The following is a 55030-nucleotide window of genomic DNA, read 5'->3' as shown; positions in this document are numbered from 1 at the left end:
TTCGGTCAGACGCTCGGCGAAGTACAGCGGGCTTGGGCGTCCGACGTAATCGCGCTGGAAGTAGGCCAGTTCTTCCTTGAACGCAGGATCTTCCTTGGCCAGCTCATATTCGCGGGCCAGGTCGAGGATCAACGGCATCAGGGTTTCGGCAACGTAACGGCCACCGAACGCGCCAAACAGGCCGTTGGCATCAGGGCCGTTGCGCAGATTAGTCTGGGTCATTTGGCGCTCCAGTTGAATGCGTGAAGTGATGCATAAAGAGATAGTGGGGTTCACTCTACCCCTGACGCCCCGAGCTGAAAACCGATAAGATCGCCGCAACCTGTCAGGAAAACTCACAGATCACATGAGCCATGACCTTCCTCCGCTTAACGCGCTTCGCGCCTTTGAAGCCACTGCCCGCTTGAACAGCGTCAGTCAGGCTGCCGAGCAGTTGCACGTCACCCACGGCGCGGTCAGCCGGCAATTGAAAGTGCTGGAGGAGCACTTGGGGGTTAGCCTGTTCATCAAGGACGGGCGCGGCCTGAAACTCACAGATGCCGGGTTGCGACTGCGTGACGCCAGCAGCGAAGCCTTCGAGCGCCTGCGCAGCGTTTGCGCAGAACTCACACAAAGCACGGCCGATGCTCCATTCGTGCTCGGTTGCTCGGGAAGCCTGTTGGCGCGATGGTTTATCCCGCGATTGGGGAGACTCAACGCCGACCTGCCGGACCTGCGCCTGCACCTGTCGGCCGGAGAAGGCGACCTCGATCCGCGCAGACCGGGGCTGGATGCCTTGCTAGTCTTCGCCGAGCCACCCTGGCCGGCGGACATGCAGGTTTTCGAGTTGGCCAGCGAGCGCATCGGTCCGGTCATGAGCCCGCGGTTCGCCGGCTATGAATGGCTCAAGGACGCGCCGGACGCTGCACTGCTGAGCGAGCCCTTGCTGCACACCACCTCACGCCCGCAAGCCTGGCCGAGCTGGGCGCAACCTCGCGGCCTCGACCCCAGGGCATTGAAGTACGGTCAGGGGTTCGAACATTTGTATTACTTGCTCGAAGCCGCCGTCGCGGGGTTGGGCGTGGCAATTGCGCCCGAACCCCTGGTGACGGAAGACTTGAAGGCCGGCCGCCTGGTTGCGCCTTGGGGCTTCAATGAAACCCCGGCACAACTGGCGTTGTGGCTACCCAAGCGCGCCGCGGACGGGCGCGCCCGGCAACTGGCGCAGTGGCTCAAGAACGAGCTGCGTCGAGCGGATTAATCACGCTTGCACAACAGATAAGCGGCCAGCAGGCCCAATGCGCCCACAGCGACACCGGCTGTTGTCCAGGGGTGTTCCTGGGCGTAGTCCCGGGTGGCAATCCCGGTTTCGCGGGTTTTGACCTTGACCTCTTCATAGGCATCGGCAAGCAGATGGCGCGAGTGCTTCAAGGCATTCTCGGCGTTGCTTTTCAGGGTCTTGAGGGTTTTACGCGACTCGTCCGAGGCGTCGTCCTTCAGGCTTTCCAAAGACTTGAGAAGACTCTCGATCTCCGCTTCCATGCTTTGCAATGAGGCTTTACGTAACGAGGTGTTGGCCATGGTGGCTCTCCTGCATTGGTGATGAGTAGCGTGTGTTGGTTGGGACTTCATGGGCTCGAGAAAGTGCAGAAAATCTGAACTTCACACTCAGACCGGCCAACAGAAGAAATCGGAAAAATCACTGCTAGGCTGTAATTCACACGCCGAGGAGAACGCCATGTCTGACCATCACACCTATAAGAAAGTCGAGCTGGTCGGCTCGTCCACCAGCAGTATCGAAGATGCGATTAACAACGCGCTGGCCGAAGCCAGCAAAAGCATCAAGTACATGGAATGGTTTGAAGTGACCGAGACCCGTGGGCACATCAGGGACGGCAAGGCTGCGCACTTTCAGGTCACCTTGAAAGTCGGATTCCGGATTGCCAGCAGCTGACTTTAGGCTAGTCTTCTGAACTTGCACGCCGGCCGAATGCCATAGGGATTGGCAAAGCACTACGATGAATACGTCCGGCTGACGGCTGGTTACCCCTATGATCCGACCAGGGAATGCAACCGATGAAGAAGTTTATGTTGGCGGTAGGTTTGTTGAGCATTGCGGGGACCGCATTGGCGGGTGGCAAGCCATGCGAAGAGCTGAAAGCCGAAATCGCAGCGAAACTTGATGCCAAGGGCGTTTCCGGTTATTCGCTGGAGATTGTCAACAAAGGTTCCGCTGCCGGCGGGAAAGTTGTTGGTAAATGCGAAGCGGGCGCCAAAGTGATCGTCTATAAAAAGTAGGCCGATACTCACCCGAATGAAAAAGCCGACGTCCTGGCGCCGGCTTTTTTTGGGGTCTTTCACTGGTTTGGAGGACCCCTCGTTGTCGACTCGGACGCGGTCCCTTGTAGGAGCTGGCTTGCCAGCGATGGTCGTTAACGATAACGCGCGTGAACTGGATAAACGCGGCGCACTTGAGTCCATCGCCGGCAAGCCGGCTCCTACAGTTTTCCGTGAAGTATCAGCCTCGCATGACCTGCGCCAGCAGCTCGTAGGAATGCACGCGATCCGAATGTTCATACAGGTCACAAGTGAAAATCAGCTCGTCAGCCTGGGTCTGTTCGATCAGGACCTCTAGCTTGGCGCGGATTTTCTGCGGGCTGCCAATCATGGCCAGGCCAAGGAAATCATGCACGGCCTCTTTCTCGTGGGGCAGCCACAGGCCGTCCATGGTCTTCACCGGCGGACGTTGCACCAGGCTTTGGCCACGCATCAGGGCGAGAATCCGCTGGAACACCGAGGTCGCCAGATAATCGGACTGCTCGTCGGTATCGGCTGCCACCAATGGCACACCGAGCATCACGTAGGGCTTTTCCAAAACGGCTGACGGCTTGAAGTGATTGCGGTAGACCCGAATCGCTTCATGCATGTAGCGCGGCGCGAAATGCGAAGCGAAAGCGTAGGGCAAACCGCGTTCACCCGCCAGCTGTGCGCTGAACAGGCTCGACCCCAACAACCAGACCGGTACATTGGTCCCGGTTCCCGGCATGGCGATGATGCGTTGATCCGGGGTACGTGGCCCGAGGTAGCGCACCAGTTCCGCCACATCTTCCGGGAAGTCGTCGGCGCTGCCGGAGCGTTCACGGCGCAACGCACGTGCGGTCATCTGGTCGGAACCGGGGGCGCGCCCCAGGCCCAGGTCGATCCGGCCCGGATAGAGGCTTTCCAGTGTGCCGAACTGTTCGGCGATCACCAGCGGTGCGTGGTTGGGCAACATCACCCCGCCCGAACCGACTCGAATGGTCGACGTACCACCGGCCAGGTAACCGAGCAGCACCGAAGTCGCAGAACTGGCGATGCCGTCCATGTTGTGGTGCTCAGCCACCCAGAAGCGGTTGTAACCGAACTTCTCGACGTGCTGCGCCAGGTCCAGCGAGTTGCGCAGCGACTGGGCCGCGCTGCCATTCTCGCGCACCGGCACCAGATCGAGGGTCGAGAACTTGATATCGGACAGTCGTTTCATAAACCTGCTTCTCCAATTGAGGGCGCAGGTTTGTTCTTGCGAACGCAAACCTGCCGAATCCAAAAGCGTGTTCATGCAATGTGGGCATATACCCGAGTTTCAATAGCCAGGTAAAAAATCCCGCGAAAAAAGCAGATTGATCGGACGAAGTGAACTTTGCCCTGCCGTCTATCCTCACAACCCTGGCAACCGCAAACCACGAAGGTGCGACGTTTCGCGCCGTTCTTTAGGAGACAGGCATGGCTATCGTCAAGAAAGCATCGGCCCATTGGGAAGGTGATCTGAAAACTGGCATCGGCTCGATTTCCACAGAAACCGGCGTACTCCGGGAAGCACCCTACGGTTTCAAGGCACGCTTCGAAGGCGGCCGGGGCACCAACCCCGAAGAGTTGATCGGCGCGGCCCACGCCGGCTGTTTCTCAATGGCGTTTTCGATGATTCTCGGTGATGCCGGCCTGAAGGCCGATAGCATCGATACCCAGGCAGAAGTCACGCTGGATCAAGTGGACGGCGGTTTTGCGATCACCGCCGTGAAATTGATTCTGAAAGCGAAAATCCCCGGGGCATCCCAGGCGCAGTTCGAAGAACTCAGCAACAAGGCCAAAGAGGGCTGTCCAGTATCCAAGGTGCTGAATGCGAAAATCAGCCTGGAGGCAACACTGGTCAGCTAGATTTTCGTAGAAATGAAAAGATCGCAGCCTTGCGCAACCTGCCGGAATCATTCGGTAGAAATCGCTCAAGACTGCGATCTTTTTTGCGTCGCGACAGACTTGCCCGCTAAAACTGTGGTCGAATAAATGACAGCAGCGAAAACCCATGACGGTGCGTGCTGCGTCAAAGGAGCTTCAACCATGAAACGTTTTGCCCTGGCGGTTATCTGTTGCGCACTGGCCACTTCGGCCTTGGCGGCACCAAAACCCTGCGAAGAACTCAAGGCCGAGATCGAAGCCAAGATCCAGGCCAGTGGCGTCGCCGCCTACACACTTGAAATCGTCAGCAATGACGAAGTCCACGACCAGAACATGGTCGTTGGCTCGTGCGAAAACGGCACCAAAAAAATCATCTACCAGAAGAACGATCGCTGATACCTCACATCAGGCAGTAGGATTCCCGATCTTCCGCGACGATCTCCCGCTTGGCGTTGTACAGCCGGGCGCCGGGGGTGAAGGCAATTGAGCGGCCTTCGAGCACATAACGCTGCCCGGCTTCGAAATGATCGTAATTGATGGTCAGGTAGCACAGCCGCTCCGAAGGGCCGCTCATCGTGCTCAAGCCACCGCCGCCGGGCACTTCAAAGTCGAAGCGGACAATCAGCTCGTGGCTACCGGGCATGACTTCGAAAAAACGCCCGTCACGCAGGCGTTGTTTATCCAGTCGTTCGGCCATCAACAATTTGTCGTTAGGGAAGGGCGTAGAGAATTCGACCCAGGCCATTTGTGGATTAGGTGTCGGCATCGGGCTCTGGCAGCCCGCGACAACAGCGGCGGCGAGTAACAGCATCAACCTGCGCATGATGGATGTCCCAAGGGATGTGCATCCAGCATAACGCCGATCAGGTGTGTTGACAGCCCGCTGGCGTGCCCAGGCCAATCACCTTTCGCTGTTGATCATAGAGTTTCGCCCAAGGCCGAAAACCGATATTTCCCGCTTGCAGTTGATAACGTTCACCCGCGTTGAAATCGTTGAATTTCACGTTCAACTGACAATCGCGCCACAACGGCTCGGCGTCGGGGCCGATGTTGGTGGGCTGGACCGAGAATTGGTAGCGGACCGTCAACTCATGGCTACCGGGCTGGATCTGGAAATAGCGATTATCTTCGGTGGCCTTGTCATCGACCTCAAGTGCCTGCAACGCCGTATCTTCTTGCTTCGAGTCCAGGTCGATCCAGGCTTGCGCAGGATCATGGCGGGGTAATCCGAAACCGGCACAGCCGGCCAGTAACAGCAGGCTTGCTGTCAGTATCAACGTGCGCATAGCGGAGCTCCAGTCTGGCGGGATAGTCTTGTGAAAAGACTCTCCAAGGAAGAATTATTGTGATCAGGCCGCTTCCTAGCCTTGGGTTACTTGATCGCGTTTTTCGCGTTTTGTTTCCGGGTGTGTTGTTTTTGTTGCTCAACGGTTGCGCCAGCGTCAGCTACTACAACCAGCTGGCCAGCGGCCAACTGCAATTGCTACGGGCGAGGGAGCCGGTTTCCAGCGTGGTTGCCGACCCGGCGCGCGACCAAAAACTGCGCACACACCTTGAGCAATCGCAAAAGGCCCGAACGTTCGCCAGCCAGCAATTGCACCTGCCGGATAACCAGAGTTACCGCTTGTACGCGGACATTGGCCGTCCCTTCGTGGTCTGGAATGTCTTCGTCACGCCGGAGTTTTCCCTCAAGCCCGTCAACCACTGCTTCCCCATTGCCGGTTGCGTGGCCTACCGCGGTTACTACAGCCAGAGCGCAGCCCGCGGCGAAGCGGCTTTGCAGCGCTTGCAGGGCATGGACGTGTCGATTGGCGGGGTCGAGGCCTATTCGACACTCGGCTGGTTCAACGACCCCATCATCAGTTCGATGATGGGCTGGGGGGATGAGCGACTGGCCACGCTGATCTTTCATGAGCTGGCCCATCAGCGTTTCTATGCGAAGGACGACACGGAGTTCAACGAATCCTTCGCCACCTTCGTCGAGCAGGAAGGCACTCGCCAATGGCGCGCCTACCGCCACCTGCCTCCGGATAACAATGCGCATGCGCGTCAGCGCGATCAGTTCACCGAGTTGGTGCTGGAAACCCGCGCCCGACTGGAAAAACTCTATGCCTTGCCATTGCCAACCGAGCAAATGCGTCAGCGCAAAGCAGCCGAATTCGAGCGCTTGCGCAGCGAGTATCGGCAGATGCGCGACCGTCAGTGGGCGGGAGACAAACGCTACGACGCCTGGATCCATGCTCCCATGAACAATGCCCGGCTATTGCCGTTTGGTTTGTACGATCAATGGGTGCCGGCATTTTCCGTGCTGTTCCATCAGATGCATGGCAACTGGCCGCAGTTTTATGCGGCCGTGGAGCAACTTGGCGCTTTGCCCATGGACGAGCGAAAAGCCGCGCTGAAAGCGTTGGCTGATGGCGCCGATCAACCAAAGAACCAGTAGCAAACCCCGATTGCACCCAGCACCCCGGCAAGCTCCGCCAGCAACGCACACCCGACTGCATGGCGTGCGCGCTGGATGCCCACGGCGCCGAAGTACACGGCCAGGACATAGAACGTCGTTTCGGTACTGCCCTGGACCGTTGCCGCCACCAGCGCCGGGAAGCTGTCCACGCCCGAAGTCTTCATGGTTTCAATCAACATCGCCCGGGCGGCGCTACCCGAGAAAGGTTTGACCATTGCCGTCGGCAGCGCATCGACGAAGCGCGTGTCCCAACCGGCCCACGCCACCAGATGACGAATCCCGTCCAGACCGAAATCCAGCGCCCCGGAGGCTCGCAGAACGCCCACGGCGCAGAGCATCGCCACCAGATAGGGCAGCAAGTTTTTGGCGACGTCGAAACCCTCTTTGGCTCCTTCGACGAAGGCCTCGTAGACCTTCACTTTGCGCAGTGCGCCGATCAGTAAAAACAACATGATCAGGCCAAACAGCGTCAGGTTGCCGAGGATCGATGACAGACCGGCCAGCGCGGTCGCCGAAAGGGTCGCCAGCAATGCCATGAAACCACCGAGGACGAGGGCGCCGGGGATCAGGTAGGCCAGCACCACGGGGTCCCAGATGCGCAGGCGCTGCATGAACGCCACCGACAGGAAGCCGACAATGGTCGAGCAACTGGTCGCCAGCAGGATCGGCAGGAACACCAGCGTCGGGTCCGGCGCGCCTTGCTGGGCGCGATACATGAAGATGGTCACCGGCAGCAGGGTCAGCGAGGAGGCGTTGAGCACCAGGAACAGGATCTGTGCGTTGCTGGCGACGGTAGCGCTGGGATTGAGTTCTTGCAGCGCTTTCATGGCCTTGAGGCCGATCGGCGTGGCGGCGTTGTCCAGACCGAGGCCGTTGGCGGCAAAGTTCAGGGTGATCAGGCCGATGGCTGGATGACCCGGCGGGACTTCAGGCATCAGGCGCAGAAACAGTGGCCCCAAGGCCTTGGCCAACCATTCGACGATCCCGGCTTTCTCGGCAATACGCAGAAACCCCAGCCACAGGGTGAGGGTGCCGAACAGCAACACCATGACTTCGACCGACAGCTTGGCCATGGCGAAAATGCTCTCCACCATCGCCGCGAATATCCCGGCGTTGCCACCGATCAGCCACTGCGCCAGCGCCGAAATGGCTGCCACGACGAAAAAGCCAAGCCACAGGCCATTGAGCATCAGTCAAATCCCCCAAAAGATCCGCGAATGATAGCGGGGTGGCCAGAAACGACAAACCCCGGATTTCTCCGGGGTTCATGTCAATGCCACACATCTGTAGGAGCCGGCTTGCTGGCGATTGCCACATCGCGGTGTAACAGGTGCACCGCGTTATCGTTCATCGCCGGCAAGCCGGCTCCTACAGAGGGTTTATCAGCTCTTGGAAACTTCACCCGCTGGCAGTTTTTCCTTGCTGCGCCAGTGCGGCAGGGAGTTCCAGTAGCGCTGGCCCTTGGCGTCGTCGTACATGCCTTCCCAACGAGCGATAACCAGAACAGCCAGGGCGTTGCCGATCACGTTCAGTGCGGTACGAGCCATGTCCATGACACGGTCGACACCGGCGATGAACGCCAGGCCTTCCAGTGGGATACCGACGCTGCCGAGCGTGGCCAGCAGTACCACGAAGGATACGCCCGGTACGCCGGCGATGCCTTTGGAGGTGACCATCAGGGTCAGCACCAGCAGCAGTTGCTGGCTGATCGACAGGTCGATGCCATAGAGCTGGGCAATGAAGATTGCCGCGATGCTTTGGTACAGGGTCGAACCGTCGAGGTTGAACGAGTAACCGGTCGGCACCACAAAGCTGCAAATGGCTTTCGGCGCGCCGTAGGCTTCCATTTTCTCGATCACGCGCGGCAACACCGTTTCGGAGCTGGCGGTGGAGTAGGCCAGTACCAGCTCATCCTTGAAGATGCGCATCAGCTTGATCACCGAGAAGCCGAACAGGCGAGCGATCAGGCCCAAAACCACGAAAGCGAAGAAGGCGATGGCGACGTAAACCAGGATCACCAATTTGGCCAGCGGCAGCAGCGACGCGAAACCGAAGTTGGCCACGGTCACCGCGATCAGTGCGAACACGCCGATCGGAGCGTAGTTCATGATCATGTGAGTGACCTTGAACATGCTTTCCGATACGCCCTGGAACATCTTCACCAGCGGTTCGCGCAGGTCTGCCTGCAGGCTCGACAGGCCGAGACCGAACAATACGGAGAAGAAGATGATCGGCAGCATTTCGCCGCGGGCCATGGCCGCGAAGATGTTCGACGGAATCAGGTTGAGGATGGTTTCGATGAACGCGTGTTCATGCTGAACCTCGGCCGCCGTCGCCTGGTACTTGGAAATGTCCACAGTACCCAAGGTGCTCATGTCGATGCCGGCACCCGGATGGAACAGGTTGGCCAGCAGCAAACCGACCACGATAGCGATGGTGGTGACGATCTCGAAGTAAATGATGGTCTTGAGGCCAATACGCCCCAGCTTCTTGGCGTCACCGACCCCTGCAATGCCGACGATCAGGGAAGAAATGACGATCGGGATCACGATCATCTTGATCAGACGGATAAAGATATCGCCTGCCGGTTGCAGGACGTTGCTGATCCACCAGGCTTTTTCGGCACTGAAATGGTTGAGCAGCGCACCGATTGCAATCCCCAATACCAGACCGATGAGGATCTGCCAGGCGAGGCTAAGCTTTGCCTTCTTCATATCTTTACCCTTACTTGTGTTTGACTCAGGGAGATGCGCGAACTGGAACGCTTATGGCGAAAAAGTCTAGTGCATCTTCCCCCCGTATAAGGTGCCCCGGAGCGCGTGTTTGCGGCTTTCTGGCAGGCGAAAAAAGGCGCAACTATTCCGATGCAAGGAAGCGCCGTCTAATGCCGTAAACGCCTACCCTATGCCGAATCGGCATGAAGCTTTCTCACTGAAATCCACGTCGCAAACGGTTCGATTACGACATTTCGGCAGGCATAAGTGCCGTCAACCGGTCATCACAGAGCAGATTGATTGTTTTTTGAGCGGTGGCCGAGCGTTGATTTTTCAGCAGAATCGCGCAAGACGAAGCGAAAAATAGTGGCCAAAGAAAGGTGATTTTTCTCGATATACGGTCACTGGTGAAACACCGGGAAAAGAATTTTCCGACGTAACAAGAGCGAAGAAGGGAAAACACTGATGAAATCGAGACGAGCGCTCTATTTCAATGTGTTGCGTAATCAAGCCCTTCGCAAGCCCGTCGAGCCATGGCGGTCCGGCGAACTTGCGCAGTGCTCTTCCTGACCCGGCCCTTGCGCAGGTACTCCCTGTACCCGTAGGTCACTCCGCCCCTGAAACAGGCAGAACGTCCCGACCCCTTGGTCATGCGCCAGCCTTCCTCAGGTGACGCAGGTTGAAAGAGGCGGTGTGGCCTCCTTCATGTACAAATTCCAATGTTCCATCAACTAGTCCTGCATACGGTGGTCAGGCTTGTCGGGAAAAAGCTGTCCGGCATTTCTGGCACTACCGCCCAACAGCAGGGCGGCTGCCAGTGTCTTGAAAAACCCTCTTCTGTCAGCCTCGACCGCGACGGCCAAAGAAGAAGGAGGCAATGAACATCACCAGGAACACGACAAACAGAATCTTGGCGATACCCGTGGCGGTGCCCGCAATACCCCCAAAGCCCAGAACGGCAGCGATGATGGCGATGATCAGGAATGTGATAGCCCAGCTCAACATGGTGATTCTCCTTACGCTTCTGTTTAGAGGTGCTGCGTTTCCCGGCGCATCGGGTGCGGCGGAATTTTTGCCTAGAACACCCAACGCTCCTGATGACGTATCTCACCCACAGGCCGAGCCTGGTCGACATCCATCATGCGCATCGGGGTGCTATCGGCCTGACCGCTGCTGACAGCGCTGAAATGGGTTTGGGTAGGATGCGAAATCAATGGGCGTGGCGCTTCTGGCTGCTGACTCTGCTCCCAACGCAGAAACTGCTGGCCGCTGATCAGGGTGATCAATAGCGCCAGAACAGCAAACATTCCTTGCTGGATATGTGCAGGCGAGAGGTGCAGGTGGGCGGCACGTTGACGGTTCATCCTGGATCTCCTACCACTCGGGTCGGTATTGGATAGCGGGCGTTTGTTTTTGAATGCTCTGGTTAACCAGACGATTGCAGCCCGCATGCCAGCTTTCTTACGAACTAATAACCTTAAATATCAATTACTTATAACCATCAAAAAAATCACTTCGCGCGCATCCTGCACGATGCCTCTTGTGCGGTCGTGCGTATTGCACGATCGATTTGAAGGGAGACGTAAATTTTTTGAATTGAGAGGAGGGCGCGGATGTCAGAAATACACGCTAGCCGATGCCGGAAACCGGATATCTATTGAAAGGCCGGCTAAATCAGGTGGCTAACCGATACATGGGATGAAAGCTACCCTGCCAAGACAGGAATGGCTCAGAATCAATCATGCAACTTGCCCGATTTCTCCGGGACCAAGTAAAGAATTTTCATTAAGGAGCGTAGGAAAATGGAATCAGCCACTGAACATCAAGGCCGTATTCTGCTGGTGGACGATGAGTCAGCCATCCTGCGTACTTTCCGATACTGCCTTGAAGACGAAGGCTACAGCGTGGCCACCGCCACCAGCGCCGCGCAGGCAGAAGCCCTCTTGCAGCGGCAGGTCTTCGACCTGTGCTTCCTCGATTTACGCCTGGGCGAAGACAACGGCCTCGATGTGCTGGCCCAGATGCGTATCCAGGCACCCTGGATGCGAGTGGTGATCGTCACGGCGCATTCTGCTGTCGACACGGCGGTGGATGCGATTCAGGCCGGTGCCGCCGACTATCTGGTCAAACCGTGCAGCCCCGATCAACTGCGACTGGCAACCGCCAAGCAACTTGAAGTACGGCAATTGTCGGCGCGACTGGAAGCCTTGGAAGGCGAAGTGCGCAAGCCCAAGGATGGTCTGGACTCCCACAGCCCGGCCATGAAAGTGGTGCTAGAAACAGCCCGCCAGGTTGCCACGACCGATGCCAACATCCTGATTCTTGGTGAGTCCGGTACCGGCAAGGGCGAGCTGTCCCAAGCCATCCACGGCTGGAGCAAGCGCGCCAAGAAATCCTGCGTCACGATCAACTGCCCGTCGCTGACTGCCGAGCTCATGGAAAGCGAACTCTTCGGCCACAGCCGCGGCGCCTTCACCGGTGCCAGCGAAAGCACACTGGGGCGAGTCAACCAGGCTGACGGCGGCACACTGTTTCTCGATGAGATCGGCGACTTTCCCCTGACATTGCAGCCGAAGTTGCTGCGTTTTATTCAGGACAAGGAATATGAGCGTGTCGGTGATCCGGTGACGCGCCGCGCGGATGTGCGCATCCTCGCGGCCACCAACCTCAACCTTGAGGACATGGTCCGCGACGGTCGTTTCCGTGAAGACCTGCTCTATCGCCTGAACGTCATTACTTTGCACCTGCCACCGCTACGCGAACGCCGCGAAGATATTCTCAACCTCGCCGATCGTTTCCTGGCGCGCTTCGTCAAGGAGTACGCCCGTCCCGCGCGCGCCTTCAGTGACGAAGCCCGGGAAGCGCTGCTGAGCTATCGCTGGCCGGGCAACATCCGTGAACTGCGCAACGTGATCGAGCGCGCGAGCATCATCTGTCCGCAGGAGCGGGTCGAGATCAGTCATCTGGGCATGGCCGAAGCCCCGGTCAACAATGCACCGCGCATCGGCGCGGCACTGAGCCTGGATGAGCTGGAAAAGGCCCACATCGGCGCGGTCCTCGCCACGGCCGACACACTGGACCAAGCGGCCAAGACCCTGGGCATCGACGCCTCGACGCTGTACCGCAAACGCAAGCAGTACAACTTGTGAGCAATAGCCGATGAAACTGGCGATGAAATTGCGGACCCGGCTTTTCCTGAGCATTTCCGCACTGATCACCGTCGCGTTGCTCGGGCTCTTGCTCGGGCTGGTCAGTGTGATGCAGATGGCCGGCAGCCAGGAAGCACTGATCCGCAGTAACTTCATCACCCTGGACCTGGGGCTCAAGCTGCGTCAGACCCTGGGTGATCAACTGATCATCATGCTCAGTGAAAAACCTGACTCCGCCGCTTTCGCTGCCTCTAAGCAGCATTACTTCGAACTGCTCGAACAAGGCATTGCCCAGGAACCGTCGCAAACAGGTAGCGAATACGGCTTCAGAAAAGCCAAGGCCGACTACGAGCGCTTTATCCAGGCTTATGAAACGTCCCCGGATCCGTCGAATGTACTTAGCAGCAACGACAACCTGACGGAAAAATTCAACGCGCTACGCAATGGTCTGATCGTCGAGCACAAGCGCGCACTGGATAACATCAACGATACCGAGCGCCAGGCCCGGGAGCGGGCCCTGCTGATTGCCGGATTGCTTGGCTTGGTGGGGCTGGCGGTGCTGATCATCGGCTTCGTGACCGCGCAGGCCATCGCCCGGCGTTTCGGCGAGCCCATCGAGGCCTTGGCCAAAGCGGCGGACAATATTGGCCAGGGCAATTTCGATGTCACCCTGCCGATCTCTTCGGCAGTGGAGCTGAACCTGCTTACCCGGCGTTTCGGCATCATGGCCCAGGCGCTGCGTGAACATCAGGCCACCAACGTCGATGAGCTGCTGGCCGGCCAGCAACGATTGCAGGCCGTGCTCGACAGCATCGACGACGGTCTGCTGATGATCAACCGCCAGGGCCATCTGGAACACCTTAACCCTGTGGCCCAGCGTCAGTTGGGCTGGGAGTCCGATCGTCTGGGTCAAGGGCTGGGCACGGCGCTGGAACGCCCCGAACTCGATGAGCAGCTGCAACTGGTGCTGCGCGGCGGCACGCTGGAGCGGGCGCCGGAAGACTTGAGTATCGAAGTCGACGGCGAGTCGCGATTGCTGACCTATAGCCTGACCCCGGTCAGCCATATCCAGGGTCATATCCTCGGTGCCGTGATGGTGCTGCATGACGTCACGGAACAGCGTGCCTTCGAACGGGTGCGCAGCGAATTTGTATTACGCGCCTCCCATGAATTGCGCACGCCAGTCACTGGCATGCACATGGCCTTCGGATTGTTCCGCGAGCGCGCACACTTTGCCCCGGACTCCCGGGAAGCCGACCTGCTCGATACCGTGAATGAAGAGATGCAGCGACTGATGCAGTTGATCAATGACCTGCTGAATTTCTCCCGTTACCAGAACGGCTTGCAGAAGCTCACCCTGGCGCCGTGTTCCATCGAGGCGCTGCTGAAACAGGCTCAGTCACGCTTTGCCACTTCGGCCGAAGAGAAGGAAATCAGTCTGCTGGTGGAAGCACAGGGGCCTTTGCCGCGGCTGCAGGTCGACCAGCCCCAACTGGACCGGGTGCTCGATAACTTGCTCGACAACGCCTTGCGTCACACCAGTTCCGGAGGGCGGATACGCCTGCACGCCCGGCGCCACGGCGACCGGGTCATCATCAGTGTCGAGGACAACGGCGAAGGCATTGCCTACGGGCAGCAGGGGCGGATTTTCGAGCCGTTCGTGCAGGTCGGTCGCAAGAAGGGCGGGGCCGGTCTCGGTCTGGCCTTGTGCAAGGAAATCGTGCAATTGCATGGTGGGCGGATGGGTGTCTATTCACGTCCGGGGCAGGGTACTCAGTTCTACATGGCGCTGACCGTTTAGCTCGCGGTCACGCCTCGTCATCCAGGCGCCGGCCGGCCACGCGTCGCCCGCGGGTTATCAATTCGATGAACTGAACCGCGCTCAATGCATGGGCAAACAGCCAGCCCTGGCCGTATTTCACGCCTTCACTGCTCAGGAACTCGGCCTGAGCTTCATGTTCGATGCCCTCGGCAATCACCTTCAGGTGCAGCGACTGGGCCATGTGAATGATGTGCGGGGCCACACCGCTGCTGGCGGCGTCATGGCCCAATGCATCAATGAACGCCTTGTCGATTTTCAGGCAATCCACTGGCAGGGTCTGCAAATAGGCGAGGCTGCAATAACCGGTGCCAAAGTCATCGATCAGCACCTGGTGCCCGACATCACGCAGCGATTGCAGATTTTCCCTGGCCACCACCACATCGACCAGCCCGCGTTCGGTGACCTCAAAGGCAATTTGCCGCGCTGCGACGCGGTGCAGGCTCAGCAGCCGCGCCATCACCTGGCCGATTCGCGGCACCGTCACATCACACGCCGCGAGATTGACCGAGATGTACAGTTGCGGGTTGGCACGCAGCAACTGGCCGAGTTGCTCAAGCAGGCGTTGCAGGACAAAGTCCGTCATCTGGCGAATCTGCCCGGTGTTCTCCGCCATCGGAATGAACAGGTCGGGACTGGTCAGGGTACCGTCCGGCCTGCGCCAACGCAGCAGCGCTTCAGCCCCGACACAGTTGCGACTATCGAGGTCGAAGATCGGCTGATACAGCACCTGCAACTCGCCACGGCGAATCGCTCCGGTCAGTTCGGCGTCCAGTGACTGGCGCTGGCACACCAGCAGATACACCAGGAACCCAACGCATATGCCCAGCACGAGGCTGGCTGGCAGCAGCCACCACCAGACCGTCGGGATATGCATGCCCGTACGCGGGCTGATCAACACCAATTGATATTCCGGGTTGTCGGTGGGCATGCGGTATATCAGGCGTGCCTGGGTGATTTGCAGCGCATCACGGTTTTTCGGTGGCCAAGCCTCGACCGGCGGCCATATCTGAGAAGCGCCCAGCACCGGAATCGCGCGCGTGCCATGGTCCAGGACTACCAGCAGGCTGCTGCCCGGCGACAGGTCGACCATGTCGGTCAAATGCCCGCGAGAGGTCGCGACCCGGAAATTCCCGCGCCCGAGCATCAGCGCGGCGCGGTTTTCATCGGGTTCGGTGGTGGTGTTGAGCCAATAGCTGTAAGTCGGGCCTTTGATGTCTGGCGATCGAATCAGCGACAACCCTTCCTGACGAGGACGATTGGAGCAGATTCGCGAGGAGTCCATGTAGGCGGCTTCGTAGACGAAGCGATAATTGAACGTAAGCTGTTGCAAGGTCGCGATCATTTCAGCATCGCAGCCGCGCAACGGTTGCGCTTCAAGGTCGTCAAGGCTTTCACGCAGTTGCCCGAATAGCTGCTCCAGACGGGCGAGGAAGCGTTCACCCTGAGCATTCATCTCTTCGCTTTCGTTTTGCTCGACCTGATGAATGGCGACGAACAGGCTGCCGGCCATCAATAACGTTGCGCTCAAGACAGCCGACAGCAGCCCCAAAAACCAGGGGCGATGGAACCAACTGTGGAAAGTCTCTCGAGCAGCGGCCATTGTGTAATATCCGAAGGATTACCAATGAGTTATAGCTGCTGATTGGAAAAAAGCCCGGACCGTCGGGCGGGCGTCATTATTTTGTCTGATTCAACACCAACAGCAGCGCTGCAGTTTGCGCATCCGGAGTGCCATCGAAACGCGCCGGGCGGAAATGCATTTGGAATGCCGCTATCACATGTCGTGTCGCCACATCGAGCTCGCCGGTTTGTGGCGAGGCATAACCCAGTCGGGCCAATTGCGCCTGAAACCAGCCGATGCTCGGCAATTGTTCGGCGAATTGCAGCTGCTCTCGCGCCACCGCCTGTTCGTTCGGCCAGATACCCAAGCCTTCGGCGGCCAGACGCTTCCAGGGGAACAGCGGCCCCGGGTCCAGCTTGCGCAGAGGCGCGATATCACTATGGCCGATGATGTCGCGAGGCTTGATGCCCTGACGCTTGCTGATGTCCTTGAGCAATACGATCAAGGACTGAACCTGATCTTCGCTGTAGGGGAACCACACGCGCCCGTTTGGCGTGTCCTTGAAGCCAGGGTTGACGATTTCGATGCCGATGGAACTGGAATTCAACCAGGTCCGACCATTCCATTCGCTCTCCCCGGCGTGCCAGGCCCGCTTGTTTTCATCCATCAGCTTGTAGATGGTGGCGCCCTTGTCGTCACCGATCAGGTAATGGCTGCTGACTTCGCCGCGGGTAAGCAGTTGCAACGAACGCTCGAGCGACGCGTTGGTGTAATGCACCACCACGAACTGCACACGACTGTCGTAATTGGCTGAAGGATGGCTGGTGTCAAAACGGGGACCGCTGGCGCAGCCGGCCAGCAGAATCAGGGACGCGATCAGAGCAAAAAATTTCATGGCGAAAGGCAGTACACACAAGACAATAATGCAACAGTGTAACGTAATGCCTGGCGAGCTGACGGCAATCGCCGCGAATTAAACAAAATGGAACAATTGACGATCAGCCCGGCTCCACGCGGTTGCGTCCGGCATTTTTTGCGCGGTACAACGCCTGATCGGCTCTTTTAAGCACTTGATCGCTGTGTTCACCCGGCCTGAACGCAGACATTCCGATAGACACGGTAATGGTCACCGGTTCTCCCTTGAAGTGGAACGGACAGGCCTCGATGGAGGCACGCAAGCTTTCCAGCAATTTCAGCCCCGCCGACGGCACCGTGGATGGCATTAACAGCACAAACTCTTCACCGCCAAACCGGGCAATGAAATCCGTTCCGCGCAGGCGCTTGCGCAACACGCTGGCAATGATCTTCAGCACTTTGTCGCCGGCCAGGTGGCCGTAGTTATCGTTGATGCGCTTGAAATGATCGAGGTCGAGCATCGCCAGCAACAGCGTATTGCCATGTTGCTGCCATTGTTTGACTTCATGATCCAGGCGCTCGCTCCACGCCGCGCGGTTGGGCAGGCCAGTCAACGGGTCGACCAATGCCTTCTGCCGTTGTTCTTCAAGGTGATCGCGGTAGCCCTGGGCCTCCTGCTCCATATGGGCGACCCGTTCGGCCAGGCTGTGCAGGCGCGCAGCGACCTCTTGCTCGCGCTCATCGCGCTGTTTCTGGTGCTGGTCCATGGTGCCCAGCAAGCCTTCGAGATGGTTTTCCAGAACGTGCTTGAGATCTTCCAGGTCCGCGGCTTCCTGCATGCTGCTTTGCAGGCCATCGACCTGTTCGCGGATCTGCGTGTCCATTTGCCGCGCAGCCGAACGGTTGTCGGCGTGTCCTGCGGTGGCGGCCTGCAAGTTGCTCTGGAATGATTCAAGGCGCTCGTTAAGTCGCTGCAGATAGGCTTCGAACTCATGCTGGCCGCTGTCGGTAATGGCCAGCATCAAGGTAGCGAAGTCGTCGAGAATCGGCAGTAATTCGTACCAATTCAGACCGTTTTTCAGACGATCGCGCATGGACTCAGCTTGCGGGCGATGACGCTCGGGCAATGTCAGGTCTTCGAGCAGCCCCAGCAGTGTGTCCTCGATATGGCTGGCCACCGAGCTGTAGGAGGGCTCGGGGGAATCCGGGAGCGCGTAGAGAATGTCGTGTTCGGATTGCGGCTGAGCGGCAACGGCCACGTCTTCCGCCGAAACCGAGGGCAAAGGCAAGCTATCCGGCAATGCTTGCGCGGTCAGCTCGTCGGGGTTTGCTTGCGACTCACGGGGGGCTTCGATGATTTCCGGGGTCGGCTTTTCGTCCGATTCGATTTCTGTGGCGGCAGCATTGACTGGTTGAGGCTCCGCACCGGGAGGTGCAAAAGCCACGACTGCCAGAGCAGGCGAAACGACGGCAGGCTCGGACTCGTCTTCAACTCGCTCAGCAGCGGCCACCTCGCAGACTGCCAGCTCATTCACGACCGGGGCCGGCTCGATCGCCGCTGGGCTCTCGGCTAAAAGGGCAGCCGGCGCAGGAGTAGCCGCCGCTGATGCCACCGCCTCCTCCGCTTCACGACCGCCGAACAATCGCTGGAGCAAGCCCGGCCGACCGGGCTCCGGCGGAGTCTCCAGCTGGCTCAGGGCCTTGCCTTGTAAGCCACTCAGCTCGCTGAGCAACAACGGTATCTCACGCGCCTGGCTGACCCGCGCATCCAGTTGCTTGGCGAAACTCTTGAGGGGCCGGCTCACATCCCGTGGCAGCGGTAATGTTTGCAGTTGAGTGACCAGTGCACTCAGGGCGGCACTGGTCTGGTTGACCCGTGTTTCCCGACGCTGCTCGGAGTCGAGCACGGCTTTTTCCAGCCGTGGAATCAGCGCGGCCAGGCCGGCGTCCATGTCGTCGGTACGTACGACCTCGCGCATTTCCTTCATGCATTGGTCAACGGCGCGGTCAGTCCCTTCCGCCGCCAGGGTGCTGCGCACTAGCCCACGGCGCAGCAAGTCGAGCCGTGCGTCCCAGCGACGTTCGAGCTTTTCCTGTTGTTCGATGCTTTTGAGGTATTTCTCTTTCCAGCGCTGTGCTTCGTCGCTCATTCATGGGATCCGCGAGGGGCAGGACTCAACGCGGGCAATGCATCGGCCGTGAGCGAACCCGGCAGACGAATCTCCACCGCGACCGGCAGGTGATCGGAAATGGGCTGCGCCAGCACCTCGACCTTTTCCAGGGTCAGGCTCGGGCTCAGCAGGATATGGTCCAGGCAGCGCTGTGGGCGCCAGCTGGGGAACGTTGCTTCCAGTTGCGGCGCAAGCAGGCCGAGGTCACGCAACGGGGAGTGTTGCAGCAGGTCACTGGCATGGGTGTTCATGTCGCCCATCAGTACCTGGTGTTTGTAACCGCCAATCAACTCGCGGATGTAGGCCAGTTGCAGGCTGCGCGCCCGGGCGCCCAGCGCCAGGTGCATCATGACCACCACCAACGCTTCAGGACCTTCGCCGAACCGTACCAGGATGGCTCCGCGCCCCTTGGGCCCCGGCAACGGATGATCTTCAATGGCCCACGGGCGTAATCGGCTGAGCACGCCATTGCTGTGCTGGGCCAGGCGACCAAGATTGCGATTGAGTTGTTGGTACCAGTAAGGAAAGGCGCCGAGCTGGGCCAAATGTTCGACCTGATTGACGTAGCCTGATCGCAGGCTGCCGCCATCGGCCTCCTGCAGGGCGACCAGATCGAAGTCGCCCAGCAGGTTGCCGATTTTCTGCAGATTGTCGGCACGCCCGGTATGCGGCAGCAGATGCTGCCAGCCCCGGGTCAGGTAATGCCGATAACGCTCGGTACTGATGCCGACCTGGATATTGAAACTGAGCAAGCGCAGACGACTGTCTGCTGGCAGGCCCGTGGACTCCAGATGATGCTCGTTGACCCGCGGATCATGCAGGCCAACGATGCGTTCAGTACCCCATCGGCGCATGGCAGTGATTGCCCTTAGTTGGCGGCAGCCTTGTTAGCCGCTCGCTCTTTGTCGATCAGTTTGTCGGCCAGTTGCAGGGCCTGTTCGGCACCGCCGGCAGAGCCCACGTCAAAGCGGTATTTGCCGTTGACGATCATGGTTGGAACGCCGGTGATTTCATACTTCTTGGCCAGCTCACGCGCCTTGACGATCTGACCTTTGATAGCAAAAGAGTCGAATGTTGCGAGGAACTTGTCCTTGTCCACGCCTTGGGTGGCGAGGAAGTCGGCCATGTCATTCTTATCGGTCAGTTTCTTGTGTTCTTTCTGGATCGCGTTGAACACCGCAGCGTGAACGCTGTGCTCGACACCCATGGCTTCAAGGGTCAGGAACATCTGGCCGTGAGCATCCCACGGGCCACCGAACATGGCTGGAATGCGCACAAAGTTCACGTCAGAAGGCAGCTTCTCAGCCCACGGATTGATCACCGGCTCGAAGGCATAGCAATGCGGGCAGCCGTACCAGAACAGCTCTACCACTTCGATCTTGCCAGGCACGGCGACCGGAACCGGATTGCTCAGTTCGACGTAAGGGGCGGCTGGGGCTTCGGCGGCCTGGGCAGTCATGCCGAACAGGCTGGCAGCGGCAAAAACGGCGCTGATGATCAGATTACGCATGCTTCACTCCTGGACAAATTTTTTCGCCTCGCGCGACCCGTTATCAGACAGGTCCTGGCGGGCTTGAGTTCTGTAGTGTAACGGCAGCGGCCACAAAAAAGGGCGGCCAAAGCCACCCTTTTTATACTCGTTGCAACGGATTAATCGAGCGTTAACGTTGCAGGTGATATGCCCCCCCGCTCAACGCCCGATCCGCCAGCCTTAGTGCAAGCCTTGAATGTAGCTGGACACCGCGGCGATGTCTTCGTCGCTCAGCTTCTTGGCAATGGTCTGCATCGGTTTGGTATCGCCGTCGTTGTTGCGACCGCCTTCTTCCTTACGGAAATCGGTCAGTTGCTTGGCGATGTATTGAGCGTGCTGGCCGCCCAGGTGTGGGAAGCCGGCGGGTGCGTTGCCTGCGCCATTTGGCGAGTGACAACCGGTGCAGGATGGCAGCCCCTTGGCTAGGTCACCGCCACGGAACAGCGCTTCACCACGAGCGACGACCTTCGGATCGGCGGCGCCGACGCTGCCTTTCTGGCTGGCGAAGTAGGCGGCGATGTCCGCCAGGTCCTGATCGCTCAGGTTGGTCAGCAGGCCGGTCATTTCCAGAACAGTGCGCTTGCCCGACTTGATGTCGTGCAATTGCTTGGTCAGGTAGCGTTCACCCTGACCTGCCAGTTTTGGAAAGTTTGGCGCCATGCTGTTGCCATCCGGGCCGTGGCAGGCGCCACATACGGCGGCTTTGGCCTGGCCGGCTTTTGCATCACCCGGTTGTACTGCCTCACCTGCAGCATGAGCCATGCTGGAGATGCCCACGGTCAACAGCAGACTCACGATCAATTTCTTCATCAGCTAATCCAACTACGGCTAAGGGTTAAAGAGTTATGGACCGGGCTTACTCGCTCATCCAATGGATGATGGCTTGGTAATCCTCGGCACTGCAGTCCATGCACAAACCACGCGGCGGCATCGCCTTGAAACCCTGGGTCACGTGTTGCACCAGCGTCTCCATACCTTTCGCCAACCTCGGCGTCCAAGCTTCCTGATCGCCTTTTTTCGGCGCCGTTGGGAGTTGGCCGGAATGACAGGCACCACAAACACGGTTGTACACAGCTTCCGGATCCTGTGTAGCCTGAGCGCTGTAAAGCGGCATCAAGACACCGGCAGCTAGCAGCCATTTCGTCATAAAACGACCTTTTCAGGGTTGAGAGCGTGCTGCGTTCTAGTGCGCAATCAAGGTCTGTCGCTCTCGTGAACTTCATCCTACGCTGGGACAAAGCGCACACAAAATCTGCGGCATTATATACTGGCGTCACTGAAACGGAAGCGACACTGCTTGCCGCACCCATTCCTGGCGCCGCCCACATCGGAAATCCCATGCAACTCAAGAATCCCATCCTCGGTCTGTGCCAACAGTCCACCTTCATGCTCAGCGCCGCCAAAGTCGACCAATGTCCGGATGACGAGGGCTTCGAAGTCGCCTTCGCCGGGCGTTCCAACGCCGGCAAGTCGAGTGCTCTGAACACCCTGACCCACGCCAGCCTGGCGCGGACCTCGAAAACCCCGGGTCGCACGCAACTGTTGAATTTCTTCAAGCTAGACGATGAACGCCGTCTGGTCGACCTGCCGGGCTACGGTTATGCAAAAGTTCCGATCCCGCTCAAGCAACACTGGCAGCGTCACCTGGAGGCGTACCTGGGTGGACGCGAGAGTTTGAAAGGTCTGATCCTGATGATGGACATCCGCCATCCGATGACCGATTTCGACCTGCTGATGCTCGACTGGGCCGTGGCTGCCGGCATGCCGATGCACATTCTGCTGACCAAAGCGGACAAGCTTACCTATGGCGCGGCCAAGAACACGCTGCTCAAGGTTCAGGCGGAAATTCGCAAGGGCTGGGGCGATAGCGTGTCGATTCAACTGTTCTCGGCTCCCAAGCGCATGGGCCTGGAAGATGCCTACACCGTGCTGGCTGGATGGATGGAGCTGGCTGACAAGGGTGCCGAGGTAGACGCTCAATAAGCAACGAAAGCTGCCTGGGTCGCCCTGGGCAGCTTCCTGCAGGCAAAAAAAACCCCGGACTTCATATGGGGAGGGAGAAGTTCCGGGGTTCAAGCTCTAGACCGCTAGGGCGGGGTCCAGATATCTGCCAACACTTAACACAACATAGGAGCATCGAAGGGCTTCACCAGCCATTCAGTAACTCTGAGTGGTGGCTGCAAGATTAGTTCAGATTTTTTTCAAATAGCTTTGGAATAAATCTAATTACTTTTCTCACTAAGCGAATTGGGCCCACTGCCGCGGCACTATGCCGCAGCAGAAACGCCGGTTCAGAGGGCTCAGTGAGCCTCATCCCAGTTATTTCCAACACCCACTTCGACCAGCAACGGAACATCCAGTTTCGCCGCTTCGCTCATGTGCACGCGAATTTCATCACGAACCAGGTCAACCTGATCTTCACGCACCTCAAGCACCAGTTCATCGTGCACCTGCAAAATGACTTTGGCGTCCAGGCCAGACGCGGCCAGCCAGTTATCCACCGCGACCATGGCTTTCTTGATGATGTCCGCCGCAGTGCCTTGCATCGGCGCGTTGATCGCCGTGCGTTCGGCCGCGGCGCGCTCTTGCGGCTTATTGGAGTTGATATCCGGCAGGTACAGGCGACGGCCGAAGAATGTCTCGACATAACCTTGCTCGGCGGCCTGGGCGCGCGTGCGGTCCATGTACTGGCGAACGCCGGGGTAGCGGGCGAAGTAAGTATCGATGTAGGCCTTGGCGGTCTTGGTGTCGACGCCGATATCCTTGCCGAGCTTCTGCGCACCCATGCCGTAGATCAGGCCGAAGTTGATCGCCTTGGCACTGCGGCGCTGGTTGGAGGTGACCTCGGCCAGTTCGACTTTGAACACTTCGGCGGCGGTCGCGGTGTGCACGTCGAGATTGTGGCGGAAGGCGTTCATCAGCCCTTCATCCCGTGACAGGTGCGCCATGATCCGCAGTTCGATCTGCGAGTAGTCCGCTGCCAGCAGCTTGTAACCGGCCGGGGCCACGAAGGCCTGGCGGATGCGACGCCCTTCGGCGGTACGCACCGGGATGTTCTGCAGGTTCGGATCGCTGGAGGACAGCCGCCCGGTGGACGCTACCGCTTGGTGATACGAGGTATGGATCCGCCCGGTACGCGGGTTGATCTGCTCCGGCAGGCGGTCGGTGTAAGTGCTTTTCAGCTTGCTCATGGAGCGATATTCCATGAGCACTTTCGGCAATCGATAGTCGTCTTCCGCCAGTTTGGCCAGCACTTCTTCGGCGGTGGATGGCTGGCCCTTGGCGGTTTTCTTCAATACCGGCAGGCCGAGTTTTTCGTAAAGGATCACACCAAGTTGCTTGGGCGAACCGAGGTTGAATTCCTCGCCGGCAATCTCGAAGGCTTCACGCTCCAGCGCAACCATCTTGTCGCCCAGTTCGATGCTTTGCACACCCAGCAGGGCCGCGTCGACGAATGCGCCCTGGCGCTCGATTCGCGCCAGCACTGGCACCAACGGGATTTCGATGTCGGTCAGCACGCTGGCCAGGCTCGGAATGGCCGAGAGCTTTTCGAACAGGGTCTGGTGCAGGCGCAAGGTGATATCCGCATCTTCGGCGGCATAAGGCCCGGCCTGCTCCAGGGCGATCTGGTCGAACGTCAGTTGTTTCACGCCTTTGCCAGCGATGTCCTGGAAACTCACCGTGGTGTGGTCCAGATACTTCTGCGCCAGGCTGTCCATGTCATGGCGCGTGGCCGTGGAGTTGAGCACGTAGGACTCGAGCATGGTGTCGAAGGCGATGCCGCGTACGGTGATGCCGTTGTCCTGATCACCACCGATGGCGCAGTTGGCCAGGATGTTCATGTCGAACTTGGCGTGCTGGCCGACCTTGAGCTTGTTCGGGTCTTCCAGAATCGGCTTGAGCGCACACAGGACCGTGTCGCGATCAAGCTGCTGTGGCACACCGATGTAGGAATGGGTCAACGGGATGTAGGCCGCTTCATTGGCCTGAACCGCGAACGACAGACCCACCAGTTGCGCTTGCTGCGCATCGATGCCGGTGGTTTCGGTGTCGAAGGCAAACAGCTTTGCGTTGTTCAGTTTTTCCAGCCAGGCATCGAACCGCGCCTGATCGAGGATGGTTTCATAGGTGGCTTCAGCAGCAGCGGCCGGTGCTTCGGCCTCTGGTTCGCTGAACAGATCGGCGACCGGTGCAGTCTCGGCGGCGCTCAGTTCCAGGCGTTTGGCGTCGCGATCAAGGTCGTTCAGCCAGCTCTTGAACTCCAGCAGGGTGTACAGCTCGTAGAGTTTGGCCGGATCTTCAGGACCCATTTGCAAGTCGTCGAGCCCAACATCCAGCGGCACGTCGACCTTGATCGTTGCCAGCTGATAGGAGAGGAACGCCATCTCCTTGTGCTCTTCGAGCTTGGCGGGCAGGGTCTTGGCGCCGCGGATCGGCAGGGTCGGCACGATGTCGAGCTGCGCATAGAGTTCGGCCAGGCCGCCGTTCACACCGACCAGCAGGCCTGAAGCCGTCTTCGGGCCGATACCCGGAACGCCCGGAATGTTGTCGGAAGAATCACCCATGAGCGCCAGATAATCGATGATCTGCTCCGGAGCGACGCCGAATTTCTCCTTCACGCCCTCCACGTCCATGCTGCTACCGGTCATGGTGTTGACCAAGGTAATGTGGCCGTCGACCAGTTGCGCCATGTCCTTGTCGCCGGTGGAGATGATGACCGGACGGTCCGCCGCCGCGCTACTGCGGGCCAGGGTGCCGATCACGTCATCGGCCTCGACGCCTTCTACGCACAGCAGCGGGAAGCCCAGGGCGATCACGCTCTGGTGCAGCGGCTCGATCTGCACGCGCATGTCATCAGGCATGCTGGGACGGTTGGCCTTGTATTCGGCGTACATGTCATCGCGAAAAGTCCCACCCTTGGCGTCGAACACCACGGCGAACGGACTGTCCGGATATTGCTTGCGCAGGCTCTTGAGCATGTTCAACACGCCCTTGACCGCACCGGTCGGCAGGCCTTTGGACGTGGTCAGCGGTGGTAGCGCGTGAAAGGCGCGGTACAGGTAAGAAGAACCGTCCACCAGGACGAGGGGGGCTTGGCTCATGAGCAGGATCAACCTTTTCGGCGGGTCCGGCGCTAGAATAGCGGGACCGTTGACGACAAAGGGACAAGGTTATCATGCGCACACTAAATCGCCTGTTGCTGGCTGGCTTGTTTGCAATCGCACCACTGGCCGTCATGGCGGCGGACGATGCGCCGACACCGGAGCCGGAAGTCACGATCCACACGGAAGGGGACAAGGTCATTCAGGAATACCGCCAAAACGGCTTCCTGTATGCGATCAAAGTCACGCCCAAAGGCGGCAAGCCGTATTTTCTGGTGCGCGCCGACGGATCTGACGGTAACTTCATCCGCTCGGATTACCCGGATATGCTGATTCCGGCATGGAAGATCTTTGAGTGGAAATAGTTTCTTAATTTCAATTGGCGCTGGCTTACGAGCGGCGCCCGTACTGGCAGTTTAAACATGTCTGTGTTCACCCCCCTGGCTCGGCCCGAGCTGGAAGCTTTTCTCGCCCCTTATGGCCTCGGCCGCCTGCTTGATTTCCAGGGGATTGCCGCCGGTAGCGAAAACACCAATTTCTTTATCAGCCTGGAGCAGGGCGAGTTTGTCCTGACCCTGGTCGAGCGCGGTCCGGTTCATGAAATGCCGTTCTTCATCGAACTGCTCGACGTGCTGCATGGCGCCGACCTGCCGGTGCCTTACGCCCTGCGCACCACCGACGGCGTGGCCCTGCGCGAACTGGCGGGCAAACCTGCGTTGTTGCAACCTCGCCTGGCCGGCAAGCACATCAAGCAGGCCAATGCGCAGCATTGCGCGCAGGTCGGTGAGTTGCTCGGCCATCTGCACCTGGCGACCCAGGCCAACATGATCAAGCGCAAAACCGATCGCGGCCTGGACTGGATGCTGGAAGAGGGCACGCAGTTTTTGTCGCACCTCGGTGCCGAACAGAAAGACCTGCTGCAACGGGCGCTGGAAGAAATTACCCGGCAGAAGGAAAAAATCCTGGCACTGCCGCGAGCGAATATTCACGCCGATCTGTTCCGTGACAACGCCATGTTCGAAGGCACGCACCTGACCGGGCTGATCGATTTCTACAACGCCTGCTCCGGGCCGATGCTCTACGACGTGGCGATTGCCTTGAACGACTGGTGCTCGGACGACGATGGCGTGATCGATGGGCCGCGAGCGCGGGCCTTGCTGGGTGCTTATGCAGCCTTGCGACCGTTCACCGCTGCCGAAGCCGAGCTGTGGCCGACCATGCTGAGGGTGGCTTGCCTACGGTTCTGGTTGTCACGCCTGATCGCGGCGGAGTCGTTCGCCGGGCAGGACGTGTTGATTCACGATCCGATGGAGTTCCAGTTGCGCCTGGCGCAGCGACAGACGGTCAATACCCCGCTGCCTTTCGCCCTCTAACTCTAAATTGTGCATCACATTTGTAGGAGCTGGCTTGCTAGCGATGGCGTCCTGAAGAGCGCCATCGCCGGCAAGCCGGCTCCTACAAATACGATGCGTCTTGCTGCCTGGCCTTAAGTTCCACACGGCAATTACAACGACTCCAGGCACCCCGCCAGATCACTCCCCAACTTCTCCAACACCTGCTCATAGCCCTGAGCAGTCGCCGGTGTGTACCCGCCCAGCGCATCCAGTTCAGCGAGTTTCACCGGCAAACCCGCCACCAGGGTTTCCGCCAGACGCGGACGCAGCGGTGGTTCGCTGAACACGCAGGTTTTGCCGACTTCCTGCAAGCGCGCACGCATCGCCGCGACATGCTGGGCACCGGGTTGCACTTCGGCCGCGACGCTGAACACACCCACGTGCTTGAGGCCGTAGGCGTCTTCGAAGTAATCGAATGCTTCGTGGAACACGAAGTAAGGCTTGCCCTGAACATCGGCCAGGCGTTTCTTCAGGCGCGCATCCAGCGCATCTAGACGTTCGTCGAAGGCTTTCAGATTGCTCTGGTAGCGCGCGGCATTGTCAGGATCGGCGGCACTCAGGTCAGCCGCCATTTTCGTGGCGATGACCCGGGCGTTGACCGGCGACAGCCACAAGTGCGCATCCAGGCTGCCCGGGCGGTGATCGTGGTCGTGTTCGTCGGCTTCTTCGGCGTGGGAGTGGCTATCTTCGGCAAAACGGCGCAGTTTCATGCCTGGCAAGTCCTGCACGGCGACGCTGGGCAGCGTACGACCATTGAGCACGCGCGGCAGGAAACCCTCCATATCCGGGCCGATCCAGTACAGCAGGTCCACCGATTGCACCTTGCGTACGTCGGAAGGGCGCAATGCATAGTTGTGCGGAGAGGCACCCGGCGGCAGCAAAACTTCAGGAATCGCCACGCCTTCCTGCACCGCCGCGGCGATCAACTGCAGAGGCTTGATGCTGGTAAGGACTTTGACTTCGGCCTGCGCCGGACCGATCAGTAGAAAACTTGCGATAAATGCGACAAAGATAGAAAAAAGTCGGGACACGATGAACACTCGAAGAGGCGAGAACGGGTAACATAATAACGTCTCTCACAAAACTCGTCGCCGCTCATGCTAAAAACACCGATTGCCAGCCGCCCCCACGACCACTCGCATTGCGTTCACAGCGCTTTGTCCGAGGCCGATGCCCTGTGCGCACGTCAAGGCCTGCGCCTGACCGCGTTGCGCCGGCGAGTGCTGGAACTGGTGTGGCAAAGCCACAAGCCCCTGGGTGCCTACGACATTCTCGCGGTCCTCAGCGAGCAGGACGGTCGCCGCGCTGCGCCGCCGACGGTATATCGCGCGCTGGATTTCCTGCTGGAAAACGGCCTGGTCCATCGAATCTCCTCGCTCAACGCCTTCATCGGCTGCAATCACCCGGAACATGCTCACCAGGGTCAGTTCCTGATCTGCCGTGTGTGCCACGCCGCGATCGAACTTGAGCAAAAATCAATCAGCGACGCGATCATCGCCAGCGCCAGGGATGTCGGGTTTGTCGTCGAAGGCCAGACCGTCGAAGTGGTCGGTCTCTGCTCGGGTTGCCAGGGGGCTTGATGAGCAACGCGCTGATCCGTCTTGAGCAGGTTGCCGTCACGTTCGCCGGGCAGCCGGTGCTGGACAATATCGAGCTGAGCGTCGAGCCGGGGCAGATCGTTACCCTGATCGGCCCCAACGGTGCCGGCAAGACCACCCTGGTGCGTGCCGTACTCGGCCTGTTGAAACCGGACAGCGGCAGCGTCTGGCGCAAGCCGAAACTGCGGGTCGGCTACATGCCGCAAAAACTTCATGTCGACCCAACCTTGCCGCTCTCAGTGCTGCGCTTCTTGCGCCTGGTGCCGGGCGTGGACCGGGGCATGGCTTTGGCGGCACTCAAGGAAGTCGGTGCCGAACAGGTGATCGACAGCCCGGTGCAAAGCGTTTCCGGTGGCGAAATGCAGCGCGTGTTGCTGGCCCGGGCCTTGTTGCGCGAACCGGAACTGCTGGTACTCGACGAACCGGTGCAGGGTGTCGACGTGGCCGGCCAGGCTGAGCTATACAGCCTGATCACCCGCCTGCGCGACCGTCACGGTTGCGGCGTGCTGATGGTCTCCCACGATTTGCATCTGGTGATGAGCACCACGGATCAGGTGGTTTGCCTCAATCGTCACGTCTGCTGCTCCGGCCATCCCGAGCAGGTCAGCGGCGATCCGGCGTTCGTCGAGCTGTTCGGAAAAAACGCACAAAGCCTGGCGATTTATCACCACCATCACGACCACGCCCACGACTTACATGGCTCGGTGGTCAAGGCGCCCGCGTCGGGCCATAACCATGTTCACGGAGATAGCTGCAAGCATGGCTGATTTTCTGCTCTACGCCCTGCTTGCAGGCCTGGCGCTGGCCGTCGTCGCAGGCCCATTGGGGTCATTCGTGGTCTGGCGGCGCATGGCCTATTTCGGCGACACCCTGTCCCACGCGGCACTGCTTGGCGTGGCCTTGGGCTTTCTGCTGGATGTCAGCCCGACCGTTGCCGTCACTGTAGGCTGCTTGCTGTTGGCAGTGATGCTGGTGACCTTGCAACAGCGTCAGCCATTGGCATCCGACACGCTTTTAGGAATTCTCGCACCCAGCACGCTCTCTCTGGGCCTGGTGGTACTAAGCTTCATGCACGAAGTGCGGATCGACCTGATGGCCTATCTGTTCGGTGACTTGCTGGCGATCAGCCCGACCGATCTGGCCTGGATCCTTGGCGGAAGCACTGCGGTACTGGTGTTGCTGGTTGCTTTGTGGCGCCCATTACTGGCGATCACGGTGCATGAAGAACTGGCCAGGGTCGAAGGCCTGCCCGTGGCAGGATTGCGCTTGGCACTGATGCTGTTGATCGCGGTGGTGATTGCCGTGGCGATGAAAATCGTCGGCGTGTTGCTGATCACTTCGTTGCTGATCATCCCGGCCGCTGCGGCACAACGCCACGCCCGCTCGCCGGAGCAGATGGCACTGGGCGCGAGCCTGCTGGGCATACTCGCCGTGTGTGGCGGGCTGGCACTGTCCTGGTTCAAGGACACCCCCGCCGGCCCATCGATTGTGGTGACAGCCGCCGCGCTGTTTCTGCTGAGTTTTGTTCTGCCCCGTCGAGGGGTGTAGACTTGCTCGTTTTTTGCGCAAATAGAGAGTCGCAGGAATGAAGTCGTTCGCCTCCCGTTATCTGCTCCTTGTCGCATTTTCTTTGCTGCTGGGCGCCTGCCAAAGCACGCCACCGGCGGCCACCCAAGCCGCCGATGCACGGGCCACGGCCATCGTACCGCTGGAACAAAACATCGCCAGCGATGAATTGGCCACCGCTGAAGACCAATTGGCCGCCTTGCAGGCCGAATCGCCCAACGATGCTTCCCTTGAGCAATACCAGCGACAACTGGCCGAAGCCTACCTGCGCCGCAGTCAGATCGTGCTGCAAAAGGGTGACGTGGACGCCGCCGCGACCGCCCTTAGTCGTGCCCGCGCATTGATGCCCAAGGCTCCGGCACTGACCGGCGGCGTCAACGGCTCGATCGCCCAAGCGCGCAAGGCCGAGCTGGAAAAGGCCGAAGCCGCCCTCAAGGCTGCCGAAGCCAAGCCAAAAGCCAAGGTGATCGATCTCACGGCTGAAAGCACCACGGTCGCGCTGAATATCAACGATATGGGCAAACTGCGTCGCCAACTCGATGCCATCGCCGCCGATGTGGTGAATTTTCAGTGCGACGTAAGCATTCAGGCTCCGCGTACCGATGATTACCCTTGGCTGGCTAACTTGCTGACCAAACGGGTCAAGAAGCTCGATCCTGAGTTTGATCTGAAGCTTGATCGGCAGATTTTGCGCAGTGTTCCGGCGCAGATGGTTCTGAGTCCGCGTAAACCCTGAAAGCATCGCGAGCCTGCTCGCGATGGTCTATCTGGCTCCGAAAATCCTCAGGCCGGAATCGCCTTGGCCTTCGCCTCCCTCTCCCAAACCCGATGCTGCCCGATCGCGGCCAGAAACGGTTTAATCAGCTTGCCATCCGCCCCCACGATCAACCCCGCATCAACCTCCAGCTTCAACACATCCAGCAATTGCTTCGCATCGCCCTGCAAGGCGATAGCCTTCAGATGCTTGTACGCCTCCAGCAGGTAGTGCAGTGCCACCCCGTCAGTGCTCAGCGCCTTGACCGATGCAGCCCCACCGGGCACAAACACCGCATCGAAGGCCACAGACGGCGAGCCCTCCATCGAAGCATCGACCGCCAAGGTTTTGCCATCGGCGGTTTTCACTGGCGCCGAGGTGGGCCCTAACAGCTTCGCGTGGGCGCCCTCGGCTTTCAGCGCTTTCTTCATGGTATCGATCGAGGCACTATCGACACCGTTCGCCGCCAATATCGCGACTTTTCGCGTCTTGATGCTTTCCGGCAACAAATTGGCCTGGCTCAGCGCAGGCGAATGATCCAGCGAGGTTTTCCGCACTTCGACGGTTCCTCTAGCTGGCGCGGGCAATCCAAGGTTCTGCGCAACACGCCTGGCCAGTTTCAGATCGATATTGGCGAGGATTTCGTTCACTTCTCGAGCGCGGATCGCCTCGCGTTCAACCTTGCCCAGTTCAAAGCTGTAGGCCGAGATGATGTGCTCCCGTTCATGCTCACTCATGCTGTGGAAAAATAAACGAGCCTGGGAGAAGTGGTCAGCGAACGATTCGCTGCGCTGGCGAATCTTGTTGGCGTCGATGCGCTCCGGGTAGCTCTCGAAACCACCGTCCCGTGCAGAGGCGGGCGTTTCCTTTGGCCAGCCGCTATCAATGGAATTCGGCTCGTAAGACGCACGTCCCTTATCGATAGTGGTGCGGTGCTGCGCATCCCGCTGACCGTTATGGAACGGTGACACCGGACGGTTGATCGGGATCTCGTGAAAATTCGGCCCACCGAGTCGGCTGATTTGCGTGTCGGTGTAGGAAAACAATCGACCTTGCAGCAGAGGGTCGTTGGAGAAGTCGATCCCGGGGACGATATGCCCGGGGCAGAAGGCAACCTGCTCGGTTTCGGCGAAGAAGTTGTCTGGGTTGCGGTTCAGCACCATTTTGCCCAGCGGCGTGATGGGTACCAGCTCTTCTGGAATGAGTTTGGTCGGATCAAGGATGTCGAAATCAAAGGCATGTTCGTTTTCTTCTTCGATGACCTGCACCCCCAACTCCCACTCCGGGTAATCGCCGACCTCAATCGACTCCCACAGATCACGACGGTGGTAGTCGGCATCTTTTCCCGCAAGCTTCTGTGCTTCATCCCACACCAGCGAGCAGGTGCCGGCCGTAGGCCGCCAGTGGAATTTGACGAAGCGTGATTTTCCTTCAGCGTTGATCAGCCGAAAGGTGTGCACGCCGAAGCCCTGCATGCTGCGCAGGCTTTTCGGGATCGCCCGGTCGGACATCGCCCACATCACCATGTGCGCCGACTCCGGCACCAGCGAGACGAAGTCCCAGAAGGTGTCGTGGGCCGAGCCACCGGTAGGGATCTCGTTGTGCGGCTCGGGTTTTACCGCGTGCACGAAGTCGGGAAACTTGATGGCGTCCTGAATGAAGAACACCGGCATGTTGTTGCCCACCAGATCGAAATTGCCTTCGTCGGTGAAGAACTTCACGGCGAAACCTCGTACGTCGCGAACGGTATCGCCTGACCCACGCGGCCCCTGCACCGTGGAAAAACGCACGAACACCGGGGTTTTCTTCGCCGGATCCTGCAGGAAACCGGCCTTGGTCAGCACCGAGTGGTTTTCATAGCTCTGGAAAAAACCATGGGCGCCGGTCCCGCGGGCATGGACGATGCGCTCGGGAATGCGCTCGTGGTCAAAATGCGTGATCTTTTCACGCATGATGAAATCTTCCAGCAACGACGGCCCGCGGGCCCCGGCCTTCAGGGTGTTCTGGTTATCCGCCACCTTCACGCCCTGGTTGGTTCGCAAGGCTTGCTCTGTGGCATCGGAGCGGAATGTTTCCAGGCTGTCGAGCTTGGCGTTGGTGTTGCTGCGATCCGGGGTTGCGGTCCCGGCCAGGGCGCTCTGGGTGGTGGCAGGCTTCTTGGTACTCATCAGGCGTGAACTCCTTAGGCGTATTCCAGTGGCCTAAGTAGTGACTGGCGAGCTTGTTCAGCCGTTCCTTTTTTCTGACCTTTGATCGCGTTATTGCCAAATGACAGGACAAATGCGAAATAAATGCTAAGAACCTCTATACGGACAGGCTAAAATGCGCGCCCGGCTAACCGCTGACCCTTTTCTAACGCGCCCCACAAGGTTCGCTACGTGATCGAGTTTCAAGACGTCCATAAAACCTACCGCGTCGCCGGTAAGGAAATCCCCGCCCTGCATCCGACCAGTCTGACGATTGAGAACGGGCAGGTTTTCGGCTTGATCGGTCATTCCGGCGCAGGAAAAAGTACCCTGCTGCGTCTGATCAATCGCCTGGAAAACGCCAGTGGCGGCAAGATCACCGTCGACGGTGAAGAAGTCACCGCGCTCGACGCCAATGGCCTGCGCCGCTTCCGTCAGCAGGTCGGGATGATTTTCCAGCACTTCAACCTGCTGGCCTCCAAGACAGTCGCCGACAACGTCGCGCTGCCATTGACCCTGGCCGGCGAACTATCGCGCAGCGAAATCGACTCGCGCGTGGCCGAATTGCTGGCGCGGGTCGGTTTGTCCGACCACGCGAAAAAGTACCCGGCGCAACTGTCCGGCGGGCAAAAGCAGCGTGTCGGTATTGCCCGCGCCCTGGCGACCAAGCCGAAAATCCTGCTGTGCGATGAAGCCACCAGCGCCCTCGACCCGCAAACCACCGCATCGGTGCTGCAATTGCTGGCCGAGATCAACCGCGAGCTGAAACTGACCATCGTGTTGATCACCCACGAGATGGACGTGATCCGCCGGGTCTGCGATCAGGTAGCCGTGATGGACGCCGGCGTGATCGTCGAGCAAGGCTCGGTGGCCGAGGTGTTCCTGCATCCGAAGCACCCGACCACCAAACGCTTCGTGCAAGAAGACGAGCACATCGACGAAAGCGAACAGCGTGACGACTTCGCTCACGTGCCAGGTCGCATCGTGCGTCTGACCTTCCAGGGCGAAGCGACCTACGCGCCGTTGCTGGGCACCGTCGCCCGCGAAACAGGTGTGGACTACAGCATCCTGGCCGGTCGTATCGACCGCATCAAAGACATTCCCTATGGGCAACTGACCCTGGCCGTCACCGGCGGTGACATGGAAGCGGCGTTTGCCCGCTTCACCGCGGCCGACGTCCACATGGAGGTGCTGCGCTAATGGAAGCCCTGACAAGTTTCTTCGCCAACATCGACTGGTTCGAAATCTGGCTGGCCACCGGCGACACCCTGCTGATGCTCGGCGGTTCGCTGTTGTTCACCGTGCTGCTCGGCTTGCCGCTGGGTGTGCTGCTGTTCTTGTGCAGCCCGCGCCAGTTGCTGGAAGCCAAAGGCGTCTACGCGATGTTGTCGCTGGTGGTGAATATTCTGCGTTCGCTGCCGTTCATCATCCTGTTGATCGTGATGATTCCGTTCACCGTGTTGATCACCGGCACGTCCCTCGGTGTCGCGGGTGCGATTCCGCCGCTGGTGGTAGGCGCCACGCCATTCTTCGCCCGCCTGGTGGAAACCGCCCTGCGTGAAGTCGATCGCGGCATCATCGAGGCGACCCAGGCCATGGGCGCGACCACGCGGCAGATCATCACCAACGCGTTGTTGCCGGAGGCTCGCCCGGGCATCTTCGCGGCGATTACGGTGACAGCAATTACACTGGTGTCCTACACGGCGATGGCCGGTGTCGTCGGCGCCGGGGGTCTGGGTGACTTGGCAATCCGTTTCGGTTACCAGCGTTTCCAGACCGATGTGATGGTCGTGACGGTGGTACTGCTTCTGGTATTGGTCCAGGTGCTGCAAACCGTCGGTGACAAACTGGTTGTGCATTTCTCCCGTAAATAAGACATGAGCCGGCCGTTCGCTGGCAGGCACCGGAAAGCGGCGCCTGCCAGCGGGCACCCACAAGGAGTTAGCTGAATGAAAAAACTACTCGTCGCCTTCGCTGCTGTTGCCGCATTCTCGGCCCACGCGGCCGACACCCTGACCGTCGCGGCTACTCCGGTTCCGCACGCCGAGATCCTCGAATTCGTGAAGCCGACCCTGGCCAAAGAAGGCGTGGACCTGAAGGTCAAGGTCTTCACTGACTACATCCAGCCGAACGTACAGGTCGCGGAAAAGCGCCTGGACGCCAACTTCTTCCAGCACCAGCCGTACCTGGATGAGTTCAACAAGGCCAAGGGCACTCATCTGGTTTCCGTGGCCGGCGTGCACCTGGAACCCCTGGGCGCTTACTCCAGCAAGTACAAGACCCTCGCTGAACTGCCTGGCGGTGCCAACGTGGTGATCCCGAACGACGCCACCAACGGCGGCCGTGCGCTGTTGCTGATGGCCAAGGCCGGGCTGATCAAGCTGAAGGACTCGAACAACATCCTGTCAACCGTCAAGGACATCACCGAGAACACCAAGGACCTGAAAATCCGCGAACTGGAAGCCGCGACCATCCCGCGCGTGCTGACCCAGGTCGACCTGGCGCTGATCAACACCAACTACGCGCTGGAAGCCAAGCTTGATCCGGCCAAGGACGCGCTGGTCATCGAAGGCAACGACTCGCCGTACGTGAACATCCTGGTGGCTCGCCCGGATGACAAGGACAGCGAGGCGATGAAGAAGCTGGTTGCAGCTCTGCACAGCCCGGAAGTGAAGGCCTTCATCCTCGAGAAGTACAAAGGCGCGGTAGTGCCGGCGTTCTGATCGACTGAAGCAATGAAAAAAGGGCGCATTGAATGCGCCCTTTTTTGTGCTTGCTCATTTCCCCCTGTAGGAGCCGGCTTGCCGGCGATGGCGTCGGTGAGATCGCCATCGCCGGCAAGCCGGCTCCTACAGGGTTACGTGGTGTTTAGTCGCGTTTGAGCATCACCGGCAACTGCGCCACCAGCTTCGCATTGTTCAACGGCGCGCGGATGAAGCCGCGCTGGGTGCCGTCCGGTCCGATCACCGCGAGATTGCCGCTGTGGTCGACGGTGTAGTTCGGCTTGCTGGTGTCTGCCGGGATGAACGGAATGCTTACCGCGTTGGAGATTTTTTCCAGCTCATCGATCGACGCCGGGGTCAGGCCGATGAACTGCGGGTCGAAGTAGCTCAGGTACTGTTTGAGCTGCTTGGGCGTATCGCGATTGGGGTCGACGCTAACCAGCACGATTTGCAGTTTATCCACAGCCTCGGGTGGCAATTCGCTCTTGATCTGTCGCAGCTGGGCGAGAGTGGTCGGGCAGACATCCGGGCAGAAGGTGTAGCCGAAGAACAGCAGGCTCCACTTGCCTTTCAATTCATTGATCGTGACCGGCTGGCCGTCCTGATTGGTCATCGTCACGTCCGGCAGATTACGGCTCTGCGGCAGCAAAATGATGCCGGCGTCGATCAGCGCAGTCGGGTCGCCCTGGTTTTTCCCGGACAACACCTTGTTGACGGTCAGGCCCAGGATCAGTGCGACCAGGGCGACGAGAATGAAGACGGTTTTCTGGGTTCGAGTCATAGGTTCAACAATAAGTAGTGGTCTACGAGCAGGGCGATAAACAGCAGGAACAAGTAGTAAATAGAGTACTTGAACGTGTTGATCGCCGCGTGCGGCCGAGTGCCACGGTACAACACCACGGCCCAATGCAGAAACCGCGCACCCAGCCCGAGCGCGCACACCAGGTAGAGCGTACCGCTCATGTGGATGACGTAGGGCATCAGGCTGACGGCGAGCAACGCGAAGGTATAAAGCAGGATATGAACCTTGGTGTAGTGCTCGCCATGGGTAACCGGCAGCATCGGGATGTCGGCCTTGGCGTATTCCTCCTTGCGATGGATCGCCAACGCCCAGAAGTGCGGTGGGGTCCAGGCGAAGATGATCAGCACCAGCAGCAGCGGTTCGGCGCTGACGTGACCGGTGGCGGCAGTCCAGCCAAGCAACGGCGGGGCCGCACCGGCCAGACCGCCGATGACGATGTTCTGCGGGGTCGCGCGCTTGAGGAATCCGGTGTAGATCACTGCGTAGCCGAGCAATGAGGCGAGGGTCAACCACGCGGTCAATGCATTAGTGAACGCTAGCAGCATGGCTTGCCCGAGGGCGGCCAACAGCAGTGCGAACGTCAGCGCGGCAGTCGGCGAAACCCGGCCTTCGGCGAGCGGCCGTTTGTGGGTGCGCGCCATCACCGCGTCAATACGCCGGTCCACCACATGATTGACCGCCGCCGCGCCACCGGCACACAGGGCGATGCCCAGGTTGCCGAAAATCAATACCGTCCACGGCACCCCGGCACGGGTCGCAAGGAACATCCCCACCAGTGAAGTGATGAGCATCAGCACCACTACCTTGGGTTTGGTCAGCTCCAGGTAGTCACGCCAGATCGCCTGACTAGGACGTTCGCCGATCAGAATCGCCATGGCATCTCTCCTTTTATTGTTATGGGCCCGGCTGAGTGTTTACGCGGGCTGAAACGCCAGCGCGTTGGCTGCTTGACCCGAACCAGACTGGTTCGGGCGTGGTAATTGACCAGCACCATGGTCAGCAACAGCGCCGCCCCGCCCGCGTTATGCGCGACGGCCACCGGCAGCGGCAGATGGAACAGCACGTTGCTGATGCCCAGGGTGATTTGTGCGCCAAGGGCGATCAACACCAGGCCTGCCAGGCGCGTCATGCCGACCACCTTCAATTGCCAGGCCAGACCGAGCAACACCAGGGTGACCAGCAGCGCACCGATGCGATGGGTCAGGTGGATAGCCGTACGGGCATCACTGTCCAGTTGCCCGCCCAGGTAATTCGGGCCGATGTGTTGGGTCAGGTGAAAACCGTTGGCGAAGTCGGCCGGTGGCAACCACTGGCCGTGACAGGTCGGAAAGTCGATACAGGCTACGGCGGCGTAATTGGAACTGACCCAGCCACCGAGTGCGATTTGCCCGATCACCAACAACAGCCCTGCCGTGGCCCAGTGCTGCAAGCGTCGTGGCACGGTCAGCGCCGGCAGTACGCCGGACAGGCGCAAGGTCAGCAGGAACAACAGGCTCAAGGTCGCGAAACCGCCAAGCAGGTGCCCGGTGACCACCTGCGGCCAGAGCTTGAGCGTGACCGTCCACATGCCAAACGCGGCTTGGCCAACAACCACCGCCAACAGAAACAACGGCAACTTCACCGGTTGCCCCGGATGGCGGCGATGCATCCACGCGCGTGCGGCCAACACCGCGATCAACAGCCCTAGCGTGCCGGCGAAGTAGCGGTGGATCATCTCGTTCCAGCCCTTATGGGCCTCGACCGGAGTGTCCGGGAAATGCAATTCGGCATGGGCCAGTTGTGCTTCGCTTTTCGGTACGCTGATGAAGCCGTAGCAGCCGGGCCAGTCCGGGCAGCCGAGGCCAGCGTGGGTCAGGCGGGTGTAGGCACCGAGCAACACCACAATCAGTGCCAGCAAGGTGGCAAACAACGCGAGGCGAAATCCAAGTTTGGCCATGACGATGCCCTTATCCGATATTCGACAGTTTCAGCAGGTGGCGCAGGTCGTTGAGCAGGTCCTTGCCCTTGACCGAGGGGTCGTAGCGCAGCACCAGATTGCCGTGAGGGTCGATGATCCAAAGGTGCGGCGCGTCATTGCTCTGAGCGCCTTTGATGTAGGCCGGCAAGTCCAGTGAATAGCGTTGCAACTGCGGGTACTCGCGTTGAAGTTTAGTCTCGTAATCGCTGTTCAGCGCCTGCGCGGCGGCCAATGCATGGCTGGCGCGGGACGCATCGCGGCCCAGGCCGATCTGGATCTGCCGCGCCAGATACACCAGTTGCTGGCAGTCCACCGCGCAATCCTTGGGCGCCGTCACCAGGATCTGCCAGCGATCCTCCTGCGCCTGTACGCCGATGTCCGCGCGGGTCTGGCCGTTGCCGATCAGTTCGCCGTGATAACTGCGGCCCTCGGGCACCCAGAAATTCAGCTTGTACATGCCGGTGGCGAGGATCATCGGACCGATCACCCCGAGCAGGATCAGCAGCAGCTGCAAGCGGCCCTTACGCCGGTTCACCGACGGTTTCGCCTCAGACATGCTGGGTGGATTCATGGCCGCTCCCATGGTGTTTCTCCTTTGCGTTGTGCCAGCCGAGATAGAGATAAAGACCGAACAGGGCAATCGCCATGGCGAACCACTGCACGGCATAAGCGATGTGTTTTTCCGGGCCCATGGCGACGACTGGCCAGTCGGCCTGATAGGTGGCTGGGCTGGTTTCGGCGCGTAATTCGTAGGCAAAGCCTTCGCGGTTCAGCGTCCTCCAGAGGCTGGCCGGTTCGACCGCCGTAATCAGCTTCGGCCATGTAGACGTCGTCGGATCTGCGTGCAATTGGAAGGTCGCACCGGGAGAAACATAGACCCACGCATTGAGGCTGACTGCCTCGGCAGGGGTTTTGAATTGTGGGGGTATGCGGCGTTCCGGCCATGGCAGCCAGCCGCGATTGACCAACAGCCAAAGCCCGGTGGCCTGATCATGAAACGGTTGCAACAACTCGACGCCGACCCGGCCGTTGCGTTGGCTATTGTCCAGCAGCAAGCTGTGTTCGGCATCGAACTGGCCATGCAAACGTACCCGGCGAAAGGCCGGATCGGTGGTGTGTTGCAGCTCGGTGCTGGCCATCGGCTCGGCCGCGCGGCGTTCGGCATAGTTTTGCAGCAGCGCGCTTTTCTCCGCGCCCCGGCTCAATTGCCAGAACCCCAGGGACACCAGCAGCGGCAGCAACAGCGCCACTACCAGCGTTGGCACGATACCCGGCCGAAAGCACTTCATGGCATCGCCAGAAAGTCGGTCATCGCGATAGCTATACTCATGTGCATCGCTTGTCCCCCCCGGAGTCCCACCATGCTCAAAGCAGCCATCGTCCTGATGCTGATTGCCACGGTTGTCAGCCTGTTCAGCGGCCTGTTTTTTCTGGTCAAGGACGACAGCCGCTCAAACCGCCTCGTCATTGCCTTGAGTGTGCGAGTGACGCTGGCCGCCATTACCCTGGGTCTTATCACCTGGGGGTTTTTCAGCGGCCAGCTGGTTTCTCATGCCCCTTGGTAGCTGTAGGAGCAAGCGCGCTCCTACAGCACATAGACGAAAACGAACAACCCGATCCACACCACATCCACGAAGTGCCAGTACCAGCTCGCCGCTTCAAAACCGAATTGGTGCTCGCTGTCGAAGTGCCCGCGCATGACCCGCATCAGCATCACGAACAGGATGATGGTGCCGATGGTCACGTGGGCGCCGTGGAACCCGGTGAGCATGAAGAACGTCGCGCCGTAGATACCCGAACCCAGCGTCAGGCCCAGCTCGCGGTAGGCGTGCATGTACTCTTCGGCCTGGAAGATGAGGAACGCACAGCCCAGCAATACGGTGAGCGCCAGCCACAGCTTGAGTGCGCCGCGATGGCCCTTTTTCAAGGCATGGTGGGCGATGGTCACGGTCACGCTGGAACTGACCAGCAACACGGTGTTGAGCAACGGCAGGCCCCAAGGGCTGATGACTTCCTTGGGCGGTGGAAACAGCTTCGAGTCGGGGTTGTTCAGCAACGGCCAGACAAATTCGAAGTTCGGCCACAGCATGTGTGCAATGCCTTTGGCGCCCTCACCACCGAGCGCCGGCCCGGAGATATGACGGACGTAAAACAGCGCGCCAAAAAAGGCGATGAAGAACATCACCTCCGAGAAAATGAACCAGCTCATGCCCCAGCGAAACGAGCGATCCATCTGTGCACTGTACAAGCCGCCGCGGCTTTCCTTGATGACCGTACCGAACCAGCCGAACAGCATGTAGGCCACTAGCAGCCCACCGACGAAAAAGATCAGCGGCCCGTGGGATTCCGGGCGCGCCGCTTTCAGATCGTTGAACCAAGTGGCCAGGCCGTAGACGGTGATGACCATGCCGAGCGTGGCGATGATCGGCCATTTGCTCTGGGCGGGAACGTAATAATGTTCATGAGTTGCCATTTATTGTTCTCCTTATCGGGCACGCTCAGCCGCCAGTGTTTACAGCTACCGGTGGATGTCGGGCGGTGATATCGAACAGCGTGTAAGACAGCGTCAGGTGCTTCACATCCTTGGGCATGTCACGGTCAACGATGAAACGTACCGGCATCTCGATCCGCTGACCGGGCTGCAGCACTTGCTGGGTAAAGCAGAAACATTCGGTCTTGTGGAAGTAGGCCGCCGCGGTGCTAGGCGCGATACTCGGCACGGCTTGCGCGCTCATTGGCCGGTCGGTGGGGTTGTGGGCAATGAAGATCATTTCGTTCACCGCACCAGGGTTAGCAGTCAACTCGTCATGCTTGGGGTAAAAATCCCACGGCATATCGGCAGTGTTGGTCGACAAAAACTGCACACGCACCTGCCGCGAGGTATCGACCGTTTGTTCACCCTCGTACTGCCCGGCGGTCTTGCCATTGATGCCGAAGGCCTTGCACATCACGTCGTAGATCGGCACCAGCGCAAACCCGAACACAAACATCGCCACCACCGCGATCAGTAAACGTGTGACCAGTTTCTTCAACGAAATTGAGTCAGCCATGATTCCAAACCTCTACACCAAACCCTGTAGGCGCGAGCTTGCTCGCGAGAAACCTGAGAGCGCAGCGGGGTATCAGGCTTCCAGCGTTATCGTTGACGGCCATCGCGAGCAAGCTCGCTCCTACAGGGGCCAAGGTGTTCATTTCACTTCCGGCGGCGTGGTGAAGGTGTGATACGGCGCCGGCGACGGGATGCTCCACTCCAGGCCTTCAGCCCCATCCCACGGTTTGGCCGGTGCTGGGGGGCCGCCGCGAATGGTTTTGATCACGATGAACAGGAAGAAGATCTGCGTCGCACCGAACATGAACGCGCCAATCGAAGAGACCATGTTGAAGTCGGCGAATTGCAGGTTGTAGTCCGGAATCCGCCGAGGCATGCCCGCCAGGCCCACGAAGTGCATCGGGAAGAAGGCCATGTTCATGCCGATGAACGACAGCCAGAAATGCAGCTTGCCCAAGGTTTCGTCGTACATGTGGCCGGTCCATTTCGGCAGCCAGTAGTAGGCCGAGGCGAAGATCCCGAAAATCGCCCCCGGCACCAGCACATAGTGGAAGTGTGCGACCACGAAGTAGGTGTCCTGGTATTGGAAATCCGCCGGGGCGATGGCCAGCATCAACCCGGAGAAACCGCCAATGGAGAACAGGATCACGAATGCCACGGCGAACAGCATCGGCGTCTCGAAGGTCAGCGAGCCTTGCCACATGGTGCTGGCCCAGTTGAACACCTTCACGCCCGTTGGCACCGCAATCAGCAGCGTGGCGTACATGAAGAACAACTCGCCCACCAGCGGAATGCCGACCACGAACATGTGGTGCGCCCAGACGATGAACGACAGGAACGCGATACTCGCCGTGGCGTAGACCATCGATGTGTAGCCAAACAAAGGCTTGCGCGAAAAGGCTGGAATGATCGAGCTGACAGCACCGAATGCCGGCAGGATCATGATGTACACCTCGGGGTGACCGAAGAACCAGAACACATGCTGGAACAGTACCGGGTCACCGCCACCGGCGGCACTGAAGAAGCTGGTGCCGAAGTGGATGTCCATCAGCATCATCGTCACGCAACCGGCCAGTACCGGCATCACCGCAATCAACAGGAACGCGGTGATCAGCCAGGTCCAGACAAACAGCGGCATTTTCATCAACGTCATGCCGGGGGCGCGCAGGTTGAGGATGGTCGCGATCACGTTGATCGCCCCCATGATCGAACTGATCCCCATCAAGTGAATGGCGAAGATGAAGAAAGTCACGCTTTCTGGCGCATAGGTCGTCGACAGCGGGGCATAGAAGGTCCAGCCGAAGTTCGGCCCGCCGCCAGCAGTGAACAGGGTCGAAACCAGCAGCAAGAACGCCGCTGGCAGCAGCCAGAAGCTGAAGTTGTTCATCCGCGGCAGCGCCATGTCCGGTGCGCCGATCATCAGCGGGATCATCCAGTTGGCGAGGCCGACGAAGGCCGGCATCACCGCACCGAAGACCATCACCAGGCCGTGCATGGTGGTCATCTGGTTGAAGAATTCCGGCTGGACGATTTGCAACCCCGGCTGGAACAGCTCGGCGCGAATCACCATCGCGAACGAGCCACCGAGCAGGAACATGGAGAATGCAAACCACAGGTACAGCGTACCGATGTCCTTGTGGTTGGTGGTCAGCACCCAGCGCATCAGGCCTTTGGCGGGGCCGTGGGCGTGGTCGGTGGCGGTATGAACATGTTCATCGATTACAGCAGTCATGTCCTGTCTCCTGCAAACAGATGGGCTGGGCAGGCCGGGATGCGTAGCCCCGACCGGTTCCTTACGTGTGCAATAGACCGGGTCATTTGCTTTCCGCCTGTTTCAGCTCCAGCACTTCTTTAGGCGTGACCATGTCGCCCTTGTTGTTGCCCCAGGCATTACGTTCATAGGTCACGACCGCCGCGATATCGACTTCCGAAAGTTGCTTGCCGAACGCCGCCATCGCGGTACCGGGCTTGCCGTGGAAGACAATGCTCAAGTGGGCGTCTTTCGGTCCGGTAGCGATTTTCGAGCCCTTGAGCGCCGGGAACATCGGCGGCAGGCCCTGGCCTTCGGCCTGGTGACAGGCCACGCAGGTGGTGTGGTAGATCTTGTCGCCGCGATCCTTGAGCTCGTCGAGCGTCCATTCCTTGCTGGTCAGCTCTTTGAGCTGTGCAGCCTCGACCTTGCGATCAGCCAGCCATTTTTCGTAATCGGCCTTTTCCTTGACCTCGACCACAGTCGGCATGAAGCCGTGATCCTTGCCACACAACTCGGCGCACTGGCCACGGTAGATGCCGGGCTTGTCGATGCGGGTCCAGGCTTCATTGACGAAGCCTGGGATCGCATCGCGCTTGACCGCAAAGGCCGGCACCCACCAGGAGTGGATCACATCGGCGGAGGTCACCAGGAAGCGCACCTTGGTGCCGACCGGCAGCACCAGGGGCTTGTCGACTTCAAGCAGGTAGTGCTCGCCCTTGGTTTCCTTGTTGTGGATTTGCTCCTGGGGGGTGGTCAGGTTGCTGAAGAACTCAACGTCCTGGCCCAGGTATTTGTAATGCCACTTCCACTGGTAACCGGTGATCTGGATATCGATCTCCGGCTCGCTTGCGTCGTACATCTTGATCAGGGTCGCGGTAGCGGGAACCGCCATGGCCACCAGGATCAGGAAGGGCACGATGGTCCAGAGGATTTCAACGGTGGTGCTTTCATGAAATTTGGCGGCCACCTGCCCGGTCGAGCGGCGGTGGAGAATCATCGACCAGAACATGGCACCAAAAACGATGATGCCGATCACCACACAGATCCAGAAAATGGTCATGTGCAGGTCGAATACTGCGTGACTGATTTCAGTCGCTCCAGGCGCCATATTCACAGTCCAGGCCGCTTGCGCCTGACTGAAAATCGACCACAACAGGAGGCCCATCCAGACATGTGGATGTCGCATCATTGCGGGTTCCCCTTATCGTTCTTGTTATCCCGCCGGCTTTCACCTGCGGCAAGGGAGCGGCTGCATCAGACTACGAACTTGAATCGCCGGGCCTTGCTGCATATGCAGTCGGGCGTCATCAGCTAACTCCATTCCACCCCGAGTATAGACAGCACCTCCGACCTCGCAACGCGAAGGCGTAAATCGTCTGAAACAGCATTAACTTGCATTGCAGGGCACGAATGGAGAAGGATGCAGACGAGTGGTGGCACATCGATATAACGCGTGCGTCTCAAGGATGAAATAATTATGACAAATGCGTCTTAGCATTTTTCGTAAGCCAGCTAAGTTATGTCTTTCCTATTTCATTGCCTTGTTTCCTGGAGTTTTCATGAACACCGCCGCATTGCGCGAGCAGATCCAAAAAGCCCAACAACACGAAGCCGAGACCGGCCTGCTGACACGTCAGCTGGAAAGCAAACTGCCTCATCTACATCCGTCGATCCAATTGCCGGAGACCGATACCAACGGCGTACTGACGCGATTTGTCGCCGCCTACATCGAAGAAGTGCCCGACCTGCTGGATGCAGCCAATGAAGTCGCCAGGGAAGCGGGCATTGAGTCACAGATCAAACCGGTGCTGAAAATCGCCGAGCAGTACTTCCTCCAGCCGCCAGCCATCATGGCTGGCCATGTCGGGCTCGACAGCCTGCTGGATGAGGCCTATTTGGCGCACCGGTTTGTCGAAGAGGTCAACGACCTGTACATCAAGCATTTCGGCCAGCCACTGATCCCCTTGGACATGACTGTCGCCAACCTGATTGCTCACCAATTGATCGGTGAGTCGTTCGCCAACCAACTGGACGAAGTGGTGCATCACGCTATCGACGAGATGCTCAACGACGAAAGCTTCGCCCTGGAGTCGGTAGAAGCCTACCGTGAGAAACTCAATAGCCCGGACACTGGCGCCGCGTGGAAACGCTGGCCGTGCATGTCCCGCCGCTTGGGCGTAGGCCTGGAGCTCGATCAGCCAGCGGCTTGATCCATCGATAAACACAATCCCCCTGTAGGAGCGAGCTTGCTCGCGATGAGGCCATGTCATTCAGCATCAAGGTTGACTGATCCGCCTCCATCGCGAGCAAGCTCTCTCCCACACTGGAGTCTCAGCCAGCCGCGCCTATGCCGGTATTCGTCCGCACCCGCCCCTCGAGCCTGCGCTTCAATCCCCGCGATTCAATCACCAGCCTCGAGCCCTTGGCTGCATTGGCCCGCCCCCATTCCTCTAGCAACTCCAGACACGAGTGATCGATGTAGCTCAGGTTGTTGAGCGGCACATGCACCGTCGTGCCCGGAGCAATACTGCCCAGCATCCGGGTCAGCGCTGGCACCTTGAGGAAGGTCGCCGCCCCCACCAGGCGTAATTCCATTTGTCCTTCCTGAGGCAGGTCAATCAGGCTGATTTTCAAGCGAGAGGCTTTGAGCGCCAGTTTCACCAGCGTCAGGCCGAAGCCAATCAGCACGCCGGTCAGCAAGTCCGTGAAAACGATGGCGAGCGCGGTTGCCGCGTAAGTGAACATCGGCGCCCGACCATACCGGCCCAAACCACGGAAGACCTTGAGATCCACCAATTTGAAACCGGTGTACACCAGTACGCCCGCCAGGCTTGCCACCGGAATGCTTTGCAGCACGCTGGACAGCAACAACACGAACGCCAGCAGCCACAGGCCGTGGAAAATGGTTGAAAAGCGCGTGGTTGCTCCGGCCTGAACATTCGCCGAACTGCGCACGATAACGCCCGTCATCGGCAACGCCCCAAGCAGGCCACACAACATGTTGCCGATGCCTTGCGCTGATAGTTCCCGGTCAAAGTCCGAACGCTGGCCGCTGTGCATGCGATCCACCGCTGCGGCTGAGAGTAATGTTTCGGCACTGGCGATGAAGGCCACGGCAAATGCAGCAATCAGCAGGGACGGATCAGCCAGGTTGAGCAGATCCGTCGGCTTTAGCCAGTCGATGGCTTCCGTCAGGTTGGCCGGCACCTCGACCCGTTTGACCTGCAACGTCAGCACCAGGCTGGCAAGCGTGGCCAGACCGACGCCAAGTAGCGCCCCGGGAACGAAGCGCAGGGATTGTGGACGGAGTTTTTCCCACAGCCATATGACGGCAATGGTCGACAAGCCCAGCAAACCGGCTTGCCAGCCAAACGTGGGCAACGCCTGAGCCAGCGCCGCCGGGAAGGCTGCCAGATTATCCAGCCCCGAGGCTTTGGGCGCGGCATCCAGCATCACATGCACCTGCGACAGGACGATCAGCACGCCAATCCCGGCCAGCATGCCGTAAACCACCGCAGGCGCCGTCACCCGAAACCAGCAGCCCAGCTTCAAACGACCCGCCACCAGTTGCAGAAACCCCGCCAGCAACAGAATGGGACCGAGCATGGCGATACCATGCTGGCGGACCAGTTCGAATACCAGAACGGCCAGCCCCGCCGCCGGGCCGCTGACCTGCAGCGGCGAACCGGCCAGCCAGCCGACTACCAGACCACCGATAATTCCGGTAATCAGACCTTTGGCTGGCGGCAGGCCAGAGGCAATCGCAATGCCCATGCATAGGGGTAGGGCGACCAGAAACACAACCACCGAAGCCAGCAGCTCCCGTGGCAGAACATCTTTGACTCGAGCACGCATGGTGAGTCTCCCGAAGTTTTCTTCAGGCATGGCAAAGCCGGGCTGCCTGAACGGCAGCCTCGGCTAAACCACACAAGGATTTAGGGGGATTTAGAAGCGCGCTTTGGGCGTCGCCACGGGAATTGGCAGGCTGCCATTGAGCGGCAGGAAACAGCCTTGATCGGCGTCGTAGGCTTTGATTTCGCTGGTTTCGATGTTGTAGACCCAGCCGTGGATAAACAGCTGACCGTTGGCCATGCGCGAGGCCACCGACGGATGGGTGCGCAGATGCTGCAACTGGGCGATCACATTCTCTTCGGTGAGGATGTGCATGCTTTCGCTTTCGTTAGAGCAGGTGCAGTTCTCCTGCACCATGGTCTTGGCCACTTCGGCATGACGCAGCCAGGCTTTGACCGTGGGCATTCTTTCCAAACTGTCCGGGTTGAGCACCGCGCGCATGGCGCCGCAATCGGAGTGCCCGCAGATGATGATGTGATGCACACCCAGAGCGAGTACGGCGTACTCGATGGCCGTGGAAACACCGCCGTTCATTTGCCCGTAAGGCGGTACGACGTTACCGACATTGCGGGTCACGAACAGATCGCCGGGGGAGCTTTGGGTGATCAATTCGGGAACGATGCGCGAATCGGCGCAGGCAATGAACATCGCTCGTGGCCGCTGGGCCGTGGCGAGTTTCTTGAAGAGCTCTTCCTGCTGGGGAAAGATCTCATGATGAAAATGCAAAAAGCCGTCAACGATGTGCTGCAACGCTGCATCGGCGGTTTCGGCCTCGGGTTGGGCTGAAGCCGACGCAGCCAACGGCTGTTTATCCTTGTCACTCATGAATTCATCCTCATTGGCGGGCTCGGAAAGTCATCCCGTGGGGTCCGGTGTGGAGCCAGTGGCTGGTTAAAAAACATCCAGGCTGAGTATCTCGACCCATCAGTCACTCGATGAACAAGGTAGCGGCCGAATCTTAATTGAAACTGAATGAAACGCTCTAGAACGTGTGTTCCAGGTCACAAAAAACGTGACCAGCCTAATGCGTGAGCGCGATTGTCAGTACTCAACCATAGGCCAATTGTCCTCAAATCAACGACATTTGGCGACCCGGCGGACAAAAGGCGTCGCAGTCCAGATTGAACCCCTCCCGGTGATTGATTCCCAGCCGTTTGATCGCTTTGGCAAAGCGCTGTGCCAGCAAGTCCGCAAAGGGACCTTCGCCGCGCATTCGAGCGCCAAAGCGGCTGTCATAGAGTTCACCGCCACGGCTCTGGCGAATCAGGCTCAGCACATGCGTGGCCCGTTGCGGATAATGAGCGCCCAGCCATTCTTCGAACAGCGGCGCCACTTCCAGCGGCAGGCGCAACATCATGTAGGCAGCGCTTTGCGCCCCGGCCGCATGAGCCTCGCAGAGCAGACTTTCGAGCTCGCTGTCGTTGATCATGGGGATCATCGGTGAACACAGTACGCCCACCGGAATGCCGGCATCGCGCATGACCCCGATCGCTCGCAAGCGGGCCTTGGGCGCTGCAGCGCGGGGCTCGAGGATGCGCTTGAGTTCGTCGTCGAGGGTGGTCAGGCTGATCATCACCGCCACCAGCCTCTGCCGGGCAAGCTCGGTCAGCAGATCCAGGTCACGAAGAATCAGTGAGCCCTTGGTGACGATGGTCACCGGATGCCGATAGCGCAGCAGCACCTCAAGGGTCTTGCGGGTGATCTGGTATTCGCGCTCGATCGGCTGGTAAGGGTCGGTGTTGGAACCGAGGTTGATCGGCGCACATTGATAACCACGTTTAGACAGCTGCTCCTCAAGCACGTCCGTAGCGTTGGTTTTTGCGATCAGCCTGGTTTCAAAATCCAGCCCCGGCGACATGTCCCAATAGGCGTGACTTGGCCTTGCGTAGCAATAGATGCAACCGTGCTCGCAACCGCGATAGGGATTGATCGAACGATCGAAGGGCAGGTCCGGCGACGTATTGCGGGTGATGATGGTTTTCGCCGTTTCGATGCGCACCTCGGTGCCTTGGGTGACCGGCGCCTCCTGATGCCAGCCGTCGTCTTCGACTACCGAACGGTTAGGGGCGAAACGGTTGTGCGGGTTGGTCGCGGTGCCGCGGCCACGTGGGGGCAATGGCGTTTGCATGGGTGAGCCCTGGATGCTGTATGCACATACAGTATAGGGGTGTGAGTCGAGTGACCAGTGCCGTTCGGCACTTTCTCGTTTTTTGTTATTTAAGGCAGGCGGGGGGTCATTAATAGATACATATATAGTCTGGCTTAGATGTTATAGATGTTCGTATTATTTTTTCGCAACAAACATCACAACAAACATCACTTAAAAGGATTTTAATAATGTCGTTTTTCAATCGTCGTGGTATTTTTCTTCAGAAACTTGGTCCATCCGTAGTCGATCCGGATGAAGTATTGGTTTCCATGCAATTCGCTTTGAAAGAGTCAGTTAATGATGAAAACGGAGTATCGACTGACAAATTGCTTGATTCCACAATTTTCATTGCATCATCTTATGATGGCGGTGAATCTTTCAGTCTTGGCAATGCCAAAGACGTGGATGGTGACGGCGATATCGATGCCGATGACAAGGCAAGGTTGCTGGCACTGGCCAAGGCTTATGCAAATATCGTCAATCCTTGATTGATGATTGCCGGTCAACTTCGATATATAAACTTTCGAAGGTGGATTGAGGTGCTGCGCATATGACCTGTGCGCAGCAACAGACAGGGATACGAATCATGTGGAAGCCCGCAAGCACAGGTGTGTTCTTACAACGAATAGAAACGCCTGAAAGCAACAGGATAATTTTAAATATTTTCAGAAAGCCAATTAACGAGACTCATGTCACTGCAACAGTCATGGCATTGCATTTTAATCCAAACAACCCAGAAGATTACACTCTTCACTTTGATCCTTGGTCTGATATAAATGTTGTTCCGGATGGCAGCATTGATGAAAAAGATACCAATGCATTAACCCGTCTAGCGCTCGACTTTCGCGACCAGACAGAAATCAGCTCCGACTTCGGGGTTTTTCTTGCAGCCATATCTGTCGATGATGAAAGGCTCCTGGTGCGAATTGAAGTATTGGACCTGGAAGATAACGAGCAACCGGAGTTTGATTATTTTTTAAATGCCACATCCCGGGACGAGGGTGAAAATTTCACAATAAAGAGGGTCAATCCCCATTCCGGCCCAACTGACGAAGAAACTCCCGGCTTGGAGAACCTGACCAAAGCTTTCATCAAGTTGAAATTGTAAATTCGACTAGTCCATGCACGTTTCACATTTCATTCACACGTGCCTCACAGCCCTTTGACCGCTCAGGACTGATTCTGGAGACCAACATCCAGTCTATTCCTGAACGGTCACCCGAGTATGTCCCTGACGCGCTTGATCCCGGCAATGTGTCTGTCGCTGGTCGCATTCCTTAACCTGACACCTGTCCTCGCTGACGATGGTGCTACACCCCGCCCGGCGGAGTGGGCGCAATCGGTCGAGGTGCAATACAACCTTTTTCAAATGTCCCCGACGCTCTATCGCAGCGCCTTGCCGGACAAAGGCGCGGTGCCACTGCTGGAGAAACTCAAGGTAGGCACGGTGATCAACTTCCTGCCTGAAGCAGACTCCAGCTGGCTGTCCACGCCAGAGATCACGCAGGTACAGCTGCCTTATCGCACCAATCATGTGGATGACGCCGATGTGCTCAAGGCCTTGCGCGCCATCAAGTCTGCCGAAACCAAAGGTCCGGTGCTGATGCACTGCAAACACGGGTCTGACCGTACCGGCCTGATGGCGGCCATGTACCGGGTTGTCATCCAGGGCTGGAGCAAGGAAGAGGCCCTGAACGAAATGACCCAGGGCGGCTTTGGTGACAGCACCCATTTCAAGGATGGCATTCGCTACATGATGCAGGCTGACGTGGAAAAGCTGCGCACGGCCCTGGCCAATGGCGATTGCAGCACCAGCCCTTTCGCCGCGTGCTCGATGAAGAGCTGGTTCAAGTCCGCTCATATCGAATAAAAAAGCCCCCGTTGCATGGCGCAACGGGGGCTTTGATTCACTCTGGCTTTTTCTTCAGCTTCGGGTTCGGGAAAAACTGTACAGCCTGAACCTTGGTGTCCGGGGCTTTGGCCACGGTCGTATTGACCCGTGTGCCGAGCTCCTTGGGCACCGACAGCCCTTGCTCATTGAGTGTGTCGGAGTAACCGCAGGCCACGCACTCGCGGTGTGGCACGCTGTCTTCATTCCACATCATCAACTTGTCCGGCTCGCTGCATGCCGGGCAGACCGCCCCGGCGATAAAGCGCTTTTTCGTAATCACAGGTCCCTCGCTCATGCTGCCGCGTCCTCACTCAGGCCGCTGTGGCGCAAGAGTGCGTCAATCGATGGCTCCCGGCCACGGAAGTCGACGAACAGCACCATCGGCTCCTGGGAACCGCCACGCGCCAGGATCGCTTCGCGGAACGCACGGCCGGTATCAGCGTTGAGCACACCTTCCTCTTCGAACTTCGAAAACGCATCGGCCGACAGCACTTCAGCCCATTTGTAGCTGTAGTAACCCGCGGCATAACCGCCAGCGAAAATGTGCGCAAAGCTGTTGGGGAAGCGGTTGTAAGCCGGCGGACGCATCACCGAAACCTCGTCACGCACGCCCTCGAGCACTTGCAGCACGCTGCGGCCGTCACCGTGAGTGGCGTGCAGTTCGAAGTCGAACAGCGAGAACTCCAGTTGGCGGACCATCATCAGGCCGGACTGGAAGTTTTTCGCCGCGAGCATTTTCCCGAGCAAATCCTGAGGCAGCGGTTCGCCGGATTCGTAGTGACCAGAAATCAGCGCCAGGCCTTCCGGCTCCCAGCACCAGTTTTCCATGAACTGACTTGGCAGTTCGACGGCATCCCAGGCCACGCCGTTGATGCCGGACACGCCAGCATGCTCGACGCGGGTCAGCAGGTGATGCAGGCCGTGGCCGAATTCGTGGAACAGGGTGGTGACTTCATCATGGGTCAGCAATGCAGGCTTGCCGCTGTCGGCCGGGGTGAAGTTGCACACCAGGTTTGCCACCGGACTTTGCAGCACGCCGCCAGCGGTGCGACGACGGTCGCGGGCGCCATCCATCCAGGCACCGCCACGCTTGTTGGCGCGGGCATAAAGGTCGAAGAAGAAGCGGCCGACGTGCTGGCCGTTTTCCTTGATCTCGAACAGGCGCACATCCGGGTGCCAGGTGTCGAAGCCCTTCTGCTCGGCAATCTCGATGCCGTACAGACGCTGAACGATAGCGAACAGGCCGCTGAGTACCTTGTCGATCGGGAAGTAGGCGCGCAGGGCTTCCTGGGCCACGCTGTAACGCTGTTCACGGAGTTTTTCGCCGTAGAAACCGCTGTCCCAGCTTTGCAGGTCCGGGCAACCTTGTTCGGCAGCATAGGCCTTGAGCTGGTCCAGATCCTGGGCGGCGAACGGCTTGCTGCGCTTGGCCAGGTCACGCAGGAAGCTCAGCACCTGATCGCTGGACTCGGCCATTTTGGTCGCCAGGCTCAGCTCGGAGAAACTGCTGAAACCCAACAGCTTGGCCAGCTCCTGACGCAGGTCGAGGATTTCTTCCATGACCGGGCCGTTGTCATTCTGACCGGCATTCGGCCCTTGGTCCGACGCACGGGTGCAGTAGGCCGCGTAGACTTCTTCACGCAGTGCACGGTCCTGGGCGTAGGTCATCACCGCGTAGTAGCTTGGGAATTCCAGGGTGATCAGCCAGCCGTCAAGGTCCTTGGCCTGTGCCGCGGCCGCCATTTGCGCCTTGGCCGAATCGGTCAGGCCGGCGAGGGCGGTTTCATCGGTGACGTGCTTGGTCCACGCCTGAGTGGCGTCGAGCAACTGGTTGGAGAAACGGCTGCCCAGCTCGGACAGCTTGCTCTGCACTTCGGCGTAACGCTTCTGCTCGGCTTCCGGCAGGTCGATACCCGACAGACGGAAGTCACGCAGGGAGTGTTCCAGGATAGTTTTCTGCGCCACGTCGAAACCGGCCGCTTCCGGGCTGCCGGCCAGGGCTTCGAAGGCCTGGAACAGTTCGCGGTTCTGGCCCAGCTCGGTGGAGTAGGCGCTCAAGGCCGGCAGGCACGACTCGTAGGCTTCACGCAATTCGGCGCTGTTGCACACCGCGTTGAGGTGACTGACCGGGCTCCAGGCGGCGCCCAGGCGGTCGTTGAGTTCGTCCATCGCCAGGACCAGGCCGGCCCACGATGGCTGTTTGGCCTGGGTCTTGAGGATCTCGACGATGGCGGCACGGTTGTCAGCCAGGATCTGTTCAATGGCCGGCTGTACGTGTTCGGCGCGGATGGCGGAGAACGGCGGCAGGTCGTAGGACTGCAAAAGAGGGTTGTTCACGCTCACGGTTGATACCTTGGCTGGAGAAACATGCAGCCATCTTAATTACAATCAACACTCACCGCAGCTATCAGCGACAGAGAGAAACCCTATCGTGAACCTTCGCAAGTATCAGAACCACACGCCGCTGCTGGGCAAAGGCGCTTTTGTCGACGGCTCGGCGGTAGTGATCGGCGATGTTGAAATCGGCGAAGACAGCTCAGTCTGGCCGCTGACGGTGATCCGCGGCGACATGCACCGCATCCGCATCGGCGCGCGCACCAGCGTGCAGGATGGCTGTGTTCTGCACATCACTCACGCCGGGCCGTTCAACCCCGATGGCTTTCCACTGCTGATCGGCGACGACGTAACCATCGCCCACAAGGTCATGCTGCATGGCTGTTCGGTGGGCAGCCGGGTGTTGATCGGCATGGGCAGCATTGTCATGGACGGTGCGCGGGTCGACGATGATGTGATCATCGGTGCCGGCAGCCTGGTGCCGCCGGGCAAGCATCTGCAAAGCGGCTTCCTGTATGTGGGCAGCCCGGTGAAGCAGGTCCGTCCGCTGACTGACAAGGAACGCGCCTTTTTCACCTACAGCGCGGCGAACTACGTGAAGCTCAAGGACCTGCATCTGGCCGAAGGCTACGACCAGCTCTGACCCGGCCCCTCATTTTCAGGATTCAACATGCATTACCAAACCGTTTTGTTCGACCTCGATGGCACCCTGACCGACCCGCGCGAGGGCATCACCCGTTCGATCCAGTTCGCCCTGGGCAAACTGGGTATCGATGAGCCGAACCTGGCCAAACTCGAACACTTCATCGGCCCGCCGCTGTTGCAGGCGTTCATGCAGTTCTACGACTTCGACGAAGCCAAGGCGTGGGAGGCAGTGAATTTTTATCGCGAGCGCTTCAAGGTCACCGGCCTGTACGAAAACCGGGTGTTCGATGGTGTCACGCCGCTGCTGGAAACCCTGAGCGGACAAGGCCGGCAACTGTATATCGCGACCTCGAAACCGTGGGTGTTCGCCCGGGAGATCGCCCGGCATTTCGACTTTGCCAAACACTTCAAGGTGATTTACGGCAGCGAACTGGATGGCACCCGGACCAACAAGGTCGAGCTGATCGCTCACCTGATGGCTGAAGAAAACCTGGACCCGACCAATACCCTGATGATCGGCGACCGCAAGCACGACCTGATCGGCGCGCGCAGCAACGGCCTGGACGCGGCAGCAGTGGGTTACGGATTCGGCAGCCACGAAGAGTTAAGCGCCGAAGCGCCGGCGTATCACTTTGAAACCCTGGCCGAGTTGCATCAGGCGTTTTTGCAGCGCTGAAAAGGCCGACACAAATCAACTAATGAAATGGCTACCCCCCGCTGCCCCCTGTGATCGCCCACTAAGCTTTCACAGAGGGCTCATCGGAGATCATTGCCATGAACAACGTAGCTATTGCCGCCATCGACCTCGGAAAACATTCCT

58 protein-coding genes (1 of these 58 cut by a window edge) are annotated in these 55030 nt (G+C 59.1%); 25 read left to right on the top strand and 33 right to left on the bottom strand.

From position 1 onward, the window contains the following. Positions 1–222, bottom strand: the beginning of a protein-coding gene (gene trpB / locus B0D71_RS30180) for a tryptophan synthase subunit beta (protein ID WP_103397960.1). Its footprint begins 1014 nt before the window's first position; only the first 222 of its 1236 coding nucleotides appear in the window; the start codon lies at positions 220–222; its stop codon lies off the left edge, out of view. 124 nt (positions 223–346) lie between these two features. On the opposite strand from trpB, the gene B0D71_RS30175 reads away from it, so the two are divergent. After that, the gene (locus tag B0D71_RS30175; RefSeq protein ID WP_103397959.1) at positions 347–1240 is read left to right on the top strand and encodes a LysR family transcriptional regulator; all 894 of its coding nucleotides are present in this window, start codon (positions 347–349) and stop codon (positions 1238–1240) included. On the opposite strand, the gene B0D71_RS30170 is transcribed toward B0D71_RS30175, so the two are convergent. After that, positions 1237–1560, bottom strand: coding sequence for an ElaB/YgaM/YqjD family protein (locus B0D71_RS30170; protein WP_007969764.1), 324 nt, complete (start codon positions 1558–1560; stop codon positions 1237–1239). The two genes, B0D71_RS30175 and B0D71_RS30170, sit on opposite strands and share 4 nt — an antisense overlap. 157 nt (positions 1561–1717) lie before the next feature. Between B0D71_RS30170 and B0D71_RS30165 the strand changes: the two genes are divergently transcribed. Continuing rightward, positions 1718–1933: a dodecin gene (locus tag B0D71_RS30165; RefSeq protein ID WP_008002152.1), complete on the top strand. Its 216-nt coding sequence runs from the start codon at positions 1718–1720 to the stop codon at positions 1931–1933. A 122-nt stretch (positions 1934–2055) separates the two neighbouring features. Continuing rightward, positions 2056–2277 (top strand): DUF1161 domain-containing protein, encoded by a 222-nt coding sequence (locus B0D71_RS30160; protein ID WP_103397958.1) that lies wholly within the window; start codon positions 2056–2058, stop codon positions 2275–2277. Between the two features lie 220 nt (positions 2278–2497). Here B0D71_RS30160 and B0D71_RS30155 read toward each other — a convergent pair whose 3' ends face one another. Beyond that, positions 2498–3499, bottom strand: coding sequence for an LLM class flavin-dependent oxidoreductase (locus B0D71_RS30155; RefSeq protein ID WP_103397957.1), 1002 nt, complete (start codon positions 3497–3499; stop codon positions 2498–2500). A 239-nt stretch (positions 3500–3738) separates the two neighbouring features. On the opposite strand from B0D71_RS30155, the gene B0D71_RS30150 reads away from it, so the two are divergent. Continuing rightward, positions 3739–4170 carry an OsmC family protein gene (locus B0D71_RS30150; RefSeq protein WP_007969768.1) on the top strand — a complete coding sequence of 144 codons (432 nt, stop codon included), beginning with the start codon at positions 3739–3741 and terminating at the stop codon, positions 4168–4170. Between the two features lie 180 nt (positions 4171–4350). Continuing rightward, the gene (locus tag B0D71_RS30145) at positions 4351–4584 is read left to right on the top strand and encodes a DUF1161 domain-containing protein (RefSeq protein ID WP_103397956.1); all 234 of its coding nucleotides are present in this window, start codon (positions 4351–4353) and stop codon (positions 4582–4584) included. Positions 4585–4588: 4 nt separating this feature from the next. Here B0D71_RS30145 and B0D71_RS30140 read toward each other — a convergent pair whose 3' ends face one another. Both B0D71_RS30140 and B0D71_RS30135 read right to left on the bottom strand, forming a co-directional pair. After that, on the bottom strand, positions 4589–5011 hold the full coding sequence (locus B0D71_RS30140; RefSeq protein WP_103397955.1) for a PA0061/PA0062 family lipoprotein: 423 nt from the start codon (positions 5009–5011) through the stop codon (positions 4589–4591). 40 nt (positions 5012–5051) lie between these two features. Continuing rightward, positions 5052–5474, bottom strand: coding sequence for a PA0061/PA0062 family lipoprotein (locus B0D71_RS30135; protein ID WP_103397954.1), 423 nt, complete (start codon positions 5472–5474; stop codon positions 5052–5054). Positions 5475–5533: 59 nt separating this feature from the next. Between B0D71_RS30135 and B0D71_RS30130 the strand changes: the two genes are divergently transcribed. Next, the gene (locus tag B0D71_RS30130; RefSeq protein WP_103397953.1) at positions 5534–6631 is read left to right on the top strand and encodes an aminopeptidase; all 1098 of its coding nucleotides are present in this window, start codon (positions 5534–5536) and stop codon (positions 6629–6631) included. Here the strand turns inward: B0D71_RS30130 and B0D71_RS30125 are convergent. The 4 genes from B0D71_RS30125 to B0D71_RS30110 all read right to left on the bottom strand — a co-directional run bounded on the left by B0D71_RS30125 (position 6613) and on the right by B0D71_RS30110 (position 10730). After that, positions 6613–7842, bottom strand: coding sequence for a nucleoside recognition domain-containing protein (locus B0D71_RS30125; RefSeq protein WP_103397952.1), 1230 nt, complete (start codon positions 7840–7842; stop codon positions 6613–6615). The genes B0D71_RS30130 and B0D71_RS30125 overlap by 19 nt on opposite strands. Before the next feature lie 192 nt (positions 7843–8034). Beyond that, a complete protein-coding gene (gene gltP, locus B0D71_RS30120) occupies positions 8035–9366 on the bottom strand; it encodes a glutamate/aspartate:proton symporter GltP (protein ID WP_103397951.1) in 1332 nt (443 codons plus the stop codon). Between the two features lie 840 nt (positions 9367–10206). Further along, complete coding sequence (locus B0D71_RS30115) at positions 10207–10371, bottom strand: DUF1328 domain-containing protein (protein WP_003177151.1); 165 nt, start codon at positions 10369–10371, stop codon at positions 10207–10209. Positions 10372–10442: 71 nt separating this feature from the next. Further along, positions 10443–10730, bottom strand: a complete 288-nt coding sequence (locus B0D71_RS30110; protein ID WP_103397950.1) for a hypothetical protein — start codon at positions 10728–10730, stop codon at positions 10443–10445. A gap of 438 nt (positions 10731–11168) precedes the next feature. On the opposite strand from B0D71_RS30110, the gene algB reads away from it, so the two are divergent. Next, positions 11169–12515 (top strand): sigma-54-dependent response regulator transcription factor AlgB, encoded by a 1347-nt coding sequence (gene algB / locus B0D71_RS30105; RefSeq protein ID WP_103397949.1) that lies wholly within the window; start codon positions 11169–11171, stop codon positions 12513–12515. 10 nt (positions 12516–12525) lie between these two features. Further along, a complete protein-coding gene (locus B0D71_RS30100) occupies positions 12526–14316 on the top strand; it encodes a KinB sensor domain-containing domain (protein ID WP_103397948.1) in 1791 nt (596 codons plus the stop codon). Between the two features lie 7 nt (positions 14317–14323). Here the strand turns inward: B0D71_RS30100 and B0D71_RS30095 are convergent, their stop codons facing one another. From B0D71_RS30095 to B0D71_RS30065, 7 genes are all read right to left on the bottom strand, one after another. Beyond that, positions 14324–15937: an EAL domain-containing protein gene (locus B0D71_RS30095; RefSeq protein ID WP_103397947.1), complete on the bottom strand. Its 1614-nt coding sequence runs from the start codon at positions 15935–15937 to the stop codon at positions 14324–14326. 76 nt (positions 15938–16013) lie between these two features. Next, positions 16014–16793 carry an N-acetylmuramoyl-L-alanine amidase gene (locus B0D71_RS30090; RefSeq protein ID WP_103397946.1) on the bottom strand — a complete coding sequence of 260 codons (780 nt, stop codon included), beginning with the start codon at positions 16791–16793 and terminating at the stop codon, positions 16014–16016. A gap of 103 nt (positions 16794–16896) precedes the next feature. Further along, positions 16897–18903, bottom strand: a complete 2007-nt coding sequence (locus B0D71_RS30085) for a GGDEF domain-containing protein (RefSeq protein ID WP_103397945.1) — start codon at positions 18901–18903, stop codon at positions 16897–16899. Continuing rightward, the gene (locus B0D71_RS30080) at positions 18900–19778 is read right to left on the bottom strand and encodes an endonuclease/exonuclease/phosphatase family protein (RefSeq protein WP_103397944.1); all 879 of its coding nucleotides are present in this window, start codon (positions 19776–19778) and stop codon (positions 18900–18902) included. The genes B0D71_RS30085 and B0D71_RS30080 overlap by 4 nt, the downstream gene beginning before the upstream one ends. Before the next feature lie 14 nt (positions 19779–19792). Further along, positions 19793–20434: a thiol:disulfide interchange protein DsbA/DsbL gene (locus tag B0D71_RS30075; RefSeq protein ID WP_103397943.1), complete on the bottom strand. Its 642-nt coding sequence runs from the start codon at positions 20432–20434 to the stop codon at positions 19793–19795. Between the two features lie 201 nt (positions 20435–20635). Further along, the gene (locus B0D71_RS30070; protein ID WP_103397942.1) at positions 20636–21265 is read right to left on the bottom strand and encodes a c-type cytochrome; all 630 of its coding nucleotides are present in this window, start codon (positions 21263–21265) and stop codon (positions 20636–20638) included. A gap of 46 nt (positions 21266–21311) precedes the next feature. Further along, positions 21312–21602, bottom strand: coding sequence for a c-type cytochrome (locus tag B0D71_RS30065; protein WP_103397941.1), 291 nt, complete (start codon positions 21600–21602; stop codon positions 21312–21314). A 191-nt stretch (positions 21603–21793) separates the two neighbouring features. On the opposite strand from B0D71_RS30065, the gene yihA reads away from it, so the two are divergent. After that, the gene (gene yihA / locus B0D71_RS30060; RefSeq protein ID WP_103397940.1) at positions 21794–22438 is read left to right on the top strand and encodes a ribosome biogenesis GTP-binding protein YihA/YsxC; all 645 of its coding nucleotides are present in this window, start codon (positions 21794–21796) and stop codon (positions 22436–22438) included. Between the two features lie 317 nt (positions 22439–22755). Here the strand turns inward: yihA and polA are convergent, their stop codons facing one another. After that, positions 22756–25557 (bottom strand): DNA polymerase I, encoded by a 2802-nt coding sequence (gene polA / locus B0D71_RS30055; RefSeq protein ID WP_103397939.1) that lies wholly within the window; start codon positions 25555–25557, stop codon positions 22756–22758. A gap of 74 nt (positions 25558–25631) precedes the next feature. Between polA and B0D71_RS30050 the strand changes: the two genes are divergently transcribed. Both B0D71_RS30050 and B0D71_RS30045 read left to right on the top strand, forming a co-directional pair. Beyond that, complete coding sequence (locus B0D71_RS30050; protein WP_103397938.1) at positions 25632–25922, top strand: DUF2782 domain-containing protein; 291 nt, start codon at positions 25632–25634, stop codon at positions 25920–25922. Positions 25923–25979: 57 nt separating this feature from the next. Further along, positions 25980–26930: a homoserine kinase gene (locus B0D71_RS30045; RefSeq protein WP_103397937.1), complete on the top strand. Its 951-nt coding sequence runs from the start codon at positions 25980–25982 to the stop codon at positions 26928–26930. Positions 26931–27061: 131 nt separating this feature from the next. Here the strand turns inward: B0D71_RS30045 and znuA are convergent, their stop codons facing one another. After that, positions 27062–27982 (bottom strand): zinc ABC transporter substrate-binding protein ZnuA, encoded by a 921-nt coding sequence (gene znuA, locus B0D71_RS30040; protein ID WP_103397971.1) that lies wholly within the window; start codon positions 27980–27982, stop codon positions 27062–27064. 66 nt (positions 27983–28048) lie between these two features. On the opposite strand from znuA, the gene zur reads away from it, so the two are divergent. Genes zur through B0D71_RS30020 form a run of 4 tightly spaced genes read left to right on the top strand, consistent with a single transcriptional unit; the run spans position 28049 to position 30851 of the window. After that, a complete protein-coding gene (zur, locus tag B0D71_RS30035) occupies positions 28049–28531 on the top strand; it encodes a zinc uptake transcriptional repressor Zur (RefSeq protein WP_008045818.1) in 483 nt (160 codons plus the stop codon). Then, positions 28531–29316 carry a zinc ABC transporter ATP-binding protein ZnuC gene (znuC, locus tag B0D71_RS30030; RefSeq protein WP_103397936.1) on the top strand — a complete coding sequence of 262 codons (786 nt, stop codon included), beginning with the start codon at positions 28531–28533 and terminating at the stop codon, positions 29314–29316. Before zur ends, znuC begins: the two co-directional genes overlap by 1 nt. Beyond that, positions 29309–30097 (top strand): zinc ABC transporter permease subunit ZnuB, encoded by a 789-nt coding sequence (gene znuB / locus B0D71_RS30025; protein WP_085723488.1) that lies wholly within the window; start codon positions 29309–29311, stop codon positions 30095–30097. The genes znuC and znuB overlap by 8 nt, the downstream gene beginning before the upstream one ends. Before the next feature lie 37 nt (positions 30098–30134). After that, positions 30135–30851 carry a PA5502 family lipoprotein gene (locus tag B0D71_RS30020; protein WP_103397935.1) on the top strand — a complete coding sequence of 239 codons (717 nt, stop codon included), beginning with the start codon at positions 30135–30137 and terminating at the stop codon, positions 30849–30851. A gap of 47 nt (positions 30852–30898) precedes the next feature. Here B0D71_RS30020 and katE read toward each other — a convergent pair whose 3' ends face one another. Further along, positions 30899–33037, bottom strand: coding sequence for a catalase HPII (gene katE / locus B0D71_RS30015; protein WP_103397934.1), 2139 nt, complete (start codon positions 33035–33037; stop codon positions 30899–30901). 210 nt (positions 33038–33247) lie between these two features. Here katE and B0D71_RS30010 point away from each other — a divergent pair, with 210 nt between their 5' ends. From B0D71_RS30010 to B0D71_RS30000, 3 genes are all read left to right on the top strand, one after another. Beyond that, positions 33248–34255, top strand: a complete 1008-nt coding sequence (locus B0D71_RS30010; protein WP_103397933.1) for a methionine ABC transporter ATP-binding protein — start codon at positions 33248–33250, stop codon at positions 34253–34255. Next, a complete protein-coding gene (locus B0D71_RS30005) occupies positions 34255–34929 on the top strand; it encodes a methionine ABC transporter permease (RefSeq protein WP_008002212.1) in 675 nt (224 codons plus the stop codon). Before B0D71_RS30010 ends, B0D71_RS30005 begins: the two co-directional genes overlap by 1 nt. A 75-nt stretch (positions 34930–35004) precedes the next feature. Beyond that, positions 35005–35778, top strand: coding sequence for a MetQ/NlpA family ABC transporter substrate-binding protein (locus B0D71_RS30000; RefSeq protein ID WP_103397932.1), 774 nt, complete (start codon positions 35005–35007; stop codon positions 35776–35778). 145 nt (positions 35779–35923) lie between these two features. Here B0D71_RS30000 and B0D71_RS29995 read toward each other — a convergent pair whose 3' ends face one another. The 5 genes from B0D71_RS29995 to B0D71_RS29975 are packed head-to-tail and all read right to left on the bottom strand — an operon-like array spanning position 35924 to position 39826. After that, positions 35924–36559, bottom strand: a complete 636-nt coding sequence (locus B0D71_RS29995; RefSeq protein ID WP_103397931.1) for an SCO family protein — start codon at positions 36557–36559, stop codon at positions 35924–35926. Beyond that, a complete protein-coding gene (gene cyoE / locus B0D71_RS29990; protein ID WP_103397930.1) occupies positions 36556–37455 on the bottom strand; it encodes a heme o synthase in 900 nt (299 codons plus the stop codon). The genes B0D71_RS29995 and cyoE overlap by 4 nt, the downstream gene beginning before the upstream one ends. Beyond that, positions 37443–38516: a COX15/CtaA family protein gene (locus tag B0D71_RS29985; protein ID WP_103397929.1), complete on the bottom strand. Its 1074-nt coding sequence runs from the start codon at positions 38514–38516 to the stop codon at positions 37443–37445. Before B0D71_RS29985 ends, cyoE begins: the two co-directional genes overlap by 13 nt. A 10-nt stretch (positions 38517–38526) precedes the next feature. After that, positions 38527–39120, bottom strand: coding sequence for a hypothetical protein (locus B0D71_RS29980; RefSeq protein WP_103397970.1), 594 nt, complete (start codon positions 39118–39120; stop codon positions 38527–38529). Further along, complete coding sequence (locus B0D71_RS29975; RefSeq protein ID WP_103397928.1) at positions 39086–39826, bottom strand: SURF1 family protein; 741 nt, start codon at positions 39824–39826, stop codon at positions 39086–39088. The genes B0D71_RS29980 and B0D71_RS29975 overlap by 35 nt, the downstream gene beginning before the upstream one ends. A gap of 72 nt (positions 39827–39898) precedes the next feature. Here B0D71_RS29975 and B0D71_RS29970 point away from each other — a divergent pair, with 72 nt between their 5' ends. Next, positions 39899–40102 (top strand): twin transmembrane helix small protein, encoded by a 204-nt coding sequence (locus B0D71_RS29970; protein WP_007969817.1) that lies wholly within the window; start codon positions 39899–39901, stop codon positions 40100–40102. A gap of 20 nt (positions 40103–40122) precedes the next feature. Here the strand turns inward: B0D71_RS29970 and B0D71_RS29965 are convergent, their stop codons facing one another. From B0D71_RS29965 to coxB, 4 genes are all read right to left on the bottom strand, one after another. After that, positions 40123–41010: a cytochrome c oxidase subunit 3 gene (locus B0D71_RS29965; protein WP_103397927.1), complete on the bottom strand. Its 888-nt coding sequence runs from the start codon at positions 41008–41010 to the stop codon at positions 40123–40125. A gap of 25 nt (positions 41011–41035) precedes the next feature. Then, the gene (locus B0D71_RS29960) at positions 41036–41587 is read right to left on the bottom strand and encodes a cytochrome c oxidase assembly protein (RefSeq protein ID WP_103397926.1); all 552 of its coding nucleotides are present in this window, start codon (positions 41585–41587) and stop codon (positions 41036–41038) included. Positions 41588–41725: 138 nt separating this feature from the next. Next, complete coding sequence (gene ctaD, locus B0D71_RS29955; RefSeq protein WP_103397925.1) at positions 41726–43318, bottom strand: cytochrome c oxidase subunit I; 1593 nt, start codon at positions 43316–43318, stop codon at positions 41726–41728. Between the two features lie 82 nt (positions 43319–43400). Then, positions 43401–44528, bottom strand: coding sequence for a cytochrome c oxidase subunit II (gene coxB, locus B0D71_RS29950; RefSeq protein ID WP_103397924.1), 1128 nt, complete (start codon positions 44526–44528; stop codon positions 43401–43403). A 370-nt stretch (positions 44529–44898) separates the two neighbouring features. On the opposite strand from coxB, the gene B0D71_RS29945 reads away from it, so the two are divergent. After that, positions 44899–45549 (top strand): hypothetical protein, encoded by a 651-nt coding sequence (locus B0D71_RS29945; RefSeq protein ID WP_103397923.1) that lies wholly within the window; start codon positions 44899–44901, stop codon positions 45547–45549. Between the two features lie 121 nt (positions 45550–45670). On the opposite strand, the gene B0D71_RS29935 is transcribed toward B0D71_RS29945, so the two are convergent. The 3 genes from B0D71_RS29935 to B0D71_RS29925 all read right to left on the bottom strand — a co-directional run bounded on the left by B0D71_RS29935 (position 45671) and on the right by B0D71_RS29925 (position 49319). Then, on the bottom strand, positions 45671–47194 hold the full coding sequence (locus tag B0D71_RS29935) for a SulP family inorganic anion transporter (protein ID WP_103397922.1): 1524 nt from the start codon (positions 47192–47194) through the stop codon (positions 45671–45673). 90 nt (positions 47195–47284) lie between these two features. Beyond that, positions 47285–48016 carry a carbonic anhydrase gene (locus B0D71_RS29930; RefSeq protein WP_103397921.1) on the bottom strand — a complete coding sequence of 244 codons (732 nt, stop codon included), beginning with the start codon at positions 48014–48016 and terminating at the stop codon, positions 47285–47287. A 244-nt stretch (positions 48017–48260) separates the two neighbouring features. Continuing rightward, positions 48261–49319, bottom strand: a complete 1059-nt coding sequence (locus tag B0D71_RS29925; protein WP_103397920.1) for a PA0069 family radical SAM protein — start codon at positions 49317–49319, stop codon at positions 48261–48263. 209 nt (positions 49320–49528) lie between these two features. Between B0D71_RS29925 and B0D71_RS29920 the strand changes: the two genes are divergently transcribed. The 3 genes from B0D71_RS29920 (at position 49529) to B0D71_RS29910 (ending at position 51210) form a co-directional block, all read left to right on the top strand. Next, entirely contained in the window at positions 49529–49828 is a 300-nt protein-coding gene (locus B0D71_RS29920) for a hypothetical protein (protein ID WP_103397919.1), read from the top strand. 98 nt (positions 49829–49926) lie between these two features. Continuing rightward, positions 49927–50448, top strand: coding sequence for a hypothetical protein (locus B0D71_RS29915; protein ID WP_133160968.1), 522 nt, complete (start codon positions 49927–49929; stop codon positions 50446–50448). A 117-nt stretch (positions 50449–50565) separates the two neighbouring features. After that, positions 50566–51210, top strand: coding sequence for a dual specificity protein phosphatase family protein (locus tag B0D71_RS29910; RefSeq protein WP_103397917.1), 645 nt, complete (start codon positions 50566–50568; stop codon positions 51208–51210). Positions 51211–51247: 37 nt separating this feature from the next. Here the strand turns inward: B0D71_RS29910 and B0D71_RS29905 are convergent, their stop codons facing one another. Beyond that, the gene (locus B0D71_RS29905) at positions 51248–51526 is read right to left on the bottom strand and encodes a YheV family putative zinc ribbon protein (protein ID WP_103397916.1); all 279 of its coding nucleotides are present in this window, start codon (positions 51524–51526) and stop codon (positions 51248–51250) included. Continuing rightward, complete coding sequence (gene prlC / locus B0D71_RS29900) at positions 51523–53574, bottom strand: oligopeptidase A (RefSeq protein ID WP_103397915.1); 2052 nt, start codon at positions 53572–53574, stop codon at positions 51523–51525. The genes B0D71_RS29905 and prlC overlap by 4 nt, the downstream gene beginning before the upstream one ends. Before the next feature lie 88 nt (positions 53575–53662). Between prlC and B0D71_RS29895 the strand changes: the two genes are divergently transcribed. Together B0D71_RS29895 and B0D71_RS29890 are read left to right on the top strand one after the other, a co-directional pair. Beyond that, on the top strand, positions 53663–54208 hold the full coding sequence (locus B0D71_RS29895) for a gamma carbonic anhydrase family protein (RefSeq protein ID WP_103397914.1): 546 nt from the start codon (positions 53663–53665) through the stop codon (positions 54206–54208). A gap of 27 nt (positions 54209–54235) precedes the next feature. Continuing rightward, positions 54236–54886 (top strand): HAD family hydrolase, encoded by a 651-nt coding sequence (locus B0D71_RS29890; RefSeq protein ID WP_103397913.1) that lies wholly within the window; start codon positions 54236–54238, stop codon positions 54884–54886. The last annotated feature ends 144 nt before the right edge of the window (positions 54887–55030 follow it).

Source organism: Pseudomonas laurylsulfativorans, assembly GCF_002906155.1.
Taxonomy (GTDB): domain Bacteria; phylum Pseudomonadota; class Gammaproteobacteria; order Pseudomonadales; family Pseudomonadaceae; genus Aquipseudomonas; species Aquipseudomonas laurylsulfativorans.
This window is presented reverse-complemented; position numbering and strand designations above follow the sequence as displayed.

Bases quoted from the DNA above. Each gene is read 5' to 3' on its own strand.
- B0D71_RS30175 (WP_103397959.1), top strand. From the start codon at position 347: ATGAGCCATGACCTTCCTCCGCTTAACGCGCTTCGCGCCTTTGAAGCC.
- B0D71_RS30170 (WP_007969764.1), bottom strand. From the start codon at position 1,560: ATGGCCAACACCTCGTTACGTAAAGCCTCATTGCAAAGCATGGAAGCG.
- B0D71_RS30165 (WP_008002152.1), top strand. From the start codon at position 1,718: ATGTCTGACCATCACACCTATAAGAAAGTCGAGCTGGTCGGCTCGTCC.
- B0D71_RS30160 (WP_103397958.1), top strand. From the start codon at position 2,056: ATGAAGAAGTTTATGTTGGCGGTAGGTTTGTTGAGCATTGCGGGGACC.
- B0D71_RS30155 (WP_103397957.1), bottom strand. From the start codon at position 3,499: ATGAAACGACTGTCCGATATCAAGTTCTCGACCCTCGATCTGGTGCCG.
- B0D71_RS30150 (WP_007969768.1), top strand. From the start codon at position 3,739: ATGGCTATCGTCAAGAAAGCATCGGCCCATTGGGAAGGTGATCTGAAA.
- B0D71_RS30145 (WP_103397956.1), top strand. From the start codon at position 4,351: ATGAAACGTTTTGCCCTGGCGGTTATCTGTTGCGCACTGGCCACTTCG.
- B0D71_RS30140 (WP_103397955.1), bottom strand. From the start codon at position 5,011: ATGCGCAGGTTGATGCTGTTACTCGCCGCCGCTGTTGTCGCGGGCTGC.
- B0D71_RS30135 (WP_103397954.1), bottom strand. From the start codon at position 5,474: ATGCGCACGTTGATACTGACAGCAAGCCTGCTGTTACTGGCCGGCTGT.
- B0D71_RS30125 (WP_103397952.1), bottom strand. From the start codon at position 7,842: ATGCTCAATGGCCTGTGGCTTGGCTTTTTCGTCGTGGCAGCCATTTCG.
- gltP (WP_103397951.1), bottom strand. From the start codon at position 9,366: ATGAAGAAGGCAAAGCTTAGCCTCGCCTGGCAGATCCTCATCGGTCTG.
- B0D71_RS30115 (WP_003177151.1), bottom strand. From the start codon at position 10,371: ATGTTGAGCTGGGCTATCACATTCCTGATCATCGCCATCATCGCTGCC.
- B0D71_RS30110 (WP_103397950.1), bottom strand. From the start codon at position 10,730: ATGAACCGTCAACGTGCCGCCCACCTGCACCTCTCGCCTGCACATATC.
- algB (WP_103397949.1), top strand. From the start codon at position 11,169: ATGGAATCAGCCACTGAACATCAAGGCCGTATTCTGCTGGTGGACGAT.
- B0D71_RS30100 (WP_103397948.1), top strand. From the start codon at position 12,526: ATGAAACTGGCGATGAAATTGCGGACCCGGCTTTTCCTGAGCATTTCC.
- B0D71_RS30095 (WP_103397947.1), bottom strand. From the start codon at position 15,937: ATGGCCGCTGCTCGAGAGACTTTCCACAGTTGGTTCCATCGCCCCTGG.
- B0D71_RS30090 (WP_103397946.1), bottom strand. From the start codon at position 16,793: ATGAAATTTTTTGCTCTGATCGCGTCCCTGATTCTGCTGGCCGGCTGC.
- B0D71_RS30085 (WP_103397945.1), bottom strand. From the start codon at position 18,903: ATGAGCGACGAAGCACAGCGCTGGAAAGAGAAATACCTCAAAAGCATC.
- B0D71_RS30080 (WP_103397944.1), bottom strand. From the start codon at position 19,778: ATGCGCCGATGGGGTACTGAACGCATCGTTGGCCTGCATGATCCGCGG.
- B0D71_RS30075 (WP_103397943.1), bottom strand. From the start codon at position 20,434: ATGCGTAATCTGATCATCAGCGCCGTTTTTGCCGCTGCCAGCCTGTTC.
- B0D71_RS30070 (WP_103397942.1), bottom strand. From the start codon at position 21,265: ATGAAGAAATTGATCGTGAGTCTGCTGTTGACCGTGGGCATCTCCAGC.
- B0D71_RS30065 (WP_103397941.1), bottom strand. From the start codon at position 21,602: ATGACGAAATGGCTGCTAGCTGCCGGTGTCTTGATGCCGCTTTACAGC.
- yihA (WP_103397940.1), top strand. From the start codon at position 21,794: ATGCAACTCAAGAATCCCATCCTCGGTCTGTGCCAACAGTCCACCTTC.
- polA (WP_103397939.1), bottom strand. From the start codon at position 25,557: ATGAGCCAAGCCCCCCTCGTCCTGGTGGACGGTTCTTCTTACCTGTAC.
- B0D71_RS30050 (WP_103397938.1), top strand. From the start codon at position 25,632: ATGCGCACACTAAATCGCCTGTTGCTGGCTGGCTTGTTTGCAATCGCA.
- B0D71_RS30045 (WP_103397937.1), top strand. From the start codon at position 25,980: ATGTCTGTGTTCACCCCCCTGGCTCGGCCCGAGCTGGAAGCTTTTCTC.
- zur (WP_008045818.1), top strand. From the start codon at position 28,049: ATGCTAAAAACACCGATTGCCAGCCGCCCCCACGACCACTCGCATTGC.
- znuC (WP_103397936.1), top strand. From the start codon at position 28,531: ATGAGCAACGCGCTGATCCGTCTTGAGCAGGTTGCCGTCACGTTCGCC.
- znuB (WP_085723488.1), top strand. From the start codon at position 29,309: ATGGCTGATTTTCTGCTCTACGCCCTGCTTGCAGGCCTGGCGCTGGCC.
- B0D71_RS30020 (WP_103397935.1), top strand. From the start codon at position 30,135: ATGAAGTCGTTCGCCTCCCGTTATCTGCTCCTTGTCGCATTTTCTTTG.
- katE (WP_103397934.1), bottom strand. From the start codon at position 33,037: ATGAGTACCAAGAAGCCTGCCACCACCCAGAGCGCCCTGGCCGGGACC.
- B0D71_RS30005 (WP_008002212.1), top strand. From the start codon at position 34,255: ATGGAAGCCCTGACAAGTTTCTTCGCCAACATCGACTGGTTCGAAATC.
- B0D71_RS30000 (WP_103397932.1), top strand. From the start codon at position 35,005: ATGAAAAAACTACTCGTCGCCTTCGCTGCTGTTGCCGCATTCTCGGCC.
- B0D71_RS29995 (WP_103397931.1), bottom strand. From the start codon at position 36,559: ATGACTCGAACCCAGAAAACCGTCTTCATTCTCGTCGCCCTGGTCGCA.
- cyoE (WP_103397930.1), bottom strand. From the start codon at position 37,455: ATGGCGATTCTGATCGGCGAACGTCCTAGTCAGGCGATCTGGCGTGAC.
- B0D71_RS29985 (WP_103397929.1), bottom strand. From the start codon at position 38,516: ATGGCCAAACTTGGATTTCGCCTCGCGTTGTTTGCCACCTTGCTGGCA.
- B0D71_RS29980 (WP_103397970.1), bottom strand. From the start codon at position 39,120: ATGGGAGCGGCCATGAATCCACCCAGCATGTCTGAGGCGAAACCGTCG.
- B0D71_RS29975 (WP_103397928.1), bottom strand. From the start codon at position 39,826: ATGAAGTGCTTTCGGCCGGGTATCGTGCCAACGCTGGTAGTGGCGCTG.
- B0D71_RS29970 (WP_007969817.1), top strand. From the start codon at position 39,899: ATGCTCAAAGCAGCCATCGTCCTGATGCTGATTGCCACGGTTGTCAGC.
- B0D71_RS29965 (WP_103397927.1), bottom strand. From the start codon at position 41,010: ATGGCAACTCATGAACATTATTACGTTCCCGCCCAGAGCAAATGGCCG.
- B0D71_RS29960 (WP_103397926.1), bottom strand. From the start codon at position 41,587: ATGGCTGACTCAATTTCGTTGAAGAAACTGGTCACACGTTTACTGATC.
- ctaD (WP_103397925.1), bottom strand. From the start codon at position 43,318: ATGACTGCTGTAATCGATGAACATGTTCATACCGCCACCGACCACGCC.
- coxB (WP_103397924.1), bottom strand. From the start codon at position 44,528: ATGATGCGACATCCACATGTCTGGATGGGCCTCCTGTTGTGGTCGATT.
- B0D71_RS29945 (WP_103397923.1), top strand. From the start codon at position 44,899: ATGAACACCGCCGCATTGCGCGAGCAGATCCAAAAAGCCCAACAACAC.
- B0D71_RS29935 (WP_103397922.1), bottom strand. From the start codon at position 47,194: ATGCGTGCTCGAGTCAAAGATGTTCTGCCACGGGAGCTGCTGGCTTCG.
- B0D71_RS29930 (WP_103397921.1), bottom strand. From the start codon at position 48,016: ATGAGTGACAAGGATAAACAGCCGTTGGCTGCGTCGGCTTCAGCCCAA.
- B0D71_RS29925 (WP_103397920.1), bottom strand. From the start codon at position 49,319: ATGCAAACGCCATTGCCCCCACGTGGCCGCGGCACCGCGACCAACCCG.
- B0D71_RS29920 (WP_103397919.1), top strand. From the start codon at position 49,529: ATGTCGTTTTTCAATCGTCGTGGTATTTTTCTTCAGAAACTTGGTCCA.
- B0D71_RS29915 (WP_133160968.1), top strand. From the start codon at position 49,927: ATGTGGAAGCCCGCAAGCACAGGTGTGTTCTTACAACGAATAGAAACG.
- B0D71_RS29910 (WP_103397917.1), top strand. From the start codon at position 50,566: ATGTCCCTGACGCGCTTGATCCCGGCAATGTGTCTGTCGCTGGTCGCA.
- B0D71_RS29905 (WP_103397916.1), bottom strand. From the start codon at position 51,526: ATGAGCGAGGGACCTGTGATTACGAAAAAGCGCTTTATCGCCGGGGCG.
- B0D71_RS29890 (WP_103397913.1), top strand. From the start codon at position 54,236: ATGCATTACCAAACCGTTTTGTTCGACCTCGATGGCACCCTGACCGAC.